The sequence below is a fragment of the Wenzhouxiangella sediminis genome, from assembly GCF_003410055.1.
Lineage (GTDB): Bacteria > Pseudomonadota > Gammaproteobacteria > Xanthomonadales > Wenzhouxiangellaceae > Wenzhouxiangella > Wenzhouxiangella sediminis.
On sequence record NZ_QUZK01000041.1, the window covers coordinates 55,534 to 105,000 of the forward strand.

The 49,467-nt window shown below is 66.8% G+C and carries 46 protein-coding genes (2 of these 46 cut by a window edge); 27 read left to right on the forward strand and 19 right to left on the reverse strand.

The features are described 5' to 3' along the window. From DZC52_RS10405 to DZC52_RS10450, 10 genes are all read left to right on the forward strand, one after another. Nucleotides 1-228: the 3' portion of an ATP synthase subunit I gene (locus tag DZC52_RS10405; protein WP_181918899.1), read on the forward strand. 150 nt of this gene lie to the left of the window's left edge; 228 of the gene's 378 nt are visible here — the last part of the coding sequence; its start codon lies beyond the left edge, outside the window; its stop codon occupies nt 226-228. A gap of 27 nt (nt 229-255) precedes the next feature. Further along, a complete protein-coding gene (gene atpB, locus DZC52_RS10410; RefSeq protein ID WP_220338332.1) occupies nt 256-1,041 on the forward strand; it encodes a F0F1 ATP synthase subunit A in 786 nt (261 codons plus the stop codon). A 58-nt stretch (nt 1,042-1,099) separates the two neighbouring features. Beyond that, complete coding sequence (gene atpE / locus DZC52_RS10415; RefSeq protein ID WP_147307659.1) at nt 1,100-1,360, forward strand: F0F1 ATP synthase subunit C; 261 nt, start codon at nt 1,100-1,102, stop codon at nt 1,358-1,360. Nucleotides 1,361-1,415: 55 nt separating this feature from the next. Beyond that, a complete protein-coding gene (locus DZC52_RS10420; protein ID WP_116651083.1) occupies nt 1,416-1,889 on the forward strand; it encodes a F0F1 ATP synthase subunit B in 474 nt (157 codons plus the stop codon). 3 nt (nt 1,890-1,892) lie between these two features. Next, on the forward strand, nt 1,893-2,429 hold the full coding sequence (locus tag DZC52_RS10425; RefSeq protein WP_116651084.1) for a F0F1 ATP synthase subunit delta: 537 nt from the start codon (nt 1,893-1,895) through the stop codon (nt 2,427-2,429). 67 nt (nt 2,430-2,496) lie between these two features. Then, on the forward strand, nt 2,497-4,044 hold the full coding sequence (gene atpA, locus DZC52_RS10430) for a F0F1 ATP synthase subunit alpha (RefSeq protein WP_116651085.1): 1,548 nt from the start codon (nt 2,497-2,499) through the stop codon (nt 4,042-4,044). Between the two features lie 51 nt (nt 4,045-4,095). Continuing rightward, the gene (gene atpG / locus DZC52_RS10435; RefSeq protein WP_116651086.1) at nt 4,096-4,959 is read left to right on the forward strand and encodes a F0F1 ATP synthase subunit gamma; all 864 of its coding nucleotides are present in this window, start codon (nt 4,096-4,098) and stop codon (nt 4,957-4,959) included. A gap of 80 nt (nt 4,960-5,039) precedes the next feature. Beyond that, entirely contained in the window at nt 5,040-6,431 is a 1,392-nt protein-coding gene (gene atpD, locus DZC52_RS10440) for a F0F1 ATP synthase subunit beta (RefSeq protein ID WP_116651087.1), read from the forward strand. A 60-nt stretch (nt 6,432-6,491) separates the two neighbouring features. Beyond that, entirely contained in the window at nt 6,492-6,917 is a 426-nt protein-coding gene (locus tag DZC52_RS10445) for a F0F1 ATP synthase subunit epsilon (protein WP_116651088.1), read from the forward strand. Nucleotides 6,918-7,053: 136 nt separating this feature from the next. Continuing rightward, a complete protein-coding gene (locus DZC52_RS10450) occupies nt 7,054-7,467 on the forward strand; it encodes a DUF3465 domain-containing protein (protein WP_181918900.1) in 414 nt (137 codons plus the stop codon). A 61-nt stretch (nt 7,468-7,528) separates the two neighbouring features. On the opposite strand, the gene DZC52_RS10455 is transcribed toward DZC52_RS10450, so the two are convergent. After that, entirely contained in the window at nt 7,529-8,215 is a 687-nt protein-coding gene (locus tag DZC52_RS10455; protein WP_116651090.1) for a polymer-forming cytoskeletal protein, read from the reverse strand. Between the two features lie 76 nt (nt 8,216-8,291). Further along, nucleotides 8,292-9,140: a tRNA 2-thiocytidine(32) synthetase TtcA gene (gene ttcA / locus DZC52_RS10460; RefSeq protein ID WP_116651091.1), complete on the reverse strand. Its 849-nt coding sequence runs from the start codon at nt 9,138-9,140 to the stop codon at nt 8,292-8,294. Nucleotides 9,141-9,184: 44 nt separating this feature from the next. On the opposite strand from ttcA, the gene DZC52_RS10465 reads away from it, so the two are divergent. After that, the gene (locus DZC52_RS10465) at nt 9,185-9,388 is read left to right on the forward strand and encodes a YdcH family protein (protein WP_116651092.1); all 204 of its coding nucleotides are present in this window, start codon (nt 9,185-9,187) and stop codon (nt 9,386-9,388) included. Nucleotides 9,389-9,414: 26 nt separating this feature from the next. On the opposite strand, the gene plsB is transcribed toward DZC52_RS10465, so the two are convergent. From plsB to pyrE, 10 genes are all read right to left on the reverse strand, one after another. Next, entirely contained in the window at nt 9,415-11,922 is a 2,508-nt protein-coding gene (gene plsB, locus DZC52_RS10470; RefSeq protein ID WP_181918901.1) for a glycerol-3-phosphate 1-O-acyltransferase PlsB, read from the reverse strand. Between the two features lie 231 nt (nt 11,923-12,153). Next, nucleotides 12,154-12,870 carry an orotidine-5'-phosphate decarboxylase gene (gene pyrF / locus DZC52_RS10475; RefSeq protein ID WP_116651094.1) on the reverse strand — a complete coding sequence of 239 codons (717 nt, stop codon included), beginning with the start codon at nt 12,868-12,870 and terminating at the stop codon, nt 12,154-12,156. Beyond that, complete coding sequence (locus tag DZC52_RS10480) at nt 12,857-13,690, reverse strand: alpha/beta hydrolase (protein WP_116651095.1); 834 nt, start codon at nt 13,688-13,690, stop codon at nt 12,857-12,859. Before DZC52_RS10480 ends, pyrF begins: the two co-directional genes overlap by 14 nt. Continuing rightward, nucleotides 13,690-15,861 carry a DNA helicase II gene (gene uvrD, locus DZC52_RS10485; RefSeq protein WP_116651096.1) on the reverse strand — a complete coding sequence of 724 codons (2,172 nt, stop codon included), beginning with the start codon at nt 15,859-15,861 and terminating at the stop codon, nt 13,690-13,692. Before uvrD ends, DZC52_RS10480 begins: the two co-directional genes overlap by 1 nt. A gap of 6 nt (nt 15,862-15,867) precedes the next feature. Then, nucleotides 15,868-17,148, reverse strand: coding sequence for a phosphoribosylamine--glycine ligase (gene purD / locus DZC52_RS10490; RefSeq protein ID WP_116651097.1), 1,281 nt, complete (start codon nt 17,146-17,148; stop codon nt 15,868-15,870). Nucleotides 17,149-17,423: 275 nt separating this feature from the next. Then, nucleotides 17,424-18,965, reverse strand: a complete 1,542-nt coding sequence (purH, locus tag DZC52_RS10495) for a bifunctional phosphoribosylaminoimidazolecarboxamide formyltransferase/IMP cyclohydrolase (RefSeq protein WP_116651098.1) — start codon at nt 18,963-18,965, stop codon at nt 17,424-17,426. Nucleotides 18,966-18,974: 9 nt separating this feature from the next. Then, complete coding sequence (locus DZC52_RS10500; protein ID WP_116651099.1) at nt 18,975-19,226, reverse strand: helix-turn-helix domain-containing protein; 252 nt, start codon at nt 19,224-19,226, stop codon at nt 18,975-18,977. An 80-nt stretch (nt 19,227-19,306) separates the two neighbouring features. Then, the gene (locus DZC52_RS10505) at nt 19,307-20,068 is read right to left on the reverse strand and encodes a DUF3426 domain-containing protein (RefSeq protein ID WP_116651100.1); all 762 of its coding nucleotides are present in this window, start codon (nt 20,066-20,068) and stop codon (nt 19,307-19,309) included. Nucleotides 20,069-20,078: 10 nt separating this feature from the next. Next, entirely contained in the window at nt 20,079-20,705 is a 627-nt protein-coding gene (locus tag DZC52_RS10510; RefSeq protein WP_116651101.1) for a DUF4124 domain-containing protein, read from the reverse strand. An 8-nt stretch (nt 20,706-20,713) separates the two neighbouring features. Continuing rightward, nucleotides 20,714-21,358 carry an orotate phosphoribosyltransferase gene (pyrE, locus tag DZC52_RS10515; protein ID WP_116651102.1) on the reverse strand — a complete coding sequence of 215 codons (645 nt, stop codon included), beginning with the start codon at nt 21,356-21,358 and terminating at the stop codon, nt 20,714-20,716. 88 nt (nt 21,359-21,446) lie between these two features. On the opposite strand from pyrE, the gene DZC52_RS10520 reads away from it, so the two are divergent. From DZC52_RS10520 to DZC52_RS10530, 3 genes are read left to right on the forward strand one after another with little or no spacing between them, the layout of a single operon-like run. Continuing rightward, complete coding sequence (locus DZC52_RS10520; RefSeq protein ID WP_116651103.1) at nt 21,447-22,175, forward strand: ABC transporter ATP-binding protein; 729 nt, start codon at nt 21,447-21,449, stop codon at nt 22,173-22,175. Between the two features lie 5 nt (nt 22,176-22,180). Then, entirely contained in the window at nt 22,181-24,544 is a 2,364-nt protein-coding gene (locus DZC52_RS10525) for an ABC transporter permease (RefSeq protein WP_116651104.1), read from the forward strand. A gap of 37 nt (nt 24,545-24,581) precedes the next feature. Beyond that, nucleotides 24,582-25,781: an efflux RND transporter periplasmic adaptor subunit gene (locus tag DZC52_RS10530; protein ID WP_116651105.1), complete on the forward strand. Its 1,200-nt coding sequence runs from the start codon at nt 24,582-24,584 to the stop codon at nt 25,779-25,781. Between the two features lie 79 nt (nt 25,782-25,860). On the opposite strand, the gene DZC52_RS10535 is transcribed toward DZC52_RS10530, so the two are convergent. Further along, nucleotides 25,861-26,343, reverse strand: a complete 483-nt coding sequence (locus DZC52_RS10535; RefSeq protein WP_116651106.1) for a hypothetical protein — start codon at nt 26,341-26,343, stop codon at nt 25,861-25,863. Nucleotides 26,344-26,510: 167 nt separating this feature from the next. Between DZC52_RS10535 and DZC52_RS10540 the strand changes: the two genes are divergently transcribed. The 4 genes from DZC52_RS10540 to DZC52_RS10555 all read left to right on the forward strand — a co-directional run bounded on the left by DZC52_RS10540 (nt 26,511) and on the right by DZC52_RS10555 (nt 31,382). Beyond that, nucleotides 26,511-27,278: an exodeoxyribonuclease III gene (locus DZC52_RS10540; protein ID WP_116651107.1), complete on the forward strand. Its 768-nt coding sequence runs from the start codon at nt 26,511-26,513 to the stop codon at nt 27,276-27,278. Between the two features lie 6 nt (nt 27,279-27,284). Next, nucleotides 27,285-28,640 (forward strand): AmpG family muropeptide MFS transporter, encoded by a 1,356-nt coding sequence (locus DZC52_RS10545; protein ID WP_116651108.1) that lies wholly within the window; start codon nt 27,285-27,287, stop codon nt 28,638-28,640. A 154-nt stretch (nt 28,641-28,794) separates the two neighbouring features. Further along, nucleotides 28,795-30,690, forward strand: a complete 1,896-nt coding sequence (locus DZC52_RS10550) for a hypothetical protein (RefSeq protein WP_116651109.1) — start codon at nt 28,795-28,797, stop codon at nt 30,688-30,690. Nucleotides 30,691-30,899: 209 nt separating this feature from the next. Beyond that, nucleotides 30,900-31,382 carry a hypothetical protein gene (locus DZC52_RS10555; RefSeq protein ID WP_147307661.1) on the forward strand — a complete coding sequence of 161 codons (483 nt, stop codon included), beginning with the start codon at nt 30,900-30,902 and terminating at the stop codon, nt 31,380-31,382. A 64-nt stretch (nt 31,383-31,446) separates the two neighbouring features. Here DZC52_RS10555 and DZC52_RS10560 read toward each other — a convergent pair whose 3' ends face one another. The 3 genes from DZC52_RS10560 to DZC52_RS10570 form a co-directional block, all read right to left on the reverse strand. Then, nucleotides 31,447-33,906, reverse strand: coding sequence for a choice-of-anchor Q domain-containing protein (locus DZC52_RS10560; RefSeq protein ID WP_147307662.1), 2,460 nt, complete (start codon nt 33,904-33,906; stop codon nt 31,447-31,449). A gap of 177 nt (nt 33,907-34,083) precedes the next feature. Further along, a complete protein-coding gene (locus DZC52_RS10565) occupies nt 34,084-35,211 on the reverse strand; it encodes an anhydro-N-acetylmuramic acid kinase (RefSeq protein ID WP_116651112.1) in 1,128 nt (375 codons plus the stop codon). Continuing rightward, nucleotides 35,212-36,687, reverse strand: a complete 1,476-nt coding sequence (locus DZC52_RS10570) for an OapA family protein (RefSeq protein WP_116651113.1) — start codon at nt 36,685-36,687, stop codon at nt 35,212-35,214. Nucleotides 36,688-36,796: 109 nt separating this feature from the next. Here DZC52_RS10570 and tyrS point away from each other — a divergent pair, with 109 nt between their 5' ends. Then, nucleotides 36,797-37,978: a tyrosine--tRNA ligase gene (gene tyrS, locus DZC52_RS10575; protein WP_116651114.1), complete on the forward strand. Its 1,182-nt coding sequence runs from the start codon at nt 36,797-36,799 to the stop codon at nt 37,976-37,978. Between the two features lie 16 nt (nt 37,979-37,994). On the opposite strand, the gene DZC52_RS10580 is transcribed toward tyrS, so the two are convergent. Both DZC52_RS10580 and DZC52_RS10585 read right to left on the reverse strand, forming a co-directional pair. Further along, nucleotides 37,995-38,603: a DUF924 family protein gene (locus DZC52_RS10580; protein ID WP_116651115.1), complete on the reverse strand. Its 609-nt coding sequence runs from the start codon at nt 38,601-38,603 to the stop codon at nt 37,995-37,997. 47 nt (nt 38,604-38,650) lie between these two features. Continuing rightward, nucleotides 38,651-38,830, reverse strand: coding sequence for a PLDc N-terminal domain-containing protein (locus tag DZC52_RS10585; RefSeq protein ID WP_116651116.1), 180 nt, complete (start codon nt 38,828-38,830; stop codon nt 38,651-38,653). 107 nt (nt 38,831-38,937) lie between these two features. Between DZC52_RS10585 and DZC52_RS10590 the strand changes: the two genes are divergently transcribed. The 4 genes from DZC52_RS10590 to DZC52_RS10605 all read left to right on the forward strand — a co-directional run bounded on the left by DZC52_RS10590 (nt 38,938) and on the right by DZC52_RS10605 (nt 43,584). Further along, entirely contained in the window at nt 38,938-39,981 is a 1,044-nt protein-coding gene (locus DZC52_RS10590) for a GGDEF domain-containing protein (protein ID WP_116651117.1), read from the forward strand. Between the two features lie 46 nt (nt 39,982-40,027). Then, on the forward strand, nt 40,028-41,023 hold the full coding sequence (locus DZC52_RS10595; protein ID WP_116651118.1) for an N-acetylornithine carbamoyltransferase: 996 nt from the start codon (nt 40,028-40,030) through the stop codon (nt 41,021-41,023). A gap of 86 nt (nt 41,024-41,109) precedes the next feature. After that, entirely contained in the window at nt 41,110-42,306 is a 1,197-nt protein-coding gene (locus DZC52_RS10600) for an argininosuccinate synthase domain-containing protein (protein WP_116651119.1), read from the forward strand. Nucleotides 42,307-42,513: 207 nt separating this feature from the next. Further along, the gene (locus DZC52_RS10605; protein WP_116651120.1) at nt 42,514-43,584 is read left to right on the forward strand and encodes an acetylornithine deacetylase; all 1,071 of its coding nucleotides are present in this window, start codon (nt 42,514-42,516) and stop codon (nt 43,582-43,584) included. Between the two features lie 27 nt (nt 43,585-43,611). On the opposite strand, the gene DZC52_RS10610 is transcribed toward DZC52_RS10605, so the two are convergent. Then, nucleotides 43,612-45,864, reverse strand: coding sequence for an endonuclease (locus DZC52_RS10610; RefSeq protein WP_116651121.1), 2,253 nt, complete (start codon nt 45,862-45,864; stop codon nt 43,612-43,614). Between the two features lie 358 nt (nt 45,865-46,222). Here DZC52_RS10610 and DZC52_RS10615 point away from each other — a divergent pair, with 358 nt between their 5' ends. From DZC52_RS10615 to argC, 4 genes are all read left to right on the forward strand, one after another. After that, complete coding sequence (locus tag DZC52_RS10615) at nt 46,223-47,536, forward strand: acetylglutamate kinase (RefSeq protein WP_220338333.1); 1,314 nt, start codon at nt 46,223-46,225, stop codon at nt 47,534-47,536. Between the two features lie 90 nt (nt 47,537-47,626). Beyond that, complete coding sequence (locus tag DZC52_RS10620; protein ID WP_181918902.1) at nt 47,627-48,313, forward strand: SatD family protein; 687 nt, start codon at nt 47,627-47,629, stop codon at nt 48,311-48,313. After that, nucleotides 48,313-49,062 carry a DUF3307 domain-containing protein gene (locus DZC52_RS10625; RefSeq protein ID WP_116651124.1) on the forward strand — a complete coding sequence of 250 codons (750 nt, stop codon included), beginning with the start codon at nt 48,313-48,315 and terminating at the stop codon, nt 49,060-49,062. Before DZC52_RS10620 ends, DZC52_RS10625 begins: the two co-directional genes overlap by 1 nt. Next, nucleotides 49,062-49,467, forward strand: the 5' end (the start) of a protein-coding gene (gene argC, locus DZC52_RS10630; RefSeq protein ID WP_116651125.1) for an N-acetyl-gamma-glutamyl-phosphate reductase. Its footprint extends 551 nt past the window's final position; 406 of the gene's 957 nt are visible here — the first part of the coding sequence; the start codon lies at nt 49,062-49,064; its stop codon lies beyond the right edge, outside the window. The genes DZC52_RS10625 and argC overlap by 1 nt, the downstream gene beginning before the upstream one ends.

Sequence of the window (49,467 nt, forward strand, 5' to 3'; positions counted from 1 at the left end):
GCCGTCAGCGCGCTGCGCGCCGGAGCGGTCTCGAGCGGCGCCGAGCCGTCGCAGATGATGGGGGCCTTCTACAGAGCCATGGCGCTGAAGCTGGCCCTGGCGGTGGTGCTGTTCGTCATCGTCGCCAAGTGGTTTGCCGGTTTCTTCGCGCCGGTGCTGACAGGATACGTGGCCACCGTACTGGCCTACTGGTTTGCGCTGTTGCGCCTCGGGCGCGCGGCTTCGTGATGAATTGAGAGCAAGGACGACCCGATCGTGAGTTTTGCAGTCGCAGCAGCCGGATCTTCCCCGACCGAATACGTCTCGCACCACCTCGAGCACCTCAAGGTGGGCGAAGGGCTGTGGACCTTCCACGTCGACACCCTGTTCTTCTCCATCGTGCTCGGCGCATTGATGCTGCTGGTCATGATGATGGCCGCGCGTCGCGCAACCTCGGGCGTGCCGGGCAAGCTGCAGAACTTCGTCGAGGTGCTGGTCGACTTCGTCGACAACTCGGTCAAGGAAAGCTTCCACGGACCGCGCGAGTTCGTTGCGCCGCTGGCGATGACCATCTTCGTGTGGGTCCTGCTGTGGAACATCATGGACCTGATTCCGGTCGACTACCTGCCGCTGCTGGCGAGCAAGATGGGCCTGGACTACCTTCGGGTCGTGCCTTCGGCCGACGTCAACGCGCCGTTCGCGCTGTCGCTGTCGGTTCTGGTCCTGATCCTGGTCTACAGCGTCAAGGGCAAGGGCTTCGCGGGATTCGGCAAGGAGATGCTGTTTCATCCCTTCGGCAAGAATCCGCTGCTGTGGCCGGCCAACATCCTGCTCAATATCGTCGAGCTGGTGGCCAAACCGGTCTCGCTGGCGCTGCGACTGTTCGGCAACCTCTACGCGGCCGAGCTGATCTTCATCCTGATTGCCATGCTGCCGTGGTGGATCCAGTTCATCCCCGGCGGCGCCTGGGCGGTGTTCCACATTCTCGTGGTGCCGCTGCAGGCCTTCATCTTCATGACGCTGACGATCGTGTATCTGTCGCTGGCGTATGAAGAGCACTGATTCGATTAACCCGTAACCCAAGCTCAAGTAGCAAATCACCAGGAGAACGAAAGTGGAAATGATCGCAACCATCCAGGCCAGCACCGCCATCGCCGTCGGTCTGATCTTCGCCTTTGCCGCGCTCGGCACCGGTATCGGTTTCGGCCTGCTCGGCGGCAAGTTCCTCGAAGGCGCGAGCCGCCAGCCGGAACTGGCCGGCATGCTGCAGGTTCGCATGTTCATCATCGCCGGCCTGCTCGACGCCCTGTCGATCATCGGCGTGGCCTTCGCCGCCCTGCTGCTGTTCGCCAACCCGCTGCTGGCTGCCCTGGGCAGCTGATCGGCGCGAGTAACCGTTTACTGAAACCAAACGCGAATTACTGCAGGGGAATGCTATGGATGTCTCGCTAGGCACCCTGGTTGGCCAGGCCGGCACCTTCCTGGTGCTGGTCCTGGTCACGATGAAGTACGTCTGGCCGCCTCTGACCCAGGCCATGGAAGAGCGTCGGCGCAAGATCGCCGAAGGCCTGGCCCAGTCCGAGGAAGCCGAACAGGCGCTCGACAAGGCCAATGCCGAAGCCGACGAGATCATCCGCGAGGCCCGTCGCAAGGCCGGCGAGATCATCGAGCAGGCCAGCCAGCGCGGTAACCAGCTCGTCGAGCAGGCCAAGGAAGAGGCCATCGCCGAGCGCGACCGCCAGGTGCAGGCGGCCGAAGCGGAAATCCGCCAGGCCACCAACCAGGCCCGCGAGGCGCTACGCGAGCGCGTCGCCGAACTGGCCATCGCTGGCGCCGGACGCGTGATCGAGTCCGAGATCGACGACAAGCGGCATCGCGAGATGCTCGACAAGCTGGCCGCGGAACTGTAAGCCATGCTCAACCGGACCACACTCGCCCGACCCTACGCCCGTGCCGCCTTCGAGGCGGCGCGTGACGCCGACACGCTGTCTCGCTGGAGCGAAGCGCTGGAACTCGCGTCCGAGATCGCCGGCACCGAGGAGATGCACTACCTCTCCGGCGATCCGCGCATGGGCGGCGACCGCCTGCTCGAGCTGATCACCGACATCGGCGGGGAGCGCTTCGACGAGTCGTTCACCAACTTTCTCAAGGTGGTGATCATGAACGGCCGCCTGGAGCTCCTTCCCGAGATTGCCGTTCAATACGAGCAATACCGGCGCGAAGCCGAGCAGCGCATCCGCGTCGAGGTGTACTCCGCGAAGCCGATGGACGACAAGGAGTCCGGCGATCTGGCCGAGCGCCTCAAGGCGCGCTTCGGGCGCGAAGTGGACATGCACGTCGAGGTCGACGAATCCCTGATCGGCGGGGCGGTAATCCGCGCCGGCGACAAGGTCATCGACGGCAGCGTGCGCGGTCGTCTCGAACAGCTGGGCCGACGAATCAACGCTTAAAACGGATCGGTCGCGACAGGTATCGGGTCGGCGACCGGAATGAATTGAATGTTCAAGGATTGCAATCATGCAGCAGACCCTCAACCCGACTGAAATTTCCGAACTGATCCGCAAGCGCGTCGAGCAGTTCGAAATCTCTTCCGAAGCGCGCACCGAAGGTACGGTGGTCAGCGTCTCCGACGGCATCTGCCGTCTCCATGGCCTCGACGATGCCATGCAGGGGGAGATGATCGAATTTCCCGGCGAAACCTACGGCCTGGCGCTCAACCTCGAGCGCGACTCGGTCGGCGCCGTGGTCATGGGCAACTACACCCACATCAACGAAGGCGACACCGTGCGCTGCACGGGCCGTATTCTCGAAGTGCCGGTGGGTGAAGCGCTGCTGGGTCGCGTGGTCGACTCGCTGGGCAATCCCATCGACGGCAACGGCCCGATCGACACCGAAACCACCGAGCCGATCGAGAAGATCGCCCCGGGCGTCATCGCGCGCCAGAGCGTCGACCAGCCGGTCCAGACCGGCCTGAAGTCGATCGACGCCATGGTGCCGGTCGGCCGCGGCCAGCGCGAGCTGATCATCGGCGACCGCCAGACCGGCAAGACTGCCGTGGCGATCGACGCGATCATCAACCAGAAGGGCAAGGGCATCAAGTGCATCTACGTCGCCGTGGGCCAGAAGGCCTCCTCGGTGGCCTCGGTGGTGCGCAAGCTCGAAGAGCACGGCGCGATGGAGCACACGATTGTCGTCGCCGCCAACGCCTCCGAGTCGGCCGCGCTGCAGTACATCGCGCCCTACGCCGGCTGCGCCATGGGCGAGTACTTCCGCGATCGCGGCGAAGACGCCCTGATCGTCTACGACGACCTTACCAAGCAGGCCTGGGCCTACCGCCAGGTGTCGCTGCTGCTGCGTCGTCCGCCGGGTCGTGAAGCCTACCCGGGCGACGTCTTCTATCTCCACTCGCGCCTGCTCGAGCGCGCCGCGCGCGTCAACGCCGAGTATGTCGAGAAGAAGACCAACGGCGAGGTCAAGGGCAAGACGGGCTCGCTGACCGCGCTGCCGATCATCGAGACCCAGGCCGGCGACGTCTCCGCCTTCGTCCCGACCAACGTCATCTCGATTACCGACGGCCAGATCTTCCTGGAGACCGACCTGTTCAACGCCGGTATCCGCCCGGCCATCAACGCCGGCCTGTCGGTCTCGCGCGTGGGTGGCTCGGCCCAGACCAAGATCATCAAGAAGCTCGGCGGCGGTGTTCGACTGGCGCTGGCCCAGTACCGCGAGCTGGCGGCGTTCTCGCAGTTCGCCTCCGACCTCGACGAATCGACCCGCAAGCAGCTCGAGCGCGGCCAGCGCATCACCGAGCTGATGAAGCAGCCGCAGTACACGCCGCTGTCGGTCGCCGAGATGGCCGTGTCGCTGTTCGCGGGCAACGAGGGCTACCTCGACGACCTGCCCCTGAACAAGGTCACCGACTTCGAGGCCGCGCTGCGCGACTACATGAACAGCAGCCACGAAGACCTGATGAGCAAGATCAACGACAGCGGTGACTGGAACGACGATCTCAAGGCCGAGCTGAAGAAGGCCTGTGACGAGTTCAAAAAGACCGGCAGCTGGTAAACGACCATCGATCGGACTGCAGTCAGTAACCACTAGGACACTGAGAGACATATGAGCGGATCAAGAGAAATCGTCGGTCAGATCAAGAGCGTGAAGAACACGCGCAAGGTCACCAGTGCGCTCGAGATGGTCTCGGCCAGCAAGATCCGAAAGGCCCAGGATCGCATGGAGGCCTCGCGGCCCTATGCGCGAATGATGCGCCAGGTGATTGGTCACCTCGCCCATGCCAACCCAGAGTATCGCCATCCATTCACCGTCGAGCGAGAGAATGTCAAGCGAGTGGCGTATGTGGTGATCGCGACCGACCGTGGTCTCTGCGGTGGTTTGAACACCAACCTGTTCCGCACCCTGCTGAGTGAGTTCCGGCGGTGGCAGGAACAGGGCGTTGAAGTGACCACCGTACTGATCGGCCGGAAGGCTTCGCAGTTTTTCCGTCGATTGAAGATCGACGTTTCCGCTGCAACCCAGGATCTCGGTGAGAGGCCGCGACTGGAAGACCTGATCGGATCGATCAAGGTTGTGCTCGACGGCTACAAGGAAGGCGAAATTGATCAGGTCTTCCTCTGTTATAACGATTTCATCAATACGATGACGCAGAGGGCGACAGCCGAGCAGGTCCTGCCGCTGCCGCCGACCGAGGACGAGCCCATGTTGCAGTACTGGGACTACCTCTACGAGCCCGACGCCGAGCAACTGCTCGACGATGTGCTTACGCGTTATGTGGAATCGCTGATCTACCAGGCGGCGCTGGAAAACGTGGCCAGTGAGCAGGCCGCCCGCATGGTTGCCATGAAGAGCGCTTCGGACAACGCCAGCGACCTGATCGACGACCTGCAGCTGGCCTACAACAAGGCCCGCCAGGCCTCGATTACGCAGGAAATTTCCGAGATTGTCAGCGGCGCCGCCGCGGTCTGATCGACCGCTCGCGCCTGAAACGAATTGAAAAACCGGCTGCGGACGGACGTTTGCCGCCAAACCAACACTGAGGTCGAAGCATGAGTTCTGGAAAGATTGTTCAGATTATCGGCGCCGTCGTGGACGTGGAGTTCCCGCGCGGCGAAGTGCCCAACGTCTATCACGCCCTGATCGTCGACGAAAAAGACATCATGCTGGAAGTCCAGCAGCAGCTCGGCGACGGCGTGGTGCGCACCATTGCGCTGGGCTCGACCGACGGCCTGACCCGTCACATTTCGGTCAGCAACACCGGCAAGCCCATCAGCGTTCCGGTCGGCACCAAGACCCTGGGCCGCATCATGGACGTCATGGGCAACCCGATCGACGAAGCCGGCGATATCGGCGAGGAAGAGCGCTGGCCGATCCACCGTGAAGCGCCCGCCTTCGACGAGCAGGCCGCCAGCAACGAACTGCTCGAGACCGGCATCAAGGTCATCGACCTTATCTGCCCCTTCGCCAAGGGCGGCAAAGTCGGCCTGTTCGGCGGCGCCGGCGTGGGCAAGACGGTCAACATGCTCGAGCTCATCCGCAACATCGCCATCGAGCACTCCGGCTACTCGGTGTTCGCCGGCGTGGGCGAGCGCACGCGCGAGGGCAACGACTTCTACCACGAGATGAAGGACTCCAACGTCCTCGACAAGGTGGCGCTGGTGTTCGGCCAGATGAACGAGCCGCCGGGTAACCGCCTGCGCGTGGCCCTGTCGGGCCTGACCATGGCCGAGTACTTCCGCGACGAAGGCCGCGACGTGCTGATGTTCATCGACAACATCTACCGCTATACCCTGGCCGGCACCGAAGTGTCCGCGCTGCTGGGTCGCATGCCGTCCGCCGTGGGTTATCAGCCGACGCTGGCCGAGGAAATGGGCGCCCTGCAGGAGCGCATTACCTCCACCAAGACCGGCTCGATCACCTCGATCCAGGCCGTCTACGTTCCGGCCGACGACCTCACCGACCCCTCGCCGGCCACGACCTTCGCCCACCTCGACGCGACCGTCGTTCTGGCGCGCTCGATCGCCGAGCTCGGCATCTACCCGGCCGTCGACCCGCTTGACTCGACCTCGCGGCAGCTCGATCCGCTGGTCGTGGGCCAGGAGCACTACGACGTCGCCCGCCAGGTGCAGGGCACGCTGCAGCGCTACAAGGAACTCAAGGACATCATCGCCATCCTCGGCATGGATGAGCTGAGCGAGGAAGACAAGCTGACCGTCGCGCGTGCGCGCAAGGTCGAGCGCTTCTTCTCGCAGCCGTTCTTCGTCGCCGAAGTCTTCACCGGATCACCGGGCGTGTACGTGTCGCTCAAGGACACGATCCGCGGCTTCAAGGGCATCTGCGAGGGCGAGTACGATCACCTGCCCGAGCAGGCCTTCTACATGGTGGGCACGATCGAGGAAGCCGTCGAGAAGGGCGAGAAGATGGCCCAGGAAGCGGCCTGATCGACCGCGCCCAATCGCAACTCGCCCACGTGCAATCGCCGGGTACGGAGTAGTTAAGGAATGGCATCGACAATTCATTGCGACATCGTCAGCGCCGAGGCCGAGATCTTCTCGGGCGAGGCCGCCATGGTCGTGGTCACCGGCGAGGAGGGTGAACTCGGCATCGCGCCGCGGCACGCCCCGCTGCTGACCCGGCTCAAGCCCGGCCAGGTGCGCGTCATGCTGCCCGAGGGCGGCGAGGAGTTCTACTACATCTCCGGCGGGCTGCTGGAAGTGCAGCCGCACGTGGTCACCGTCCTGTCGGACACGGCCGCGCGCGCCAGCGACCTGGACGAAGCCGCCGCCGTCAAGGCCAAGGAAGAAGCTGAACGGGCGCTTGCCGACCGCTCTGCCGACATGGAAGTGGCCCAGGCCCAGGCCCAGCTGGCCGAGGCCATGGCGCAGCTGGCTGCCCTCGAGCGCCTTAGGAAGTCACTGAAGCGTTGACCGAAGTCGGCCGCGACCGGCGGCCCCGATCGCATCGTTCGAGAATGCCCCGGCCAGTCCGGGGCATTTTTTTGCCTTGATGCGGTCTATAAGGAAAATCTGGTATCGTGAAACGACAAAAGGGAAGGAGAAGGCCATGGCAACACACACCCGTGTGCTCATGATCATGGTATTCGTCATCGGGGTAGCGGGCTGCGGCGGCGGAGACGCCCTGCCCGACAACGAGCGTCTTCTGAACGCTTTCCAACAGGGGCGGACAGGAGTCTGGGTCAGCGGCCACGGCACCGTGGCACAGCTGATCGGCGACGTAACCATTGCGGGCGAAGCCCATCAACGAGTCGTCGTGAATGTCGACGACAGCCTGGACCTGATCGTCAGGCATTCCGTCGAAGCCTCCGAACGGGTTCCGTTTGCCCAGGGCGACCCAGTCGCCTTTCAGGGTCGCTACGAATGGAACGGTCGAGGCGGGGTTCTGGGCTATACGCACCATGATCCCGAACAGCCCGGCGAGGGCGGCTGGATCCGCCACGACGGAACGACCTACGACTAGAGCCGGTACCGTACGGGGTCGCCCGAGCCCGGCGCGGGACCGCGACCGGGTTCTCCCGCTGTCAGGGCGAGTCACCGCTGTAGCGCTGCGGTTCGGCGCCTTCCACGTCGCCGATCTCGGCGCTGTCGTGAACGAAAAGATTCACCGGGCGCTCGAAAACGAGCGGGCCGTCGACCTTGCTGTCCGCGCCGATGACGACGCGGACGGGATCATGCTCGCCGAACGAGAAGCCCTGGGGCTTGGCCACTTTGAGGCGGCCCTTGACGTGGCTCCCTTCGAGAATCTCGATGTTTCCATTCGTCGTTCCGATCGCCGAGGCTTCCGCGCCGGTCAGCTTGATCCGGCCGTTGACCGTCGACACCGTGCCCTCGGCCACCGCGCCGGATTCGAGGTTGATGCTGCCGTTGACCGTGCTGACCGACCCGGCGACCCGGCTTCGCTCTCCGACAGACACCCGGCCGTTGACGTTTTCCAGGGTGCCGTTGACCACGATTGCCTCGGCCAGGCTGATGCTGCCATTGACGGCACTCAGCTCGCCGACGACCGAATTCGCGCCGACCTCGACCGACCCGTTCACCGACGAGACCTCGCCGTTGACCTGACAGTCGCTGCCGATGCTGATCGAGCCGTTCACCACCGAGATGTCGTCATCGTGGACCGAGCCGTCGGCCAGGGAAAAGTCTCCCACGACCGAACCGCAGCCGGCCAGCAGGAGGAGGGCAAACAGGACTAGGAAAGTGCGCTTCATGGCTTGGACTCCTCGAAATGGGGCGACAAAAGGTTCATGATGCACCCGGCCAGCCCGGCCGCGCCAGTGTCTTAAGTCACGAGCGATCCAGCGCCAGGCCGGCGAAATCGAACAGTTCCCGGTCGCATAGTTGCGAGGGGGCCACGTTTCCCAGTGCCCGGAAAATCGACATCTTCCGGCCCGGCTGGGCTCGTTCCCACTCGGCGAGCATGCGTTTGATGTTCTGACGCTCGAGGTTGGGCTGACTGCCGCAGAGATTGCAGGGAATGATGGGGTAGCGCCGCAACTCCGCCAGGCGCTCCAGGTCCTTTTCGAGACAGTAGGCGAGGGGTCGGATGACGATGTTCTGCCCGTCGTCGCTCAACAACTTCGGCGGCATGCCCTTGAGTGCGGCACCGTGAAAGAGGTTGAGGAAGAAGGTTTCGACGATGTCGTCGAGGTGGTGCCCCAGTGCAATCTTGGTCAGGCCGTTTTCCCGCGCATACTCGTAGAGCGTGCCGCGCCGCATTCGGGAGCACAGCCCGCAGGTCGTCTTGCCCTCCGGCACCACGCGCTTGACCACCGAATAGGTGTCCTTCTCGATGACGTGGTAGTCCACGCCGAGCGACTCCAGGTACTCTGGCAGCACGTGTTCGGGAAACCCGGGCTGCTTCTGATCGAGGTTGACGGCCACCAGGTCGAACTTGATCGGCGCGGCCTGCTTGAGCCCGAGCAGCAGGTCGAGCATGGCGTAGGAGTCCTTACCCCCGGACAGGCAGACCATGATCCGATCGCCGGGCTCGATCATGTTGTAGTCCGTTACCGCCTGCCCGACCTGGCGGCGCAGGCGCTTGATCAGCTTGTTGGTGTTATATTGCTGCTTGCGCGACTTCTCGTCGCTCGGCTGATCCTCGACGACGGTCAGCGGCAGGGTGGCGCGGTTCATGGCTGCGCTCCGAGTGTTTCCAAACCCCTCATTCTAGCGGCAAAGTGACCGAAGACCTCGCCGAAATCACCGCCCGCCTGCACGAGCTCCGCGAAGAGCATCGCGATCTCGACCAGGCCATCGAGCGCATGGCCGACAATCCGGCCGTTGACCAGCTTCAGCTGCGCCGCCTCAAGAAGCGCAAATTGCGCCTGCGGGACCAGATTGCCTGGTACGAGAGTCGGCTGATTCCGGACCTCGACGCCTAGCGGCGGCTGCGCCGCCGCCAGCCGGCTCAGCTCTCCTCCCCGGTCAACTCGAGCAGCTCCGGCGTCACCTGGATGATGGTGTGCCGAATCTCCTTGCTCAGTACCAGCTTGGCGTCCCGGGCAAAGGTCTCGAGCTGCTTCCCGAAGACCAGGCAGCTGTCCTCGTCCCGGGACAGGAAGCCGCTTTCGAACATCGCCTCGATGAACTGCCGGAACAGGGTCCGGTCGTAGAACTCCGGTGCTTCGAATTCGTGCAGCAGGGAAATCCGCTGGGCGGCGAGGATGCAAAGCTGTTCGAGCTGGCGGCGGTTGAGCTTGCCGGAGCCGTTCTTGACCAGTACTGCCATGGTGATGAAGTAACGCTCGAACGTTTGCAGCAGGGAGCCGCCGAGCAGGCGCAGGTAGTAGCTTTCGTCGCTGCCGCCGGGTGCGCGCTGCAGGACGTCGCCGGAGGCGCGCAGCAGCTCGAGCTCGATCAGGGAGTCGATACAGCGCTCGACCACGCCGTCCAGCTCTTCGTCCGACCAGGGCAGGAAGAGCTCACGCTGCAGGAACGGGTAGACCGTGCGGCTGAGGTTGCGCAACCGCGAGCGGCGAACCCGCTGTGTGTTGAGAAAGCAGCAGGCGATCCAGGCGGTAACCGCGAGGAGGTGCGCGGTGTTGTTTCGGAAATAGGTCAGCAGCACCGCGCGTGTGGCGTCGGTGCGGATGATGTTGCCCAGGCGGTGCTCCTGGCGTTCGACGATGCCCAGCTCCAGCCCGTACTCCACGACCTGCCCTGGTGTCATGCGCGTGATGGTGATGCGATCGGAATAGCTGCTCAGACGCACTACGTTCTTGAGCACGCCGATCATCTTCTCAAGGTCGTCCTCGTCGAGGGCGTGTTTGCGGCTGGCCAGCAGCGCCGTGGCCAGGAGGTTGACCGGGTTCACGTCGGCCGAGCGATTGATGTTGACCATGATGCGCTCGGACAGGTCGTCCACGACGTCGCCGAGCCAGGGCGGCTTGCTGCCGTTGTCGAGCTTCTCGCCGCGCCAGCCGGGATTGTGGTCGTCGAGCATGCTCTCGAGCTTGATGGGCTCGCCGAAGCTGACCGTCACCTCGCCGTAGTTCTTGCGCAGGATGTTGACCAGATTGCGGAAATCTGAAAGGGACTCCGGCTTTTTCTGCTGGCCCGAAAGCTCGGAAATGTAGGAGCTGCCCTCGGCCAGACGCTCGTACCCGATGTAGACCGGCTGGAATAGTAGCGGCCGCGAGGGATTGCGCAGGAACGCCCGCACGGTGATCGAGAGCATGCCGCCCTTCGGTGGCAGCAGGCGGCCGGTACGCGAGCGGGTGCCTTCGATGAAATACTCCAGGGCCACGCCCCGGTCGAGGATCAGCGTGACGTACTGGTTGAACACAGCCGCGTAGAGCGGCTGCGAGCGGAAGGAACGGCGCAGGAAGAACGCCCCGCCGCGGCGCAGCAGCGGGCCCACCAGGGGCATGTTGAGGTTCACGCCGGCGGCAATGTGCGGCGGAACGAATCCCCGGTGGTAAAGCAGGTAGGACAGCAGCATGTAGTCGATGTGGCTGCGATGGCAGGGCACGTACACGATTTCGTGGCCCGCCTGCGCCTCGCGGAACTGGCTGAAATGGTGGACGACCACGCCCCGGTAGATGCGGCTCCAGAACCAGGTCAGCAGCAAGTCGGCGATTCGCACGAAGGCGTAGGAATAGTCGGCCGAGATCTCGCGGGCGTACTTGCGCGCGATCAGCTCGGCCTTGTCTTCGCTGATGTCGTCGCGACGGGCCTTGGCCGTGATGGCCTGCTGCACGGACTCTGAACGGATCACGCGCTCGACCAGCGTTCGCCGGTGCGAGCGGTCCGGGCCGATGGCTGCCGTGCGAACGCGCTTGAAGTGCACGCGCAGGACCCGGCTGATACGGCCCAGGGCCTGGGAACTGTCCTCCGTCTCGGCCAGTACTTCGCCCACGTCGACCGGCTTGCCGAACTGGACCATCGTGGCGCGGCCATTGATGACCGTCGAGAAAAGGCGGCGGATGCGGCCCGCGACGCCCCAGTTCTCGGAGAACAGGATCTTGAAGATGCTGTCTTCCTTGTCGGGCGCGCGACCGATGAGCACGCTGACCGGCACGATCTGCACCTGCGCGATGTCGGTGGTATCGGCATGCCCCAGCAGTTGTCGCAGCATTTGCGAATGCCGGCGCCGCTGCAGCCGTCGGATGAAGACTCCGCCGTAGCGGCGCGAAGCCCCGTAGGATCGCGGCAGCATGCCCTCGCCCACCCGGAAGGCCTCGCCCGGTCGTGGCCAGCCCAGCTTGCGGCAGACTTCATCGACGATCAGCAGGGAGCTCAGGGCATAGGTGTCGAGCACGTAGAAGACCGGCCGCTCGGGATCGATGTCGAGTTCCGACAGGTCCTCGGGCAGCACGGTGGTGCGCACCCACCAGTGCAGTATGCGCCGGAGCAGGTTCAGCCAGGCGCCGTAGAGCCGGGCCGGCAGGCCGATTGAGGGGCTGGTTCGCTGCATGACTGGGGTCGAGGTTCGGGGCGGCAAGTTTACCATCCGGGTCGGAGGGCCCTGCGCAAAGAAAAACCGGGCGCCCCTGCAGGGCGGCCCGGAGAAGTCGGCAAAAGCCGATAGGACTGTATTGATTGTTGATCGCGGGGACGCGAACGAAACCTCGAATTCACCTCCCTCGACGCAAAATCATATACCAGGGCGGCTTATCTAATCAAGTTTTTCACGAAAGTTATATAACTAACTGAAATAACTAGCTATCTCTTCCTGTATGCCCGCCGCCGCGGCCGTCGGGTCGGCCGCATCGCGGATCGGGCGGCCGACCACGATGTAGTCGGCGCCGGCCGCGAAGGCGTCGTGTGCGCTGAGCGTGCGCTTTTGCTCGTCGCGGTTGGCCACCGGCCGGATGCCCGGGCAGACGGCGACCAGCCGGTCGTCGACCTCGCGTCGCAGTGCCGGAACTTCCAGGCCCGAGGAGATCACGCCGGTACAGCCGATCTCGAAGGCGCGCCTCGCGCGCGAGAGTACAAGCGACTCGACGTCGCACTGGAATCCCAGGTCGTCGAGGTCGCCCTGGTCCAGGCTGGTCAGGGCGGTGACGGCGAGGATCCCCATCTCGCCCCGGTTGGCGACCGCTTCGGCCAGCATGCCGTCGTTGCCGTGCACGGTCAGGAAGTCGACGTCGCGGCGCGCGAGCTGGGCTGTGGCGCGACCCACGGTGGGCGGGATATCGAACAGTTTGAGGTCGGCGAAGACGCGCTTGCCGGCCTGCTTGAGTTCATCGGCCAGTTCGAAGTAGTGGCCGCTCAGGAAGAACTCCAGGCCGAGCTTGTAGAAGCGGACGTGTTCGCCCAGTTGCCGGATCAGGCCGCGCGCGCGGTCGATGTCGGGCACGTCGAGCGCGAAGATCAGGCGTTCGGCGTCGGGAATGTTGCGACGGTTCTCAGGCAGGCTCATTGAAATGCTCCAGGATGCTCGGGGCGATGCGGTCGGGGTGCACCATGTGCAGGTGATGGCCGCCGGGGCAGCTCACCGTCTCGCGGCGATGGCGCAGCGCGGCCAGGCGCAGGCCGAACATGCGCGAATCCATCAGGCCGGTGCCTGCCTCGGAGTGGATGTTGAGGACCGGGCACTCGATGCCGGCGATCAGGTCGATGACCTGGGGTTCGGTATAGCGATGGGCCGTGGGCCAGGTCAGCCGCAGGTCGTGGCCCCACTGCCAGCCGCCCTCGACCTCGACAAGCCCGCGCTCGGCCAGCAGGCGGGTCGACGCCTCGGTGAGGTCGCTGCCCTGGCGCCGCGCGGCGATCGCGTCCTCGCGCCGGGCGTGCACACGCCGCTCGCGCGGCTTCGAGCGCGCCACCGCCTTGCGCCAGCCCTCGGCCGTGCGGTCGGCCGGTGCCGACAAGGGGCCCAGTCCCTCGATGAGCGCCATCGACCGCACCCGTTGCGGTGCGGCGGCGGCCACCAGGGTCGACACCGCGCCGCCGAGCGAGTGTCCGAGCAGGTTCGCCCGTTCCCAGCCCAACGCATCGAGCACGGCCAGCACGTCGAAGGCATAGTCGTCGAAGTGATAGCGCGCGCCTTCGGGGCGGGGCGCGGAGCGGCCGTGCCCGGGAAAGTCGATGGCCACGAGGTCGAGCCCTTCGAGGTGCTCGGCCAGCGGGAGAAAGGAGTTGGCGTTGTCGAGCCAGCCGTGCAGGGCCAGCACCGGGATCTCGCCCGCGCGCTGCCGCAGCCCGGCGACCCGACCGTCGAGCAGCTCGACGGTCTCCATCAGTCCAGCCGCTCCAGGTTGGCGTAGGACAGCACCAGCCACTTCTGGCCGGCAGTCTCGAAATTGATCTGCACGCGCGCGTTGGGGCCGCTGCCCTCGACGTTGACCACGGTGCCGATGCCGAAGCGCTCGTGGCTGACGGTCGAGCCCAGGTTGAAGTCGTGCTCCGGCCCGGGCTGCGACATACCGCCGCCACCGAAAGACGTACCGGCGTAGCGGGCGGCCCGCGGGCGCACCTGCTCGGTCAGCTCCTCGGGGAGCTCATCGAGGAAGCGCGAGGGATAGGTCGTCGAGGTCTGGCCGTGGAGCATGCGCGACTCGGCGTAGGTCAGGTACAGGCGCTGCATGGCGCGGGTCATGCCGACGTAGCACAGGCGACGCTCTTCGGACAGGCGCCCCGGCTCCTCGGTCGATTTCTGGTGAGGGAAAAGGCCCTCCTCCATGCCGGACAGGAACACCAGGGGAAACTCCAGGCCCTTGGCCGAGTGCAGGGTCATCAGCTGCACGCAATCCTGCCACTTCTCGCCCTGGTGCTCGCCCGCCTCCAGCGCGGCCTGGGCCAGGAACGAGGCCAGCGGGCTCAGGCCCGACTGCTCGTCCTCGAGCGGCTGGTCAAAGGTCTCGGCGGCGCGAATCAGCTCGGTCAGGTTTTCCTCCCGCGATTCGGCGCGATCGGGCGCCTCGCGCTGCCGGTACCAGCGCGCCAGGTCGGCGGTCTCGACCACCGCCGACATCAGCTCGCCCAGCGAGGCGTCGCGCGTGCGCCGGTCGAGGTCGTTGATGATCTCGAGGAACTGTGCCACCGCGTTGCCGGCGCGTGCGGCGAAGGCGCCGGAATCGCGCATGGCCGTGGCGGCGGCAAACAGGGAGGTTCCGGCAGATCGCGCGTGCTCGCGGATGGCGGCCACGGTGCGCTCGCCGATGCCGCGCGCGGGCACGTTGACCACCCGCTCGAAGGCCGGGTCGTCGTCGCGGTTGTGGACCAGTCTGAGGTAGCCCATGGCGTCCTTGATCTCGGCGCGCTCGAAGAAGCGCTGCCCGCCGTAGACGCGATAGGGAATGCCTTCGGCCAGCAGCTGGTGTTCGAACAGGCGCGACTGGGCATTGGAGCGATACAGCACCGCCGCTTCCGAGGCTGCGCCGCCCTGCTCGAGCCAGTCGCGGATGCGCGCGACCACGAACTCGGCTTCCTCCTCGGCGCTGAAGGCCGAGAAGATGCCGATGGGCTCGCCCTGCTCGCCCTCGGTCCACAGGTTCTTGCCCATCCGTTCTTCGTTGTTGGCGATCACCCGGTTGGCCGCCTCGAGGATGGTCGCCGTCGAGCGGTAGTTCTGCTCCAGGCGGATCACGGTCGGGTCGAAGTCGCGCGCGAAGTCCGAGACGTTCTCGACCCGCGCGCCGCGCCAGCCGTAGATCGACTGGTCGTCGTCACCGACGACGAACAGGCGGGCGCGATCACCGGCGATGATGCGTACCAGCGCGTACTGGAGCTTGTTGGTGTCCTGGAATTCGTCGATCAGGATATGACCGAAGCGGTCGCGGTACTGCGCCTGGCGCGCCGGGTTGTCGCGCAGCAGTTCGAGCGTGCGCAGCAGCAGCTCGGCGAAATCCACCAGGCCCGAGCGCTCGCAGTAGTCCTGGTAGTTGCGGTAGATCGCCACCTGGGTGAGCGCATGCGGGTTGTCGAAGGGCTCGATGTGCTCGGGCCGGCGCCCCTCGTCCTTGTGATGGTTGATGAAGCCCTGCTGCTGCCGGGCCGGATACTCGCCCTCGTCGAGCTCCATGTCGCGGATCACGCGCCGGATCAGGCGGTACTGGTCCTCGCTGTCGAGGATCTGGAAGGTCTCGGGCAGGCCGACGTCGGCGGCATGCATGCGCAGGATGCGGTGGCAGATGCCGTGGAAGGTGCCGATCCACAGCCCGTCGGGACGCAGGCCCAGCAGCTTGCCGACGCGCGCGCGCATTTCGCCGGCGGCCTTGTTGGTGAAGGTCACCGCCAGCAGGCCCATCGGGCTGACGTGGTGGACCTGGATCAGCCAGGCGATGCGATGGACGAGTACGCGCGTCTTGCCCGAGCCCGCACCGGCGAGCACCAGCACGTGCCCGTCCTCGGCCGTGACGGCCTCACGCTGCGCGTCGTTGAGATCCTCGAGCAGGTGGCTGACGTCCATGCGGCGTCAGCTCCGTTCGATCGCCCGGAAACCGATATCCGACCGGTAGAAGGCGTCCTCGAAGCCGACCTGGGCGATCCACTGGTAGGCCAGTGCCTGGGCCTGTTTCGGCGTGTCGCCCAGGGCGCACAATGCGAGCACGCGCCCGCCGCTGGTCACCACGCGGCCTTCGTCGTCGATGGCCGTTCCGGCGTGAAAGATCTTCACGTCGGCGGGGAAGTTCGAGTCGAGCCCCGTGATCGGGTGGCCCTTCTCGTAGCTTCCGGGATAGCCGCCCGCGGCCATGACCACGGCCAGGGCCGTGCGTTCGTCCCACTCGGGCTCGATCTCGTCGAGCGTGCCTTCGAGAGCGTGCTCGATGATCTCGACGAGGTCGGATTCGAGCCGGAACAGGATCGGCTGCGTTTCGGGGTCGCCGAAGCGCACGTTGAACTCCAGCACCTTCGGTCCGGTGGCGGTGAGCATCACGCCGGCGTAGAGAAAGCCGGTGAACGCCGAGTCGTCCTCGGCGAGTCCCGCGAGCGTCGGCTCGATGACCTCCTCGACGATTCGGCGGTGGATCGTCTCGTCTACGACGGGGGCCGGCGAATAGGCCCCCATGCCGCCGGTGTTGGGCCCGCGGTCGCCGTCATCGCGGCGTTTGTGGTCCTGGCTGGAGGCCATAGAAAGGAACTGCCGCCCGCTGGCGACGACGATGAAACTGGCCTCCTCGCCGACCAGGAACTCCTCGATGACCACGCGCCGGCCGGCCTGTCCGAAGGCCTCACCGGAAAGCATGTCTTCGAGCGTGGCGCGGGCGTCGGCCTCGGTCTCGGCGATCACCACGCCCTTGCCGGCCGCCAGGCCGTCGGCCTTGAGCACCACCGGCAGGCCGATGCCGTGGATCATCTCCATGCCTTCCTCGACATCGTCGACCACGCCGAAGGCGGCGGTGGGGATGTCGTGGCGGAACATGAAATCCTTGGCGAATGCCTTGGACGACTCCAGGCGCGCAGCGTCGGCGCTCGGGCCGAAGCACTTCAGGCCGGCCGCCTCGAAGCGGTCGACGATGCCGGCGGCCAGCGGCGCCTCCGGACCGACCACGGTCAGGCCGGCCGATTCGGCCCGGGCCAGCTCGATCAGCCCGTCGATGTCCTCGGCCCCGACCGCGGCATTGCGCATGCCCGGCTCGGAGGCCGTGCCGGCATTGCCGGGCGCGACGATGACTTCCGAAACCTTGTCCGACTGCGCCAGCTTCCAGGCCAACGCATGCTCACGACCACCGCCGCCGACGACGAGGACTTTCATGGGGTGCTTATCCGGGTTTTGGGGTACCGAGTCATTGTAGCGCGGCTTCGGTTGTGTTCGGGGATGGTACGGGGTTCTCGCAACGGCGCAATGGCGCGAAGGCCGCAATGAAAAGAAAGAAAAAAGTTTCTTGGAGAACCGGGTGCCGGAGCGTCTTCGGCTTCTCAGGGATTTACTGTTGTTCGGTCTTCTTCAGTCGTTTTCAGCCATTCTTTGCGATCGTTGCGCCACTGCGCCGTTGCGAGAAACGACAAGCCACCGGCGCCGGCTGACGCTCAATGCCGAAAGTGCCGCCGCCCCGTCAGGACCATGGCGATGCCGTGCTTGTTGCAGGCGTCGATGACTTCCTGGTCCCGCTTCGAGCCGCCGGGTTGGATGACGGCGCGGATGCCGCGTTCGGCGGCGGCTTCGATGCTGTCGGCGAAGGGGAAGAAGGCGTCGGAGGCCATCACGGCGCCGTCGAGCGACAGGCCGGCGGCCTCGGCCTTGATCGCGGCGAAGCGGGCCGAATCGACGCGGCTCATCTGGCCGGCGCCGATGCCCACGGTGGCGCGATCCTTCGCATAGACGATGGCGTTGGAGCGAACCAGGCGCACCGCCGCCCAGGCGAAACGCAGATCGTCGAGCTCGGCGTCGTCGGGCGAGCGTTCGGTAACGATCTCGAGCGGGGGCACCGTTTGCCAGTCGTCGGCCGCCTGGACCAGCCAGCCGCCGTCGATCGCTTGCAACTCCAGCGGTTGCGGCGCGGCGTCGCCGGGTGTGAGCACGCGAACGTTGGGCTTGGCGGCCAGCATCTCGCGAGCCTCGCCGCTCACCGACGGGGCGATCAGCACTTCCATGAACTGTTTGAGGAGACGCGAGGCGAGCGCACCGTCGACCTCCCGGTTGACCGCGATGATGCCGCCGAAGGCCGAGGTCGGGTCGCAGGCGAGCGCCTTGTCGTAGGCTTCGGCGATGCCTGCGCCCTGGGCCGCACCGCAGGGGTTGGTGTGCTTGACGATCACGCAGGCCGGTGCCTCACCCAGGCTCCTGATGCCGGCCCAGGCGGCGTCGGCGTCGAGCAGGTTGTTGTAGCTCAGGGGCTTGCCCTGCAGCGGCTGGCAGCCGGCCAGGCCGTGCGCGCCCTGGCCGCGCACGCGGTAGACGCCGGCGGCCTGGTGGGGGTTCTCGCCGTAGCGCAGCGGCTGCAGGGCATCGAGCGCCAGGTTGAGCCTTGGCGGCAACTCGCTTTCGGCGTCGTGGGCCGAGAGCCACTGGCTGATCTGGCCGTCATAGGCGCAGGTGTGCGCGAAGGCCTTCGTGGCCAGGCCGCGCCGACCGCGTTCGTCGGGGCCTTCGGGCAGGGAGTCGATGAAACCGGGGTAGTCGTCCGGGTCGCACAGTACGCAGACGTCGCGGTGATTCTTGGCCGCCGCGCGCAGCATGGCCGGGCCGCCGATGTCGATGTTCTCGATGGCCTCGCCGAGCGTGCAGTCGGGGTTGGCCACGGTTTCGGCGAAGGGATAGAGGTTGACCACAACCACGTCGATGCCCTCGATGCCGTGCTCGGCCATCACCGACGCGTCGGTGTCGCGCCGGCCGAGGATGCCGCCATGGATCTTCGGATGCAGGGTCTTGACCCGACCGTCCATGATTTCGGGGAAGCCCGTCACTTCGCCGACTTCGGTGACGGTCAGCCCCGCCTCGGTCAGGGTTCGCGCCGTCCCGCCGGTCGATAGCAGCCCGAAGCCTGCCTGGTCGAGACGGCGTGCGAGTTCCACCAGCCCGCGCTTGTCGGACACGCTCAGCAGGGCCCAGCGTCGATTCGGATTATTCATGGGGTGTGGCTACTCCAGGCCGTAGCGGCGGATGCGGTTGCGCAGCGTGGTGCGGGTGATACCCAGGATGTCGGAAGCCTTCGACTGGTTGCCGCCGGTGTGCTCGAGCACGGTCTCGACGAGCGCGCGTTCGGCTTCGCCCATGATCAGGCCGTGCAGGTTGTCGGGCGGCGTGTGGCCCATGTCGTCCAGGTACTGGCGGACGACGCAGCGCACGAATTCATGCAGGCACGGGCCCTGGTCTGGCTGCTTATCGGACAAGCTTCGAGTCCCTCGACAGGCTTGGAATGTTCGGCCATTGCGGCGGACCGCAAACCTTAGCACATCCGGAAGAGCTTCTATTAGTGGAAACGCATCTGGAAGCCCGCCGGCTGGCCCGTTCCGACCACGAATTCCAGCAGTATGGGCATGACCACCCCGGCGGGCAGGCCGCGCTCGACGACTTCCGGGTCGCGGATGTACTCCTCCGGCCGCAGGCGCCGGACGCCGAGCACCTGCTGGCTGGCGTCGAAGAACCGCACCTCGACGATCGGGAAGGGCACGGAACGGTCGGCCTGGTTGCGCAGGCTGGCGCTGATGACGACGGCGTCGTCCAGGCTGGGATGGGGGTGCAGGTCGCGCGAGACGATCTGGATGGCCTCGTTCGGGTCGAGGCCGGTGTCGAGTTGGCCCGAGCCGCCGAGCCAGCGCGCCACCGGCGAGCCGGGCGTCTGCCACAGGGCCCACAGCTGCACCAGCAGCAACAGGACCAGGGCGCCGCTGATCGCCGGCCACAGCCACCGGCGGCCTTCGCTTTCGGCGCCGTCGTTCTCGAACCCCGGCAGTGGCTCGATCGGCCCGGTCTCCTCGCTGTCGTCCTCCGGTTCGTCGAAGTACTCTACCGGCAGTTCGGCCTGCACCATGTCGGGGTGCTCGAGCATGGGCGGCATGCCGGTACCGCGCAGCGGTTCGTCGGCGGCATCGGGGTGCTGCTCGAAGAGCTGGGAGAGGCTGTTGAAGGTCTTGCCGCAGTTGCCGCAGCGAACCACGCCGGCGGCCTCGGCGAGCAGGCGGGCCGGAATCTCGTAGACCGCCTGGCAGGCCGGACAGCGCGTGTAGTACACGGCGGTGGCCTCAGCCGTCCTCTTGGCGCGGCGCGGTCAGGTCGCGGTAGCGCTCGAGGTTGGCCGCGAAGCGGTCGCGGGCTTCCTGCTCGCGCTCCTCGAGGCGCTCGAGATCGCCGCGCAGGCTGCGCAGTTCGGCGCGGGTGTCGTCGATTTCGGTCTGAAGCCGGTCCGGCACGTTCCGGCCCTGTCGATTGAGTTCGGCCGCTCGGCCGACCAGGCTTTCGAACCGGTTCTCGACCAGGTCCAGGGCCATGCGCGTCGAGGCGCGCTGGCTCTCGATGCCGGCCAATTGCATGTCCAGGGCTTCGCGCAGGTCTTCCTCGCTGCTGTAGGTGGCCAGCAGCATCCGGTCGCGGGCTTCCTGGCTGCGTTCGGCCGCTTCCTGTCGGGCCTGCTCGGCGCGCTGTCGCCGCCGCTCGGCGATTTCTTCCGGGCTCAGCGCCGGCTCGACGCGCTCGCGCACCGTGCCGTCGGGGGCCAGGCGGACGTAGCCGTAATCCTTGAACTCGGGGGGAACGGACTGGCCGTAGTGCGTCTCGCCCTCGTCGTCGACCCAGCGATACACGGACTGGGCATGGGCCGCGGACGCGGCCAGGGCGAGCGGCAGGAACAGCAGCAGAATCTTGCGCAGCATTGGAGAAATCACGCGCCGTAGCGTTGTTGGTAGCCTATCACGGCATCGAGACTCGCCGGCGGGCGGTCGTGGGATGCCAGCCAGTCGATGAGATCCTGCAGGCTGGCGATCGACACCACCTGCAATCCACGGGATTCGACAACCTGCACCGCCGAACGTTCGTCCTCGGTGCCGCGTTCCTGGCGGTCGAGGGCGATGGCCACGCCGGTCGCGGTGGCACCCGCGTCGGCGATGATGTCGAGCGCCTCCCCGATCGAGGTTCCGGCCGAGATCACGTCGTCGACGATCAGTACGCGCCCGGCCAGCGGGGCACCCACCAGAACGCCGCCTTCGCCGTGGCGCTTGGCTTCCTTGCGGTTGTAGGCGAAAGGCACGTCGATGCCGTGATCGCGCGACAGGCTCAGCGCCACGGCCGTGGCCAGCGGAATGCCCTTGTAGGCCGGTCCGAAGAGCATGTCGAATTCGACGCCGGCATCGACGATGGCTTCCGCGTAGCAGCGCGAGAGCGTGTCGATGGCCGCGCCGGTGCTGAACTCGCCGGCGTTGAAGAAATACGGGCTCTCGCGCCCGGACTTCAGGGTGAAGTTGCCGAAGCGCAGGGCCTCGCGGTCGAGGGCCAGCTGCAGGAAGCGTGTGGTGAAGGACTTGAGCATGTGTTCATTTTAGTGGAACACTTGATCGAGGTCATGCAGGCTCGGCCAGCCTGCCCTATTCTGCATTCCTCACATTCGGGGAGGCTCCATGACGCAGCGCACGGACAGCGAGCGGCCGGTCGTCTTCGAGGCCCGAGGGCTGACTCGGGTCTACCACATGGGCGAGGTGGCCATTCACGCCCTTCGCGGCGTCGACCTGGATCTCTACGCAGGCGAGCTGGTCGTGATGCTCGGCGCCTCCGGTTCGGGCAAGTCCACCTTGCTCAATATCCTGGGCGGCCTCGACGCGCCCACCGAGGGCACGATCCGCTACCGGGGCGAGTTGCTCGGCGACGGCGGCGAGCGTGAGCTGACCCGATTCCGGCGCGAGCACGTCGGCTTCGTCTTCCAGTTCTACAACATGATTCCCAGCCTGACGGCGCTCGAGAACGTCGCCGTGGTCACCGACATCGCGCGCGAACCGATGGCGCCGATCGAGGCCCTGCGCCTGGTCGGGCTGGAAGACCGCGCCGATCACTTTCCTTCGCAGCTTTCCGGCGGCGAGCAGCAGCGCGTGGCCATCGCCCGGGCCGTGGCCAAGCGTCCGGCCGTGCTGATGTGCGACGAACCCACCGGGGCGCTGGACTCGAAGACCGGCATCCGTGTGCTCGAGGTGATCGAGCAGGTCAACCGCGAAATCGGCACGACCACCGTGGTGATCACCCACAACGCGGTGATCGCGCGCATGGCCGACCGCGTCGTGCGTCTGCGCGACGGCCGCATCGACGCCATCGACCACAACGCCGAGCGCGCCGAGCCGGCGTCGCTAAGCTGGTAGCTGCGATGCGCGCGCTCGACCACAAGCTGCTGCGGGATTTCTCCGGGCTGAAGGGGCAGGTGGCGGCCATTGCCGTCGTGATCGCCGCCGGCGTGATGACCCTGATCATCGCCGTGACCTCGCTCGACGCGATCAGCTACGGTCAGCGGGCCTTCTACCGCGATCACGCTTTTGCCGACGTGTTCGCGGAGCTCAAGCGCGCCCCGGAATATCTGGCCGGCAAGATCGCTTCGGTCGATGGCGTTAACCGGGTTCACACGCGCGTTGTCGCCCCGGTGCGGCTCGAGATCGCCGGCTTCGAGGACCCGGTCAGCGGGCAGCTGATCAGCATCCCCGACGGCGACCAACCGCCGATCAACAGCCTGCACCTGCGCGAGGGGCGGCTGCCCGAATCCGGCCGGGCCGACAGTGTGGCCGTCAGCGAGCCCTTCGCCGAAGCGCACGGCCTGCGTGCCGGTGACCGGCTGCGCGCGATCATCAACGGCCGGCTGGAGACCCTGACCGTCAGCGGCATCGTGCTCTCGCCCGAGTACATCTACCAGCTCGGACCCGCCGACCTGATTCCCGATTACGAGCGCTTCGGCGTGCTGTGGATGAACCGTCGCGCGCTCGCCCGGGCCTTCGACATGGACGGCGCCTTCAACAGCGTGGTCCTGACCCTGCAGGCGGGCGTCGGGCCCGAGCCGGTGATCGCCGAGCTCGACCGCCTGCTGGCCGACTACGGCACGCTCGGCGCCTACGCCCGCGATGAACAGGTCTCGCATCGCATCCTGTCTCAGGAAATCGACCAGCTGCAGGTCACCTCGGTGATCCTGCCGGCGATCTTCCTGGGCGTTTCCGCCTTCCTGCTCAGCGTGCTGATGGGGCGGATCGTGCGTAACCAGCGTCAACAGGTCGCCGTCCTCAAGGCCTTCGGCTACAGCAGCGCCGAGCTGATCCGGCACTACGCGGTGCTCACCGCGGCGATCGTGCTCGTCGGCGTGCTCGTCGGCGTGATCCTCGGGGCCTGGGCGGCCGACTGGGTGGCCGAGCTGTACATGCAATACTTCCGCTTTCCCGAGACCCGCTTCGAGGTGCGGCCCCAGGTGATCGTCCTGGGCACGGCGGTGTCGGGTGCGGCGGCCATGCTCGGAACCTGGCGCGCCGTGCGCGAGGCGGCCGTCCTGGCGCCGGCGGTGGCCATGCGCCCGCCCGCGCCGGCCACTTTTCGCCGCGGCTGGCTGGATCGCTCGCGCTTGCGCCGCTGGATCGACCAGCCGACGCGGATCATCCTGCGCAACCTCGGCCGCCATCGCATCAAGGCCTCGCTGTCGGTGCTGGGCATTGCGCTGTCGGTCGCGCTGCTGGTCGTGGGCGGCTACCAGTTCAACGCCATCGATCAGCTCATCGACACGCAGTACCGCAAGGTGCTGAAGATGGACGCCATCGTGCACTTCAACGACGTCGCGCCCGAGCGCGCGGCAGCGGAATTGCTTCACTATCCCGGTGTCGAGCACGTCGAAGCCTTTCGCAGTGTGCCCGTGCGCCTGGTTCACGGCGTGCGCGACTACCGCACCGCCATCGAGGGCATGAATCGCCGCCCCGTCCTGCGCGGGCTCATCGACCGCGCGGGCGTCGACCAGGAGCTGCCCGAATCGGGCCTGGTGCTCACCGACTACCTGGCCGAGCACCTCGGCGCGCGTCCCGGCGACCTGATCGATGTCGAGATCAAGACCGGGCACCGCCGAACCGTCCAGGTGCCGCTCGCCGGCGTGGTCGCCGAACCCCTGGGCGTGAGCGCCTACATGGCCCGGCCCGCCCTCAACCGCCTGATGCGCGAGGGACCGGCGGCCTCCGGCTTCTGGTTGTCGCTGGACCGCAGCGAGGAAACCGCGCTCTTCCGCGAGTTGTGGGACGTTCCGAAGGTGGCCGGTATCGGGCTGATTGCGCAGGCCGAGGCCGACATTCGGGGCTACATCGAGGACACCATGCTCGGCACGATGGGCGTCATGCTCTTGCTGGCCGTTTCGATCGCCTTCGCCGTGGTCTACAACAGCGCCCGCATCGCCTTTGCCGAGCGCGAGCGCGAACTGGCCACGCTGCGGGTGCTGGGCTTCGGCCGCGGCGAAGTCGCCTGGATCCTGGTCGGGGAGCTCTTCGTGTTGACCCTGCTGGCGATCCCGCTGGGCTGGTTGCTGGGCACCGGGCTGGCCTGGATTCTCACCGAGGCAATCGAGATGGACCTGTTTCGCATCCCCTTCGTGATCAGCCGTCAGGCCTACGCGATGTCGGCGGCCGGCGTGCTGGCTGCCGCCGTGCTGTCGGCGCTGCTCATCGCGCCCCGCCTGGCACGCCTCGACATGGTCACGGCGCTGAAGTCGGTCGAGTAGCGGATATGTACGGAGTCAAACCAATGGGCAATTCACCATGACGACGCTTAGAAAGATCCTGATTGGCCTGGCCGCGCTGGCGGGTCTGGCGGTGCTGGTCTGGGCGATGCGCCCGGCGCCGGTGCCGGTCACGGCCGTATCGGTCGAGCGCGGCCCGCTGGCCGAGACAGTCGAGGAAGAAGGCCGGACCCACCTGCGCGACACCTACATCGTGTCGGCCCCGATCGGCGGCTACCTGCACCGGGTGGTGCTGGAGCCCGGCGATCGCATCGCCGCGGGCGACACGGTATTCGAGCTCGAGCCGCCGCCGGCCCCGGCCCTCGACGCGCGCACACGCGAGCAGGCCCGCGAAACGCTGGCCGCCGCACAGGCCCGGCTGGAAGCGGCGCGGGCCGAGCGCGGCAACCGCGAGGCCGACCTGGCCCTGGCCGAAAGCGAGCTGCGCCGGATCCGCGAGCTGCACGAGCGCTCGCTGGTGGCCGAGAGCGAGCTCGAACGCGCCGAGAGCGCGGCCTCGCGGGCCCGCTCGGCGCTGGCCGCCGCGCGAGCCTCGGTCGAGGCGGCCGGCTACGAGGTCGCCAACGCGCGTGCCGTTCTCGACATCGCCGAGGGCGAGCGCAGCGGCGAGGGCGGGCCCTTGCTCAGCGTGGCCGCCCCGGTCGGCGGCGTCGTGCTCACCCGGGAGCGCTGCTGCGAAGGCGTGATCCAGGCCGGCGCGCCGGTCCTCGAGATCGGCCGCCTGGAAGAGCTCGAGGTACGCGTCGACCTGCTGAGCATGGACGCCGTGCGGGTCGCCGCCGGCACGCGGGTGATGATCGAGGGCTGGGGCGGTGATGCGCCGCTCGAAGGCCGCGTGCGCCGCGTCGAGCCGGCCGGTTTCATGCGTATCTCGGCGCTGGGCGTGGAAGAACAGCGCGTGCCGGTGCTCGTCGAAATCAGCTCGCCGCGGGAGCAGTGGCAGGAGCTGGGTGTGGGCTTTCGCGTCGAGGCCCGCTTCGTTCTCTGGGAAGGCGAGGAAGTCCTCCAGATTCCCACCTCCGCCCTTTTCCGGGTCGACAACGACTGGCGGGTGTTCGTCCTCGAGGACGGGCGGGTGCACCTGCGCAGCGTCGAAATCGGGCGGCGCAGCGGTCTGCACGCCCAGGTGGTTTCGGGGCTGGAGGCCGGCGAGCGCGTCGTGGCCCATCCCGGCGATCAGTTGGCCGACGGCGTGCGAGTCTCGGTCGAAGCGGAATGACGCGCCGCTGACAAGAAACGGGCCCGCTCGGTGGCGGGCCCGCGGGTCGTCCATCCGGTCAATGGACGATCGTGTCGGTTCAGCCGCCGCCGTGCTGCGGGCCCTGCATGGCCGAGCGGATGTCGAGCAGCGAGTTGCGGGTCTGCTCCTGCTGGATTTCGAGTTCGCGCTGGGTGATGCAGCGGCGCCGGGAGATGCGGCTGCCGGTCTTGCGCACCTTGCGGCAGATGATGCGCTCGTCGTTCTCGCCGCCGAGCAGCAGGGTGTCGAGCTCTTCCTGGGTGTTGATCAGGGCGATCTCGTCGTCCTCGGAGAGCTGCTCGACGCTGTCGACGCCTTCGAGAAGGTCCTCGAAGCGGCCGTGGAGCTTGTTGAACTCGCGCCACTCGCGGTCGCTGAGTTCGCGCGGGTCGCCGTCCTCGAGCTTGCCGCGCAGTTCTTCCAGTGCGGTCATGAATTCGTCGATCGAGGCGACTTCGCGGGCCTGGGCGGTGTTGGCCAGGCCGGCCGAGAGCGCGATGGCGGCCAGCAGGGCGATGGCAATGGTTTGGCGAAGGAACATGCTTGTCGGTCTCCGTGGTTTGAATAACAACGAAATCGATCGTACTAACGATTACGTCAAAGGTCAACGTCCCGTTGCGAGGCATCGGGACCGGCGACGGGCAATCGGAACAATCCCCCTGTTCGATTCGCATACCATACAGGGTTCGCCCGACACGCTCAGCATCCATGCGCATCATTTCGCTCAACGCCAACGGCATCCGCGCAGCCCACCGCAAGGGTTTCTTCGACTGGCTCAAGAAGCAGAAAGCCGATTTTGTCTGCATCCAGGAGACCAAGGCCCAGCACTGGCAGCTGGCCGACCGAGAGTTCTTTCCCGTTGGCTATCACAGCTACTACCACGACGCCGAGAAGAAGGGCTACTCGGGCGTGGCGATCTACTCGAAGCACCAGCCGGTGCGCGTCGTCTACGGCCTGGGCTGGGAAGAGTTCGACCGCGAGGGGCGCTGGCTGCAGGTCGACTTCGAGAACCTCAGCGTGGTGTCGCTCTACCTGCCTTCGGGCACGTCGAAGGAAGAGCGCCAGCAGTTCAAGTACCGCTGCATGGAGCGCCTGCATCCCCATCTCGAGGAGCTGGCCGGCCACGATCGCGACTACGTCATCTGCGGCGACTGGAACATCGCCCACAAGGAAATCGATCTGAAGAACTGGAAGGCCAACCAGAAGAATTCCGGCTTTCTCCCCGAAGAGCGCGCCTGGCTCGACGAGGTGTTCGGGCCGGTCGGCATGGTCGATGCCTTTCGCAAGGTCGATCCCAGCCCGGACCGCTTCACCTGGTGGTCGCAGCGCGGCCGGGCCCGCGAAAAGAACGTGGGGTGGCGCATCGACTACCAGGTGGTCACCGCCGGCCTGGCCGAGCGCGCCAGTGCGGCCGAGATCTACACCGACGAGAACTTCTCCGACCACGCGCCGCTGATCATCGACTATGAAGACTAAGCAACCATGACCGCCGAAGCGGCCGGCGAGGGGCGCTGGCAACGCGCCTGGACGGTCTACACCCGTCCCACGGTCCTGCGCATGCTGCTGTTGGGCTTCTCCGCCGGGCTGCCTTTCATGCTGGTGTTCTCCACCCTGACCGCCTGGCTTCGCGACGAGGGCGTTTCGCGCACCGCCATCGGCTTCTTCGCCTGGATCGGCATCACCTACTCGATCAAGGTGTTCTGGTCGCCGGTCGTCGACCGAGTCCGACTGCCGGTGCTGACCCGCACTTTCGGCCAGCGCCGCGGCTGGATGCTGGCCGCCCAGCTCGGCATCATGGCGGGCCTGGCCGGCATGGCGCTGACCGACCCGACCGTGCAGTTGACGCAGGTCGCCCTGCTGGCCCTGCTGGTCGCCTTCTCCGCGGCGACCCAGGACATCACCATCGACGCCTTCCGCATCGAGTCCGACAGCGACGAGTTCCAGGCCGCGCTGGCCGGCACCTACGTGCTCGGTTACCGCATGGCCATCCTGGCCACCGGTGCCGGCGCCCTCTACATCGCCGACTTCGCCAGTTGGACCCTGGCCTACCTGTGCATGAGCGCGCTGGTGCTCGTCGGCGTGGTCGCGGTACTGATCTCGCCCGAGCCGACCTCGCTCGAGCGCCTCGACATCGAACAGGACCCCCTGGTCGCGGCCTTCCGTCGGCGCACTCGCCTCAAGGGCCGGGTGCAGAATGTCGGTGCCTGGCTGACGGGTGCGGTGGTCGCCCCGCTGGTGGACTTCTTCCGCCGCAACGGCTGGATGGCCCTGCCGGTGCTGGCCCTGGTCGGCCTGTTCAAGGTTTCCGACATTTCCATGGCGGCGATGGCCAATCCGCTCTACCTGGACCTGGGCTTCAGCTTGAGCGAGATCGCCACGGTCACCAATGTCTTCGGCATCGTGATGACCATCGTCGGCGGCCTGCTCGGCGGCGTGCTGGTCGCGCGCTTCGGTGTCCTGAAGATGCTGCTGGCCTCGGCGATTATCGTGGCGGTCACCAACCTGCTGTTCGCCTGGCTGGCGACGATCGGCCCGCAGATCTGGGCGCTGTTCATGACCATCGGTGCCGACAACCTGGCCAACGGCCTGTCGGCCACTGTATTTATCGCCTGGCTGTCCTCGCTGGTCAGCCGCCGCTACACGGCCACGCAATACGCGCTTTTCAGCTCCTTCATGACCCTGCCCGGCAAGCTGCTCGGCGGCCCCTCGGGCTGGATCGTCGACAGCGCCGGCTACGTCTTCTTCTTCGTCTACGCCTCGGCACTCGGCGTTCCCGCCATCCTGCTCATCCTCTGGCTGATGCACCGCCGCTACGACGCCGTCGCCGATCGCGGCTGACGGTGAGGCTCGCCGGCGCATGCCGGCTCGGCCCGTCCGCGTGATTGCCAGGGGCGGCGTCGATTGCTAGGCTTTCTGTGCCGGTGATCCAGAGGGACCTCGACGAATTTCCGGCAGGGGCGGATTGGGTCCATTGCAGCAGTAACGGGTTGGCATGGCGTACGTTGGCAGAATCGGCCGCCGGGCTGCGGTCGTCGCGATTGTCTGGCTATTGCCGGTGCTCTCCGAGGCCGGACAGACGTTCGAGCTGGGCATCCTTTCCGATCCCGCTTCGGCCATCGAGGCGCGGAGTCAGTGGGACTGGGCGATTCGCGGGAGCTCGCTGGGCTTCTCCGCGCTTGGGGAGTCCGCATCGCGATTGGACGCCCCGCGCATGCCCCTGATCGTGCTCGAAGACGCTTGCCTGCCGGATGAGGCCTTCGAACGACTAGAGGCGTGGGTCGAGTCCGGCGGCCTGCTGATCATCAATGGTCTCCAATGTCGGGGCGGTCCGGCGACGGAGCAAAGCCTGCAACGCCGCGCCCGACTGGTCGGGCTGTCCTTGGCGGCCGACGATCCGGGTCTGCTCGGTGTCTATCCCCGGGTGTCTTCGAACACACCCCTCCTCGTCCCGTTCGACGCCGGCGACGGCATCCGTTTCGGCCGGACAGGCATCGCGCGCACGACCCGCCTCCAAGCCGGCTCGGCCACCGTCCTGGCCCGGGGCTACCGGATCGAGCCCGGGCCGGGCGACTGGGTGCGGCGCAGCGATGCCGTCACGATTGCCAGCCGCCGGCTGGGCGAAGGCCGGATCGTCTTCCTGAATTTCTCGCTTGCTGAGATTGCCGCCTGCCATCCGGGCTCGGAAGGGGAGCCGACAGACTGCTCCGGCGCGGGAACGGCGCGGGCACTGATGCGCTACCTGCTCGCCAATCTGTTCTGGGAAGAGCGCGGCGTACAGATTCCCCTGCGCTGGGAAACACCCGGCAATCGGCCGCTGGGCGTTGTGCTGACTGGCGACGTTCATCCGTCCGACGATGCCTACCAGGTCCGCTCGGCCCGGTTGATGGCCGAGCGCATTGCCGGCCCCGAGTCGCCGCTTACCTACTTCGTCGTCGGCGATGTCGCTCGACTCTCGTCTGAGCACTTCGAGGCCCTGCGCGGCATGCCGGGTGTCGTTCTGGGCACGCACTCGGCACAGGGCAGGAAGTACATCGCCCGAGACCTCTCCGGCGCCGAGTCCGTCCATGAGGACATCCGGGCCTCCGAATCCCTGCTGGGCGTTCCGTCCCGCGATGAGGGGCGTCGCTGGCGAGTCGGTGTTCGCTCCCACGGCTGGGCAAGCGATCACCCGGCGTGGCGGGCCATGGAGCGCGCCGGGGTCAGTGTGGTCTTCGACCACAACGCCGACGCGGTGCTGCCCGAAGTCGAAGCTTCCGCGCCGCGCGAGTGGTTCCGATCCGATGTCAGTCGGCGCCTGTTCGTGCCCACGCTGGAGCGAAGCGTCCACACCGAAGCCGACGACTTCGTCGGCCGCGGTGATCTCGAGGAAAGCATCTTCTCGCTCGGCTCGCCGGAGCCGGATCCCTGCTGCAACTGGGCCGTCACCTTCGACGCCTATACCGAATACGTCGCCGACTGGCACGAGCAGTTCCTGAAGCTGGGCGCCATGGGCGGCGCGACGGCGGTCTGGCTCTGGCATCCTTCCACGCCGGTCTGGAAAGGCGGCCTGGACGGCCTGGAGCGATTCGTCGACGAACTGGCGGCCGACGACAGAACGTCGCTCTTCTCGGCTCACGAGCTCGCCACCTGGGCCTACAACCGCGAGCGGGTGCATGCCATCCCGAAATGGACGGCTTCAGGGCGATTGAACGGGCTTTCGGTGCAGGTCGATGCAGAGGCCCTGGCCCCGCTGCCGCCGAGTGCTAGCGAGGCTGCCGGTACGGTCAGCTACTGGGTGCTCGGTCAAGCCGAGCCGGAAGGATGGCACGCGCGGCAGACGCGAGATTCACTCGGCCGTGTCGTGACCGTTCTCAGCCGCCGTGTCCCGCCAGGTGATCGCGAGCCGTGAGGCGCATTCACTACTTGACGGCTGCCGCGATCGCGATGGTCATGGCCGCCGCGGCGGGTTTCTGGTTGCGGAGCGGACTCAGTCCCGAGGCCCCGGCCAGGTTTCTGCCGCTTCAGCTCGCGCCTGCGGCGTATTCCAGGCGCGATGCGCGGGAGTGGCATCAACGACTGCTGCGCACAGAAGACCGTGGGATGGATGCGGATCGCGAGGTGTCGGATCTGCTCGCCGAATTGGCGATGGAGAAACCGGAGCTGTTGTCGGACCCCGACCTGGCCGCAACGGCCGCCCGGATGGTGGTGTCGGCGAACAAGCGTGGGGAAGATGTGGCCGAGCTCTGCCTGGCGTATCGATGGAGCCCGGTTCGTCTTCAGCCGATGGCCGGCCCCTGTCGGCAGGCCCTCGAGCACGGGGGCGGACGGGGCGATCGCCTGCTCGTCCAGGAGGCGCCGGAAGGCGTGGTGCTCATCGCATCACAGGGCGGCCTGAGCAGGCGTCTTGCGGCCTACCTGCGTAACCCCTATGACCCCGAAGCGGTCCATGCCGTTGCGAGGCACCTCGCACACGCGGGTCACGCCTCGGCGGCGGCCCGGCTCTACGACGAACTGCTGCAACTCGACGCGGGGCGCGCCGCCCGCCTGCAGTCGGAGCTTGCCGAGCTGGGCGGGCTGCGTCATCCGTCGCATGAGCTCTAGCGATGAATGGGCCGGGGCGAGCGGTCGCTCGCCCCGATGCCTGGTTAGTCTCCGGGGCTTCGAATCAGGGTTGCTCGAAGCGGTCCGAGAACATGGCGTCCACCACGAATTCGAAGGCGCCCATGTCGGCCCTGCCGCCGAATACGCGGCGGTAGGGTTCGCCGCGTTGGTCGTGGGAGAGCAAGCTTGAAGGATTGCCGGCGTCCACGGCGGGCGATGCAGGGCCGATGGCCCGGGTCAGGCTGGCGCCGCCATTGTCGGCCAGCGGGCCGAGTCCGGGGTCGACGCCGCTCAGGTTGCCGGTTCCGGGCGGGACTGCGGTGGCCGGTGACTCCACCAGCGAATAGTCGAAGTAAGTGGTCCCCGCCCCGTACACGGTGAGGTCGCTGGCGACGCCGCCGCCGACGTTGTCGGCAAAGATCGAACTGTCGATCCGCAGGGTTCCGGAATCGTTGGTAAGGAGTGCACCCCCGGCCGGCGGGAGCGTTCCGCGCGGGCTCATGCCCGTGGCCGTGTTGTGGCTGATTGTCGAGGATCGTATCAGGATGCCATCTCCTGCCACCCCGCCCGCTTCGGCCGCCGTATTGCTCGTGACCGTGCTGTTGACGAGCTGCGGCGTAATGCCGGCAGCCCCGATCATGTAGAGTCCGCCGCCGACATAGGCTTCGTTGCCGGTGAACAGGGAGTAGGACATCTCGGCATCGCAGCCCTGGAGCGAGGCACCGCCGCCGTTGCCGTCGGTGCTGTTGGCCGAGAACGTCGAATAGAGGGTGCCCGAATCGGGGCAGGGACCGATGCCGGCGACACCGCCGCCGTAGTTGACGCCCGTGTTGCCCGACACGTTGCTGTACTTGGCGAAGAAGTCCGCGTTGTAGGCCGCCATGCCGCCGCCGATCGCGGCGGTGTTGTCGGATACGTCGCTGTTGACGGTGCCGGCGTAGCCACCGTAGATCGACATCACGCCACCGCCCGCGAAGGCCTGGTTCTGCGTGATCTGGCTGTATATCGCAACCGCCTGGCTGTTGCCGGTGCCGACCCCCAGGGGTGTCGGCGCGTTCGCCGACCCGGCCTGCAGGCCACCGCCGTATTCCGAGTATCCACCGCTGATGATCGACTCAACAACGATCGCGGCGCCCTGGAATGCCAGCAGCCCGCCGCCCTGGGAAGCCTCGTTTCCGTATAAGGTCGTGTCGAAATAGGCGTAGGCTGTGGCCCCGTAGAGGGCGGCCATTCCGCCACCGCCGCCATAGAGGCCACCGCCTCCTCCTCCCGCGGGATCGACGCCCTGCGATCGATGATCGATGAGGGTGGGGCTCGACGAAATGCCCGCCTGGTTGAAGCTCACGTCGCTGCGCAGGGTCACGGCGACGGAATTGGAATACTTGCTGGCCATGCCGCCGCCATAGCGCTGGGCGACGTTGCCGTTGACTGTGCTCTCGGCGAGATAGGTGAAACCATCGCCGTAGACGAGATAGCTGGTGGTGCCCGAAGGCACTTCGTCGCCGCCCGCGACGATTGGACCGCCGCTGTTGTAGACCGTGCCGGCCAGCACGCCGCCGCCGTCATACTGCGCCTGGTTGTAGATCACGTCGTTGTACTCTCCGACGAAGTCCGAGCCTGATACGGCAATGGCGCCGCCCCCGGCGAACGCCGTGTTGTCGCTCAGGGTACTGACGTACATCGATACCTCGGACTGGCGCATGGCGGCAACGCCGCCGCCGAAATCCGCGTCGTTCTCGGTGATCTGCGAGTTGACGATCAAGGCGTTCGGCGATTCGACGAAAGCAATGGCGCCGCCCGCGTAACCCGCATGGTTCTGGCTGAACGTGCTGTCGCTGATCGAGGCGATGCTGCTGCCCCAGCTCAGGACCGCGCCGCCGATGGCGGCACCGGTCCCGCCACCGCCACGATAGAGTGTGTTGTCGATCGAGTTGCCGGTGAACAGGCACTCGCTGATGGTGAGCTCCGAATAGAATGCCGCTACGGCGCCGCCGGTGGCGCCACCCCCGGCCGAGTTGCCGCTGATGACGCAGTCGTTCAATGACAGGCTCGCGCCCGACAGCGCGGAGGCCGCCGATCCGCCGTAGGTGTCGTTGGTGTAGGCGTCGGCCAGCGTGAGGCCGGAAATCGACAGTTCGGCGCCTGCGGAATAGGCGCTGAAGAGGCGATAGTTGTCCTGGCCGCTGACCGTGATCTGACCCGGGCCCGGGCCGGCGACAGTGATGACGCTCTGCGCGATCAGCGCCGGACTGCCCAGGTTCAAGGTGCCGGTAAGTCCGGCTGCGAACTGGATCGAGTCCGGGCCCGATCCGGCGGTGCAGCCGGCGATGGCCGTGTCGGTATTGGCTGCCTGGAAGGCGTCGCGCAGCGTGCACTGTCCGGCGACCGTTCCATCGGCCAGATTGTCGACCGTAATGGTTGCGGCCTGAACTTGGCTAGCGCCCAGACCCAGGGCGACGGCGGCGGTCAACGGCGCGACCGTCGGCTGAACGCGCTGACGAATGACGTACTTGGCGGAATTCACGTTGTGCTCCCTCACAGTGGCAGGCGGCAGGGTGTTGCGCGTCAGCCGGTGTCGATGTCCCTTGGCCAGTTCTAGCACAGGGGCTGCTCCGGCCGCCAGCGAGCGGCCCGGCAGATCTCATGGACTTTAACGACAACGGGCGAGCTTTCCGGCCAGGCGCCGTGGCCTGCCGGGGACTCAGGCTGAGTGAATCACCCCGAGCTTTACCGGCCGTCTTGCCCCGGTCACCGATTGCGTGTCCAGGCTCCTGCCGGACAGACGCACGCGCGCCAGCCAGGCGAACAGGGTGGCTTCCACGTGGTCGGCGGCGAGGCCCAGTTCGTCACTGGGGATGACCCGGATGCCACCGCCGCAGCGCTCGATTCGCTCCAGCAGGTCGGCGTTGGCCGCGCCGCCGCCGCAAGCGACCAGCAGCGACGGCGCCTCGCCCGGGGCGGTATCGATGGCTTCGGTCAGGGCACGGGCCGAGAACTCCGCGAGCGTGGCCTGAACATCCGCCGGCCGGGATGCGGCCCAGTCGGGCAGGCGACTGTCGAGCCAGGCCGGCGTGAAGTACTCGATGCCGGTGCTCTTGGGCGCGGGCCGGGCGAGGTAGGGATCGTCCATCAGGCGCTCGAGCCAGCCCTCGTCGACGGTCCCGCTGGCGGCCCAGCGGCCTCCGGCGTCGAAACGTGCCGAATTGAAATGACGCCGGTACCAGAGGTCGAGAAAGCAGTTCGCCGGACCGGTGTCGAAGCCTCGTACCGGCTCACCGGGAGCCAGGAGGGTGACATTGGCGATGCCGCCGAGGTTGACCACGGCGCGGGCTTCGTCGGGAGACCGGAACAGGGCTTCGTGCAGCAGCGGTGCCAGTGGCGCACCCTGCCCGCCCGCCGCGAGGTCGGCCCGGCGAAAGTCGGCCACGGTGACGATCCCCGTGATTGCGGCGATGCGATGAGGATCGGCGATCTGGAGCGTGTAGGGCGGGTCGGCCTCGGCGTGGTGGACGATGGTCTGGCCGTGCGAACCGATGGCGGTGATATCCGACGGGGCCAGGCCGGCCAGGTCGATCGCGACTCGCGCGGCCTCGGCAAAGCGGTCGCCGAGTACGGCATCGAGCCAGCCCAGGCGAGCGACGGGGAAGTGGTCGGGGTCGCGTCGTACCGTGTCGAGCGTTTCCCGCAGTTCGCCTTTGAAAGGCAGCGTCGTGGCGGCCAGCAGACGCGGCGCGTTGCCGTCGAAATCGACGGCGACGGCGTCGATGCCGTCCATGCTGGTGCCGGAGATCAGCCCGACGTAGATCTCGCCGGGCGGGGCGGAATCCATTCAGCAGCTGCTGTCGACGCCCTGGCAGCTCTCGCTGCCGCGGCTGGCCATCAGGGCGGCGGGCGGCGCCAGGGTGTCGAGCCGGGCCAGCAGACTGTCGCCCATGCGGCTGAACTCGGCCATGTGCTCGGCCGGCAGGGGATCGGCCGGCGGCAGGTCGATGGTGCGCGGATTGCGGTGCACGCCGTTGAGCAGGAATTCGTAGTGCAGGTGCGGGCCCGTCGCCAGGCCCGTGGCGCCGACGTGGCCGATGGTCTGGCCCTGGCGAACGCGATCGCCGCGGCTGACCACCTTTCTCGACAGGTGCAGGTAGCGGGTGACGATGTTGTTGCCGTGCTTGATGAAGATGTAGTTGCCGTTCGGGCGCGTGTAGCCGGCTTCGATGACCTTGCCGTCGCCGGCGGCCCACACCGGCGTGCCGACGTTGGCGGCGTAGTCGGTGCCGTTGTGCGGCCGCACGCGGCCGGTCACCGGGTGCAGGCGGCGCGGGTTGAAGTTGGACGACACGCGCGCGAAATTCAGGGGCGTGCGCAGGAAGGCCTTCCGCATCGGGCGGCCGTCGGGCGCGAAGTATTCCGGGCCGTTGCCGGCATCGAAGCGCACCGCCTCGAAGGCATCGCCCTGGTTGACGAAGCGGGCGGCCAGGATGGCGCCGTCGCGCAGGTATTCGCCCTCGCGCCAGACTTCTTCGTAGATCAGGGCGAAGCGGTCGCCGTCGCGGATGTCGAGCGCGAAGTCGATGTCCCAGCCGAAGATCGTGGCCAGGCGCATGATCATGGCGTCGGACAGTCCGGCCTCGCGGGCGTCGTTGTACAGCGAGCTGTTGATGGTGCCCGAGGCCTCGACGATGCGCCGCTCGACCGCGCGCGGCTCGGTGCGCGTGGTCAGGCCGTCCTCGTCGCGCTCGACGTAGAGCCAGGCATCCTCGTCGAGTTCGGTGCGCAGGGCACGGAAGCCCTCTTCGGGGTCGATGTCGAAAGCGAACTCGTCGCCCGGGCGGATGCGGGCCAGGTCGCGGGTCTGCTCCGTGGTGGTCACGATTTCGTGGAGCAGGCCGGCACCCAGGCCGAGGTCGCGGAAGACGCGTTCCAGCGTCTGGCCCGGCTCGATCTCGACGATGCGCCAGGACGCCTCGGCTTCTTGCGGCGCGGGCGTGGGCTGGGGAAGCGAATTTCCGACCGAAGCCGTCAGGACTTCGGGCGTCTGTACGTCGCTTTCGGCGCCGGCGAGTTGCGGCAGCTCGACCGGCCGGGTGCTCGCCGCCGGCGAGCCCTGCGGGCCGCTGGGGATGAGGGAGACGACCACACCGAGGACGACGAGCCCGACGGCGGCCAGGCTGACATGGGGACGTGCGCGCAGCGCGCGGGCGCAGTGCCCGGTAGCCGTGCGGCCGGTATCAAGCACCGGCTGGACTTTGTCCAGGAGTGATCGGGTCGGACGCGAACGCCCGGGGGTGGCCATCGATTTTCTGCTCATGCACGACGAATCAGGGCTTCAAACCCGTTAACATTACCGACTCGCGGCCGGGAAAGTCAATCAAGAGCCGGCCAGAAATGACTGTTTTACAAGGCATGGACCCCAAGCTGTGACGGATATCAACGAACTCATTCGCGGCGCTGCCGAAGTCATCCAGGTCGAAGAACTCGAGAAAAGGCTGGCCGAAGACCGGCCGTTGCGCATCAAGGTGGGTTTCGATCCGACCGCACCCGACCTCCATCTGGGTCACACCGTCATTCTCAACGCCATGCGCCGCTTCCAGGACGCCGGGCACGAAGTGATCTTCCTGATCGGCGACTTCACCGGTATGATCGGCGACCCCACGGGCAAGAACGTCACCCGCAAGCCGCTGACAGAGGACGACGTCCGCGCCAACGCGCAGACCTATCGCGAACAGGTCTTCAAGATCCTCGACCGCGAGAAGACCGAGGTACGCTTCAACTCGGAGTGGTTCTCCGAGATGGGCGCCGCCGACATGATCCGCCTGGCCTCGCAGCACACCGTCGCGCGCATGCTCGAGCGCGACGATTTCGAGAAGCGCTACCAGGCCGGCCAGGCCATCGCCATCCACGAATTCCTCTATCCCCTCGTGCAGGGGCATGATTCGGTCGCTCTGAAGGCCGACATCGAGATGGGCGGCACCGACCAGAAGTTCAACCTGCTCGTCGGCCGCCAGCTCCAGCACCAGGCCGGTCAGGCACCGCAGATCATCATCACCTGGCCCCTGCTCGAGGGTACTGACGGCGTGCAGAAGATGTCGAAGTCGCTCGACAACTACATCGCCATCGACGAGTCGCCCGACGACATGTTCGGCAAGCTGATGAGCATCTCCGACGAGTTGATGTGGCGCTATTTCGAGCTGCTCAGCTTCCGTCCCATCGAGGACATCGAGGCCCTGCAGCAGGCCGTCGCCGACGGCGGCAACCCGCGCGACGCCAAATTCGCCCTGGCCATGGAAATCGTCGACCGCTTCCACGGCGAGGGTGCGGGCGAGAAGGCGCGCGATACCTTCATCGCGCGATTCCGCCAGGGCCAGATGCCCGAAGAGATCGACGAACACGAACTCGACGGCCCGATCGGCCTGCCCGCGGCGCTGACCGCCTGCGGACTGACGGCCTCCAATTCCGAGGCCTTCCGCATGCTCAAGCAGGGCGCGGTCAAGATCGACGGCGACAAGGTCGACGACCGTGATCGCGAACTCGAGGCGGGCTTCGAGGGCGTGTTGCAAGTCGGCAAGCGGCGCTTTGCGCGGGTCAGGGTCAGGGCCTGACCTCCCGCACGCCTGGTTACTGGCCGTATGTCGGACCGTCCTCGAGGAACCTCAGCTCCTCGTCGGTGCTCTCACGGCCCAGTGCCTTGTTGCGATGGGGGTAGCGGCCGAAGCGCTCGATGATCTCGGCGTGTTCGCGGGCAAACTTCAGGAAGCCCCCGGCGATGGCGCCGTGCTCCGGAAAGTCGTTCGCCAGTGTCTCGTACCGGGCAACCGACTGCTCCTGCACCAGCGGGTCCTCGCTGTGCTGCAGCGGCATGTAGAAGAAGGCGCGCTCGGCCAGGCCCAGGCTGCGGTCGACGCCGCCGGCGATGCCCGCCAGGGTCAGCGCCAGCGCCTGGCCGTCGTGTGCGAAGGCTTCCGGCTGGCGCCGAAAGATCACGCGCGGCGCCTGGTCGAGTGCCAGGATCAGGGCCAGGCGTCCCGTGCCGGAAGACAGCCAGTCCGTCAGCCTGCCCGCGACCGCCTTGTGCAGGGTCGGCTCGAAACGCTCGCCGACGGCCTCGTCGTCGGCCGCGGTCGGCTGAAACCAGAATTTCATGCGCTCGGCAATCCGGTCGGGATTGCCGGCGGCAACCCCGAACCAGAAATCGAGCAGTCTTTCAGCCTCGTCCGGACCGTTCATTCAGCGGGTTCGGTTGCCCGTTTCCCGAGGCAGGTTCGGTAACAATGCTAACCTTTGGGTCCGAGTAGCAACCACAGGATCAGTCCGATCAGGGGCAGGAACAGCAGTACGAGAATCCAGATGACCTTGGCGCCGGTGCCGGCGGAGCTCGAGGCGGTCTTGACGATGGCCCAGATGATGATGATCAGCCAGATCAGGCTCAGAATGCCGGTGACTTCGATACCCATGATGTTCTCCTTCCCTCATTGACAGTTTTCTCAATGACCAAGCATCAACGCTCAGGCAATCGCCGTCAAGCGCTCCGTCGATCAGGACAGGCGGGGCCGGAGAGCCCATGAGCCGAAGGCGCCAGGAGCGTTTCATACTGCCCGGCACGCAGGTCAAGCAGAAACACTGGCGCCAGCGCCTGCGCGCCGATTTCAGGCTGGCCATCATCAGCCTTTTCGGCTTGTGCACGATGCTCGGTATCCTGCCACTGGCCGTCTACCGGTTCATGGTGGGTGACTGGCAGACCGGCGCGGGTGATGTCGCCCTCGTTGCCTTCATCGGCGTTCTTGTCGGCTTTGCATGGGCCAGCGGCCGGACCTACGTGGTCGCGCGTCTGCTCACCCTGACCGTCACCCTGGGCTACCTGGGGCTGGTGACCTTCGGCAACATCGACGTGATGTGGGCCTTCCCCATCCTCGGGGCCGGGTTCTTGCTCACCGACCGCGTATTCGCCTCGGCCAGCGCGCTGGGAACGTTGGCGCTGACCAGTCTCTTCGCCGACCGCTTCGCCTCCGCCGTCGATGTCTGGAGCTTCGTGACCACCGGCGTGCTGGTCAGTATCTTCGGCCTGATCTTCGCCACGCGAACCGAGTTGCAGCAGCGGCAACTGACCGAGATTGCCAGCCGTGATCCGCTGACCCGGGCCGGCAACCGACGAGCGCTGCGCTACGCACTCGACGAGGCCGAGCGCATCAAGGTCCGCCACGAGAGTCCGACCAGCCTGATCCTGATCGACCTCGATCACTTCAAGTCGATCAACGATGTCCACGGTCATGAGGCCGGGGACCGCATCCTGGTCAACCTGGTCGAGATCATCAATTCCCGGCTGCGCGGCCAGGACAGCATCTTCCGGCTGGGCGGCGAGGAGTTCGTCGTGCTGTTGCCGGGTGCGGCTGCAGAAGACGCCGAACGGGTGGCCGGCACCATCAAGCGCACCCTGGCGACCCAGCTCGAGGGGCCGGGCGGGCCGGTGACCGCCAGCATGGGCGTCGCCGAGCTGGGGCCGGCCGAGCCGGTGAGGCAGTGGCTGTCCCGGGCCGACGAAGCGCTCTACCAGGCCAAACGCGACGGTCGCGACCGCGTCGTCATGGCGCCGGGGCCCGACGCCTGAACAAACCTGCTATCGTCGGACCATCGAACCGCCCGACGACGATGCCATGCGACATTTCCTCTCCACCCTCGACTGGTCGCGCGCCGAACTCCAGCCGTTGCTCGACCGCGCACGCCTGTGGCGCGAAGGCGAATCCGGCCGCCCCCTGGCCGGCCGCTCCGTGGCCCTGCTCTTTCTCAACCCCTCGCTGCGAACGCGCGCCTCCTTCGAAGTCGGCGTCTTCGAGCTCGGCGCGCACGCCGTGGTGCTCGAACCCGGTCGCGGCGCCTGGGGCATCGAGTTCGAAACCGGCGTGGTCATGGACGGCGACGCCGAGGAGCACATCGCCGAAGTCGCCGGCGTGCTCTCGCGCTACTGCGACGCCATCGCGCTGAGGGCCTTCCCCCTGTTCAAGAACTGGCAGGAAGACCGACAGGACAAGGTGATCCGATCGCTCGCGCAGTACGCGCGCGTGCCGGTCATCAACATGGAAACCATCGTGCATCCCTGCCAGGAACTCGCCCTGATGCGCACCATCCAGGACCACCTCGGCGAGCCCGACGGCAAGAACTTCGTACTGACCTGGACCTGGCACCCGCGGCCGCTCAATACCGCCGTGGCCAACTCCGCGCTGCTGATCGCCAGCAAGTTCGGCATGAACGTGACCATGCTCATCCCCGACGAAGCCTACCGGCTGGACGAACAGTTCATGGACGCCGCCGACCGACAGGCCGGGGAATCGGGCGGCTCGCTGACCGTCACGACCGATATCGAGTCGGCCTACACCGGCGCCGACTTCGTCTACGCCAAGAGTTGGGGCGCGTTGCCCCTCTACGGCCGTCCCGAAGAAGAGGCGAAACTGCGCGAGCCCTTCCGCCACTTCATCGTCGACGAGGCCAAGATGGCGCTCACCGACAATGCCCGCTTCAGCCATTGCCTGCCGCTGCGGCGCAACATCAAGGCCACCGACGGGGTCATGGACGCCGACTACTGTGTCGCCCTCGACGAAGCCGAGAATCGGTTGCACGTGCAGAAGGCCTTGATGGCGGAATTGATTGGGTAGTTGGTTCTTTAGTTTTTTGGTTCTTTAGTCTTTTGGTTTTTTCGTGCTCTGCAACGGAATGACAACGAACACAGGATGATGGAACGATGACCGAACGCGTCGTACTCGCCTTCTCCGGCGGACTGGATACCAGCTATTGCGTGCTCGCGCTCAAGCAGCAGGGCTTCGAAGTGCACACCGCCTTCGTCGATACCGGCGGAATTGCCGCTGACCAGAAGGACTGGATCGCCGAGCGCGCCCGGGCGCTGGGCGCGGCCGAGCACCATGAGCTCGATGCCGCCGTGCCGCTGTGGGACCAGTTCGTGGTGCCACTGCTGTGGTCCGGGGCGCGCATGCTCGAGCAGTACCCGATGCTGTGCTCGGACCGCTACGTCATCGTCGAGCAGTGCCTGAGGCTGGCCGACGAGCTCGGCACCCGGCACTTTGCGCACGGCTGCACCGGCATGGGCAACGATCAGCTGCGCTTCGACCAGTCGGTGCGTTCGCTCGGCGACTACGTCATTCACGCACCCATCCGCGAGCTGCAGCGCGAGACCAGCAACGTGCGCGCCCACGAACTCGAGCTCATGGAGAAGGCCGGCGTCGAGGTGCCGCAGTCGTCGAGCCGCTATTCGATCAACGAGAACCTGCTGGGCGTGACGCTCTCGGGCCAGGAGATCGACGAGTTCGGCGTGCCCGGCGAGGACACCCAGGTGTGGTGCAAGCCGCGCGAGGAGTGGCCGGCGGGCAAGCTGGAGCTGACCATCGGGTTCCAGGGCGGTCGAGCCGTGAGCCTCGATGACCAGCCCATGGAAGGCCCGCAGCTGCTGGCCGAACTCAACCGCCGCCTGGGCGCCTACGGCGTTGGCCGGCACATCTATACCGGCGACGTCTCGATCGGCCTGAAGGGGCGGATCGTGTTCGAATGCCCGGGGATCGACGGGCTGCTCGTGGCCCAGCGCGCGCTGCGCGAGGCGGTCAACACCAGGCTCCAGAACCAGTTCCACGCCAGCATCGCCCAGCGCTGGGCCGAGCTGGTCTACACCGGCTTCTTCTTCGAACCGCACAAGGCCGACCTCGAGGCCTATCTCGAGTCGGCAAACGAGTACGTCACCGGCGTGGTCCGCCTGGCCACCGACGGCGGCAGCGTTCAGGCCGTGGCGCTGGGCTCGCGCTACCTGCTGAAAGACCCCGATGCCGTCTACGCCCAGTCGGCCGCCTGGACGCCCGAAGAGGCTGAAGGCTTCGTCAAGCTCCTCGGCCAGTCGTCCACGTTGGCAGCCCGAATTCGAAAAGATTCCTGAAAACGCAAAGACGCTAAGACGCAAAGAAAAATGGAACCACCGAAGACACTGAATACACGGAATTAAGGACAGAGCGAATATGCCGCTTGTTGCATTCATCTCGAATGGACTTTTCTTTCAGTGAATTCGGTGCTTTCAGTGGTTCCTGTTTTAATCCGTTGTTTCTTAGCGTCTTGGCGTCTTGGCGTTTAAAAGGTTTAGAAGCTAATGCCCCAGCGACTACTAGAGCACCTGGCTCGGTTGATCGAGTGTGACAGCCAGAATCCGCCGCGGGCGATTACGCCCGAGGCGGGCATGTTCGTGCATGCGCGCGGCGTGCTGGAAGCTGCCGGTTTTACCGTCGAGATGAGCGACTACGGCGACGGCCACGTCAACCTGTATGCCGTGCGCGGCGAGCCGGCGGTGCTGTTCAACTGCCATCTCGACACCGTGCCGGTCGGCGAGGGCTGGACGAAGCCGCCGCTCGAGCTGACAGTCGAAGGCGACCGGGCCTACGGCCGCGGCGTGTGCGACATCAAGGGCGCGGCGGCCGCGCTTCTGGCGGTGGCCGAGTCCAGCGAGTCACCGATGGCGGTCCTCTTCTCTTCGGACGAGGAAGGCGCCGGCGGCTGTTGCGTGCGCAACTTCCTGGAAGACCCGGACCATTGCCGCTTCGAACAGGTCGTGGTCTGCGAGCCGACCGGGTGCCGGGCCGTGCTGGCTCACCGCGGCTACCTCTCCGTAAAAGGGCGCTTCGACGGCATCGCGGGGCATTCCTCGGAAGGCCGGGCGCTGGCTGACAGCGCCATCCACCGCATGGCGCGCTGGATCGACGCCGCGCTGGACTATTGCGAGGGCGAAAAGACCGCCGGCCGGCCAACCTGTTTCAACGTCGGCCTGGCTTCGGGCGGCACCAAGTCGAATGTCATCGCCGGCGAGGCGCGCGTGCACTACTCGGCGCGGCTCGGCCCCGGGCAGTCCAACGAGCAGTTGCTGGCCCACCTGTCGTCGCTGGGCGGCGCCGAGGCCTGCGCCACCTGGCACGTGCCCTTCTCCGGGCCGCCGCTGCCGGCCGCGGGCCAGGAGGAGGCGCCCGTGCGCGCTTTCTGCGAGCGCCATGATATTGCGCTCGGCGAACCCGTCCATTTCTGGACGGAGGCCTCGCTGTTTTCGGCCGCCGGCATGCCGGCCATGGTGCTGGGCCCGGGGGACATCGCCCAGGCGCACACGGCCGACGAATGGGTCACGCTCGGGCAGCTCGAGCGCGCGGCCGCGCTCTACCGCTCGATCGTGAGGTAGCGTGCGGCCGTGCGGATGCCGCTCCCGTCAGGGTGCGGCTTCGAAGCGGTCCGAGAAGAGCGCATCCGCTTGTCCCGGTTGGCAGACCGCCGGCGACTCCGAGGTGAACAGCGCCTGGCTGGCCCACTCCGGGTGATCGACGAAGGGATTGCGGTTGCCCTGGTAGGACTGGATGACGTCGTTGCGGACGAGCTCTTCGGTACTGGGCGGGTCGGCCTGGTGCCAGGCGAGCAGGTCGTCGAGCATTCCCATGTAGTGCGGGCCGGCGCCCGAGCCGGTCTGGATGTCGCCGCGGTCGTTGGTCAGTTCCAGGTCGGGCTCGGCCTGGCCGGTAACCGGGTGATTGCCGCCTTCGTAGCGGATGGCCATGTAGAGCACCGCGCGCGCGATGTCGCCCTTGCGGTGGTCCCAGACCTCGAAGCTGCCCTGGTTGCCGTTGGGCTCGCGTACCCAGTTGGAGTTGCCGGGGTAGACGCCCGAGCCCCCGCCGACGCCCTGGTTGGCTTCGGTCGTCCGCTCGCCGCAGCTGGCGTCGCAGTAAGCCAGCGGCCGGTTGCCGCGGTCGGAGTTGTAGTTCTGGTCGGTCAGGTGGAGCATGTGCACGTCGGTGTAGGGCGCGTTGGGCCGGCCCTGTGAATCGGTTCGGTCGGGAAAGCCCAGCGAGTTCGGCCAGGTGTGTTCGCGGTTGTACCAGGGGCCGGAGCCGCCCTGTCCGGAACGGTCGCTGACCTTGTCGTAGCTGTAGTTGCGGTAGGAGTCGATCACGCGGTTCGGGTCGGCCGGATCCTCCTGTGCGATTTCCAGGATGGCCCAGGAGTCGGTTCCACCCCCGCTGTAGGGATAGGCCGTGTGTCCCCGGATGGTCAGGTTCAGCGTGCAGCGCAGCTGTTCCGGGCTGGACGGGTTCACCTGCGAGTAGTAGCCCTCGTCGCCCGCTTCGATGACCGAGAACGAAAAGCTGGCGTCGGCGGCGAGCGTGTGACCGTACTGGTTGACGATGCCGCTGGCCGCCACGTCGATGACGCAGTCGGCGCCGTTCGGCAGGGAGTCGACGGGGTCGAGCGTCCACTGCGCGTCGCCGCCGCCCAGGCTGGCCGGCACCGCTGCCGCATCGCAGGTCAGAATGATGGCGCCGCCGGCCACGGTGACCGGCTGGCTGAAGCCCAGCTCGACCGTGGCGGTGACGGCAACATTCTGGCTGCCGTCGGCCGGCTGCACGGTGTCGATGGCCGGCGGCGGCAGCGTACTCGGATCGAGCGTCGTGAACTGGACCGTCACGTCCGCCGGCAGGTTGTCCGGGTCGCCATCGAGGTCGGTCACGGCGCCGGCCAGGACGGTCAGTTCGCAGGCCTGGTCGGCCGGCAGCGCCGAGTCGGGCGTGATGGTGTAGCTGGCCGGGCCGCCGCCGGAACTCGCCGGCACCGTCATGCCGTCGCAGCTCAGCTGGTACCAGCCCGCGGCCACCGACACCGGTTCGCTGAATGTCACCTCCAGGCTCGCGCCGAGGTCGACATCGGTGGCGCCGTCGGCCGGATCGGTCGTGCTCAGCTCCGGTGCGACGTCGACGGGCGGTTCGCCGCCGATGGCAATGGTCAGCTCATCGATGCCCAGCGCGTCGTCCGCTCCGGAAGCGTTCTCGTCGACCCAGCGAACCCACAGGGAATCCGCCGGCGCCAGCGCCAGGCCGGAGACGGTGGCGGCGATGGCCAGGCGATTGGCCGCGGCGTTGCCGTCCAGGCCGCCCACCGTGCCGGAGGAGACCGGCGCGGCGAAGTCCATCGAGTCGATATCGACCCAGGTGGCGCTGCCGTCGAGCAGCGAGTTCGCATCGAGGCTGTACTGAAAATCGAGCCGGTCCGTGCGACCGTCGCTGCCCAGCCGCCACTGCTCTCCGGTGTAGGCAATGTCGATTTCGTCGACGAGCTGGCCGGAATCGTTGACCAGCCGGGCGCCGAAGGTCGGAACGAGAGAGCCGGACTGGACGGCGCCCAGCGCGCGCTCGCCGCTGCCCGTCGCGCCCAGGCTGTAGGTGTCGCCGGGCAGGCTGCTGCCGCTTGCGTCGCCAGCACGGTAGGTGGAGTCGGCGTTGCTGTCGGTCTCGTGGAAATACCAGCCGGCCGGCAGGGTCGCCGACTGGCCGGATTGCGCCAGGGTGTCGAAGTTCTGCTGCGCGCCCGCAGCCGAGAGGGAAACGGTGCCCGATCCGACTTGCTGGGCCAGGGCCGGTGCGGCCAGCGACAGGAGGATTGCCGCCAGGCAACCGGTCTTGCGTGAAAACATCGGGCGTTCCTTTGTTCTTTTTGGTGGGGTCGAAGGGCGAGCGAAGGCCGGTAGTCTATCGGCCCCCTCTGCCGATGGCCAGCGAGCGGACGCTGCCGGCAGTGTTGCGTGGGGTCAAGGGTTGTGGCACATTTCAGGCATGAACCACGCTACTGCAGCAATTGCATCGTCGACGAACGCCGCCCGCCCGGCGCTTCGCCCGTGCCCGCGACGCCCGCGCCGTTCGCCGACGAATGGCTGGGATGCGCGTTAGTGTGAAGTAGCAGGATCAAACCGAACGCGACCAAACCCAGCCCCGCCGGCTGGGTTTTTTCGTTTTCGGCGCCTGGAAAACAGAGCACCCGATATGGAAACCGACATGCCCGAGGTAAGAAGAACCGTCATCGAACTGCTTGGCCAGCTCGGCTCGAGCCGGGAGGCGCGCCAGTATCTCAAGCAGTTCTCGCGCATCGAGGAGTCGCGCTTCGCCGTGGTCAAGGTCGGCGGGGCGGTGATGCGCGACCACCTCGACGAGATGGCCGCCGCGCTGGCCTTTCTGCATCGTCTGGGGTTGACCCCCATCGTGCTGCACGGCGCGGGCCCCCAGCTCGACGAGGCGATGGAAGCCGCCGGCGTGCCGATCGAGAAGCGCGACGGGCTGCGCGTGACCACCGAGGATGTCATGGCCGTGGCCCGGCCGGTGATCTATCGCGCCAATGCCGCGCTGGTGGATGCCCTGGAAGCTCGCGGCGTGCGAGCCCGCGGCATCCTGCACGGGGTGTTCGAGGCACAGCTGGCCGATCGCGAACGGCTCGGCCTGGTCGGCGAGATCCAGCGCGTGGAGCTCGAGCCGGTGCAAACCGCCATCGCCTCGGGCTCGCTGCCGGTGGTGGCCTGCCTGGGCGAATCGCCGGCCGGACAGGTGATGAACATCAACGCCGACATCGCCGCGCGCGAGCTGGTCTGGGCGGTGGAGCCGCACAAGGTGATCTTCCTGACCGGAACCGGGGGGCTGCTCGACTACAGCGGCCGGGTGATCTCGGCGATCAGCCTGCGCACCGACTACGATCACCTGCTGGCCCAGGACTGGGTGCACTCGGGCATGCGCCTGAAGCTCCAGCAGATCAAGGAGATGCTCGATCGCCTTCCGCCGGAGACCTCGGTGTCGATTACCTCGGCGGAGAACCTCACCCGCGAGCTGTTCACCCATACCGGGGCGGGCACGCTCATCCGGCGCGGCGAGGCCATCGACTGGTACGAGGCCGTCTCGCCCGAGCATCGCGAGCAACTGCAGATCCTGCTCGAGGACAGCTTTGGGCGAAACCTGCGTCCCGACTGGCTCGAGCAGCGCGAACTGGTCGGGCTGCTTTGGGCCGAAAGTGGTCGGGCGGCCGCGCTCATCACCGTCGGGGTCGACGGCGTGCCCTATCTCGACAAGTTCGTCGTCACGCCCGAGGCCCAGGGCGAAGGTCTTGGCGCCGCGCTCTGGCAGGCGCTGCGGCAGCGATTCCCGACCCTGTACTGGCGGGCGCGGGCCGGCAACCCCATCGCAGGATGGTACTTTCAGCAAGCGCACACCACGCATCGTCAGGGCGAATGGATCGTCTACAGCATCGGCGTCGAGGACTTCGAGTTGCTTGGTCGTCTCACCGGCGATGCCCGGCATCGCGACTCGGGCTGGGTGCAGGCATGAACCCCGATAGCGGCCGGCACGCGGCAAGTCTTGCGCTTCTTTATGCAAATTGATAAAAATGCATCAAGGGAAGCAAATATCGGAGGCGGGATGGCCGACCATGTGGCGCTGATCGCGGATGTTGCCGACTCGCGCCGGATCGATGATTTTCCCCGCCGGCGCGACCGGCTGCTGACCGAGCTGTCCGCGCGGCACCGGGGCAAGGGTTGGACCGATTTCGACTACGCCGTGACGGCATGGGACGAGTTCCAGGGGTTGGTCGACGACCCGGCCGTGCTGCCCGGGGTGATCTGGGATTTGTGGCGCGCTTTCCGGCCCTGGTCGCTGCGACTGGCGGCGGGAATCGGCGGGGTCGAGCGGGTGGCCGACGCAGAGGCCAACCTGCCGCTCAACCAGGCCGTGACCGGGCCGGCCTTCTATCGGGCCCGCGAGGCGATGGACCGGCTGGACTCACCGCGCCACGGGATGAGCCGGGTGCGCTTGCGCGTCGGCGCTACGAACGACGCACGCGCGCTGGCCTGCAACGCGGTGTTGCGCCTGGCCGATTCGCTGGTTCAGGACATCACCGACCGGCAGTGGCAGGTCATCGAGAGTTACGAGCGCAGCGGCAAGCAAACCGAGGTGGCTGCCGAGTTCGACGTCGCCGAATCGACCATCTCGCGCAGCCTGGCCAGCGCCCGCTACTGGGAGCTGCAGGCCAGCTTCGAGGAGTTGGGCGAGTTGCTGGCCGGCCCCCTGGGTCGTACTGTGCCCTCGTCTGGACCGGAACCGGATTGATGCAGCTCTTTCTCGCACTCGTGATTGCTCACCTCCTGGGCGACTTCGTCCTGCAGCGCCGGGCCGTCATCGACGGCAAGCGCGAGGGACGCCCCGCGGCCCTGCTCGAACACGGCGCCTGGCACCTGGCGTCCCTGGTCGCGGCCTGGCTGCTGTTCGCGCCCTCCGGCATCGGCGTCGGCGCGGTGACGATCGCGTTCGCTGCCATCGTCTTGCTGCACCTGCTGACCGACCTGGTCAAGTATCGCCTGCCGGGCGAGCGCACACTGGCGGCGTTCGCGGTCGACCAGGCCGTTCACGTCGGCGTGCTGGTGGTGGCGGCCTGGTGGCTGTCCGGCCGGCCCGACTGGACGGCGGCGGTCGTGGAATGGTGGCGTCCGAACGCCGGCCGGTTCGGTGTACTCCTGGCCAGCTACCTGCTCGTGGTCGTGGCGTTCGGTTGGGCCAATCGCCTGGCCCTGCAGTCGTTGCTGCCCGAATCGAACGACTCGCAGGCCGGGCTGGCGCGCGCCGGGCTATACATCGGCTGGCTGGAGCGATTCCTGATGTTTTCGGCGGTGCTGATCGGGGCGTGGTCCATCCTCGGCCTGGTTCTGGCCGCCAAGTCCGTCTTTCGCTTCGACAGCATTCGCAAGCGGCGCGAGCATGCCGAGTATTTCGTCATCGGCACCTTGCTGAGCGTCAGCGAGGTCGTCGCCGTCGGCCTGGCCCTCAGGTGGCTCGCGCCCGAACTGACAGGAGGTTCCTGATGCACAGACTGGCCCTCATCGGCGGCCGTGGTTACACCGGCTCGGAGTTGCTGCGGCTGATTGCAAGGCACCCGCAGATCGCCCTGGCGCTGGCGACCAGCGAAAGCCAGGCCGGACAATCGATCGCGGAGTCCGTCCCCGAGTGGCCGGACCCGGACGAGACTTTCGCGGCACTTGCGCCCGAAGATGTCGGCGGCGTCGATGCCGACATCTGGGTGCTGGCCCTGCCCAACGGCAAGAGTCGACCCTGGGTGGACGCCATCCCTGAGGCGCATCCGGACGCCGTTATGCTGGATCTCGGTGCCGACTGGCGCTTCGATGCGCACTGGACATACGGCCTGACCGAACTCAATCGAGAGGCCCTGGGCCCGGCGAAGCGCATCGCCAACCCCGGCTGCTACGCCA

What these genes read in the sequence shown, in the direction of transcription:
- atpE (WP_147307659.1), top strand. Translation starts at nt 1,100, where the DNA reads ATGATCGCAACCATCCAGGCCAGCACCGCCATCGCCGTCGGTCTGATC.
- DZC52_RS10420 (WP_116651083.1), top strand. Translation starts at nt 1,416, where the DNA reads ATGGATGTCTCGCTAGGCACCCTGGTTGGCCAGGCCGGCACCTTCCTG.
- DZC52_RS10425 (WP_116651084.1), top strand. Translation starts at nt 1,893, where the DNA reads ATGCTCAACCGGACCACACTCGCCCGACCCTACGCCCGTGCCGCCTTC.
- atpA (WP_116651085.1), top strand. Translation starts at nt 2,497, where the DNA reads ATGCAGCAGACCCTCAACCCGACTGAAATTTCCGAACTGATCCGCAAG.
- atpG (WP_116651086.1), top strand. Translation starts at nt 4,096, where the DNA reads ATGAGCGGATCAAGAGAAATCGTCGGTCAGATCAAGAGCGTGAAGAAC.
- atpD (WP_116651087.1), top strand. Translation starts at nt 5,040, where the DNA reads ATGAGTTCTGGAAAGATTGTTCAGATTATCGGCGCCGTCGTGGACGTG.
- DZC52_RS10445 (WP_116651088.1), top strand. Translation starts at nt 6,492, where the DNA reads ATGGCATCGACAATTCATTGCGACATCGTCAGCGCCGAGGCCGAGATC.
- DZC52_RS10450 (WP_181918900.1), top strand. Translation starts at nt 7,054, where the DNA reads ATGGCAACACACACCCGTGTGCTCATGATCATGGTATTCGTCATCGGG.
- DZC52_RS10455 (WP_116651090.1), bottom strand. Translation starts at nt 8,215, where the DNA reads ATGAAGCGCACTTTCCTAGTCCTGTTTGCCCTCCTCCTGCTGGCCGGC.
- ttcA (WP_116651091.1), bottom strand. Translation starts at nt 9,140, where the DNA reads ATGAACCGCGCCACCCTGCCGCTGACCGTCGTCGAGGATCAGCCGAGC.
- plsB (WP_181918901.1), bottom strand. Translation starts at nt 11,922, where the DNA reads ATGCAGCGAACCAGCCCCTCAATCGGCCTGCCGGCCCGGCTCTACGGC.
- pyrF (WP_116651094.1), bottom strand. Translation starts at nt 12,870, where the DNA reads ATGAGCCTGCCTGAGAACCGTCGCAACATTCCCGACGCCGAACGCCTG.
- DZC52_RS10480 (WP_116651095.1), bottom strand. Translation starts at nt 13,690, where the DNA reads ATGGAGACCGTCGAGCTGCTCGACGGTCGGGTCGCCGGGCTGCGGCAG.
- uvrD (WP_116651096.1), bottom strand. Translation starts at nt 15,861, where the DNA reads ATGGACGTCAGCCACCTGCTCGAGGATCTCAACGACGCGCAGCGTGAG.
- purD (WP_116651097.1), bottom strand. Translation starts at nt 17,148, where the DNA reads ATGAAAGTCCTCGTCGTCGGCGGCGGTGGTCGTGAGCATGCGTTGGCC.
- purH (WP_116651098.1), bottom strand. Translation starts at nt 18,965, where the DNA reads ATGAATAATCCGAATCGACGCTGGGCCCTGCTGAGCGTGTCCGACAAG.
- DZC52_RS10510 (WP_116651101.1), bottom strand. Translation starts at nt 20,705, where the DNA reads ATGCTGCGCAAGATTCTGCTGCTGTTCCTGCCGCTCGCCCTGGCCGCG.
- pyrE (WP_116651102.1), bottom strand. Translation starts at nt 21,358, where the DNA reads ATGCTCAAGTCCTTCACCACACGCTTCCTGCAGCTGGCCCTCGACCGC.
- DZC52_RS10520 (WP_116651103.1), top strand. Translation starts at nt 21,447, where the DNA reads ATGACGCAGCGCACGGACAGCGAGCGGCCGGTCGTCTTCGAGGCCCGA.
- DZC52_RS10525 (WP_116651104.1), top strand. Translation starts at nt 22,181, where the DNA reads ATGCGCGCGCTCGACCACAAGCTGCTGCGGGATTTCTCCGGGCTGAAG.
- DZC52_RS10530 (WP_116651105.1), top strand. Translation starts at nt 24,582, where the DNA reads ATGACGACGCTTAGAAAGATCCTGATTGGCCTGGCCGCGCTGGCGGGT.
- DZC52_RS10535 (WP_116651106.1), bottom strand. Translation starts at nt 26,343, where the DNA reads ATGTTCCTTCGCCAAACCATTGCCATCGCCCTGCTGGCCGCCATCGCG.
- DZC52_RS10540 (WP_116651107.1), top strand. Translation starts at nt 26,511, where the DNA reads ATGCGCATCATTTCGCTCAACGCCAACGGCATCCGCGCAGCCCACCGC.
- DZC52_RS10545 (WP_116651108.1), top strand. Translation starts at nt 27,285, where the DNA reads ATGACCGCCGAAGCGGCCGGCGAGGGGCGCTGGCAACGCGCCTGGACG.
- DZC52_RS10550 (WP_116651109.1), top strand. Translation starts at nt 28,795, where the DNA reads ATGGCGTACGTTGGCAGAATCGGCCGCCGGGCTGCGGTCGTCGCGATT.
- DZC52_RS10565 (WP_116651112.1), bottom strand. Translation starts at nt 35,211, where the DNA reads ATGGATTCCGCCCCGCCCGGCGAGATCTACGTCGGGCTGATCTCCGGC.
- DZC52_RS10570 (WP_116651113.1), bottom strand. Translation starts at nt 36,687, where the DNA reads ATGAGCAGAAAATCGATGGCCACCCCCGGGCGTTCGCGTCCGACCCGA.
- DZC52_RS10580 (WP_116651115.1), bottom strand. Translation starts at nt 38,603, where the DNA reads ATGAACGGTCCGGACGAGGCTGAAAGACTGCTCGATTTCTGGTTCGGG.
- DZC52_RS10585 (WP_116651116.1), bottom strand. Translation starts at nt 38,830, where the DNA reads ATGGGTATCGAAGTCACCGGCATTCTGAGCCTGATCTGGCTGATCATC.
- DZC52_RS10590 (WP_116651117.1), top strand. Translation starts at nt 38,938, where the DNA reads ATGAGCCGAAGGCGCCAGGAGCGTTTCATACTGCCCGGCACGCAGGTC.
- DZC52_RS10595 (WP_116651118.1), top strand. Translation starts at nt 40,028, where the DNA reads ATGCGACATTTCCTCTCCACCCTCGACTGGTCGCGCGCCGAACTCCAG.
- DZC52_RS10600 (WP_116651119.1), top strand. Translation starts at nt 41,110, where the DNA reads ATGACCGAACGCGTCGTACTCGCCTTCTCCGGCGGACTGGATACCAGC.
- DZC52_RS10605 (WP_116651120.1), top strand. Translation starts at nt 42,514, where the DNA reads ATGCCCCAGCGACTACTAGAGCACCTGGCTCGGTTGATCGAGTGTGAC.
- DZC52_RS10610 (WP_116651121.1), bottom strand. Translation starts at nt 45,864, where the DNA reads ATGTTTTCACGCAAGACCGGTTGCCTGGCGGCAATCCTCCTGTCGCTG.
- DZC52_RS10615 (WP_220338333.1), top strand. Translation starts at nt 46,223, where the DNA reads ATGCCCGAGGTAAGAAGAACCGTCATCGAACTGCTTGGCCAGCTCGGC.
- DZC52_RS10620 (WP_181918902.1), top strand. Translation starts at nt 47,627, where the DNA reads ATGGCCGACCATGTGGCGCTGATCGCGGATGTTGCCGACTCGCGCCGG.
- DZC52_RS10625 (WP_116651124.1), top strand. Translation starts at nt 48,313, where the DNA reads ATGCAGCTCTTTCTCGCACTCGTGATTGCTCACCTCCTGGGCGACTTC.